Origin of the sequence: Acinetobacter sp. HA, from assembly GCF_000264725.1 — a bacterium.
GTDB classification, from domain to species: Bacteria; Pseudomonadota; Gammaproteobacteria; order Pseudomonadales; family Moraxellaceae; genus Acinetobacter; species Acinetobacter schindleri.
The window spans coordinates 1-51345 of record NZ_AJXD01000025.1 but is presented as its reverse complement, the minus strand read 5'-3'; the positions used below and the strand labels follow the sequence as shown (position 1 = coordinate 51345).

The window sequence follows — 51345 nt, the reverse complement described above, 5'->3', positions numbered from 1 at the left end:
TTTAATGGGGCTTTTTTTATGATTAAGTCATTACTGATCAGGGGAGAATGATGGCAAATAAAGCAAATATAGGGATTGGGGCAGTCATCGTACTACTGGTTGCTGCTTATTTGGGACTTGATCTTTCTGAGTCCAGGCAACAGACCAATACTTTCACACCTGTACAGGAAGCTACTGAACAACATAAACAGCAGCCTGATCGTGCAAATATTAATACGGTAGATACGGGTATTGCACGTATACAACAGGCTTATTAGCAAAGACAAAGTGATATTCAAGTTCAAGGTGCGGGTGAGGTGACTGCGATATTAAAAGATGATAATAAAGGATCTCGTCATCAGAAGTTTATTTTAGAACTAAACAATGGCCATACCGTGCTAGTGGCTCATAATATTGATCTGGCACCGCGTATTTCAAATATTCAAAAAGGCGACGTGGTCGAATTTTTTGGTGAATATGAATATAGCGAAAAAGGTGGGGTCATTCATTGGACCCATCATGATCCAAGCCGAAAACATGTTGATGGCTGGTTAAAACATCAAGGAAGAACCTATCAATAAGGTCCTTCCCATGAAGGAAAATGAGAAATAGCGCTAAATGCGCTTCATTTCGCTTATTTGGCGACTTTTCCAAAAAGGAATTAGTTTGCCTAGATAGGCATCCATGCACCAAATCGGGCCAATAAGAAGGAATTGGAGGTCTTTAAAAAAAGAAGGCTTTTTCCCTTCCACTTTATGGCCATAAAACTGGCCAACCCAGGCAAAAACAAATAGCCCGATATAAAAACCGACGCCAACTGGCAGGATCCAGATCAACCAGGCCATAACTAAAGTCAGTGCTGCCATAGCAACCGCCAATACAATATCAAGACGCGTATAAAAGATCATCGCCAAGACAACCAATAATGCAGTGAGTAATGCACTGAAGTGAGCAAGAATACCGATAATAGAAAAATAGATGGCGGGAACGCAGACCCAGTGGATCAGCTTGTTAGTCTTGTTCTGATGACTGTCGCTGTATTCATCAAACCATTCCGTTACAGTTTTCATTTTCCACTCCTGCTGCTTCTATTTCTTAAAATATAAAGCAGAACAGGGTGGTGGTCAAAACGCACTCGTCAGGAAGTCAGCTTACTGGAGAAAGACCAATAGACGAGCAGGGTGGATAAGAGCAGTAACAGTACACCTGAAATAAGTTCTAATTTAAGCACAGCAAATCATTCCATAAAAAAAGCCACATTATCTGTGGCTTTTGGTCAAATGCGTTAATAAGCTAAATCTTAAGAGTTTGGCCCTTGTACACGCTCAATACTAACTTTGGCAGTACCCGCATTGGTGATACCAATTTGCTTGGCTGCACCATAAGATAAATCAAGTACACGGTTGCCATGGAATGGACCACGGTCATTTACTTTCACTACCACACTCTTACCATTGTTCTTGTTAGTCACACGAATGTAACAATTCAATGGGAGGCTGCGGTGAGCTGCAGTCATTCCGTTCATGTCGAAAGTTTCGCCGCTAGCCGTTTTACGACCGTGGAACTGACGACCATACCAAGATGCTGTACCAGTCTGGCTGAATTTACGAACTGTGTTGGAAGCAACAGTGTTCAGTTTTTCAATCACTGAAGGCTCATCTTCAGGGATTTCAATTTTAGCTGCAATCGTTTCACGACGAACTTTATCGCCAGAACGCTCAGTGATTGAAAGGCTGTTTAAATTTGTAAAGTTTGAATTGAAGCTTTGAGCTTCACGATTCAGAACACGTGTGGCAACACGCGAACGGTCATTATCATTATTTAATGATGATGACTGGACCAATTCTGCCTGCGACTGCGTCAGTGTGACGGTCGTGGCAATGGCCATTAAGTATTTGATTGAAGAATGCATCGAATCAACTCCTAGCAGCGGGTTCAAAAGGTTAATCTAAAGTGCTGAAAAACCAAGTAAACGAGCCTGATATTTAACTTATGCAACTACATTTGACGAAATGGATAATATTCATGCCGGCAATAGCCTGTCTAGTCTTTAATTAAAATAGTCTTGAAAAGAACGTAAAATAAACAATAATTGGTTAAAAAATAACCATAATTGTAACAAGGTATGAAAAAAGTCCAAAATTTGAACTGTTTCTCATAAATATTTGTTGACTTTTGTGTCTTGCGGTAAATAAGAGTCTTATCGACTCACGATTTCTGTACCTAACAACCACAAAGCAGTGGCGTACATTCGGCTGCGATTATAGGTGGTAATCACCTGAAAATTTGGATAAGTAATATAGTAAATCGGCCCATAATTTTCTTGCAATTGAATGACATTGACCAAATCCAGATCGTCGATTTTTACGATCGGATTCATAGGACTAATTCCTTGAGTTTTTAATACACCATAGGGTGTTGGCTGGGTTAGGTCCTTGGCAATTATTGCATCCGGATTTGAACCAGCATAACGTGCAGGGAAAGCAATTGGCTGGTTGCGTTGCCAGCCATGCTGAGCCAGATAATTGGCAATTGAACCAATAGCGTCCACAGCAGAGTTACGAAGATCAATATGACCATTGCCATCATAGTCGACACCAAACTTGGGAATATTGCTTGGCATAAACTGAGGATAACCGATCGCACCGGCATAAGAACCCACTACGGAGTTGGTTGGCACCCCATCTTTATATGACCAGGCAATCAGAGCAGAAAGCTCATCCTGAAAGTATTCATTGCGGCGATCACCATTAAATCCAAGAGTGGCTAATGCATCACGGATGATAAAAGAACCTTTGTTGCTACCAAAACCGGTTTCTACTCCCAGAATCCCAAGAATAATCGCCTGTGGTACACCAAACTGCTGTTCAGCACGATTCAGGGTATCGGCATACTGCTGTTTAAAACGTACACCACGCTGAATGGTACTTTCAGCCAGAAAATTGGTTTTATAGCTATACCACGGTTTGCTTTCACCTGGACGGTTCATGATGCTCAGCACATTCGGCAAATTGCGTGTACCATTCATGGCCCAGTCAATCTGTTCATTACTTAAACCATACTGTTGCATGGTTTTGATTTTAAAAGCGGAATAAGAGGGATGCGTTTGGAAATCATTGGCTTGGCTAAAACTACTAAAACTTAGTGCAGCGAATACCAGAGAAAGTCGTTTAAGTTTTTTATAAAAATGTGGTTTTAACATCTGACAGTGATTTCCAATTTCATGAATGAGTTGGCAATAGGGGGCATCCTGCACTTCTATTTATGCCCGAAAAAAGAGGCAAAAAATCGATAAAATCTTGTAAACAGAACACAATTGCTCAGGACTATTAAAGATAACATTGACTGGATAATGACATCCAACTGCTTTGACAAAAAGAGACAAAGTATGGCTATTTTTAACGCATTTTTCTTGTGAAGATGCATTTACTGTAACAAGCTATTTCATTGGCAATAAAAAAGCCCGACATCAGCCAGACTTCTTTTATCAACTTATATTAAGAATAGAACAAAGTATCGTGGTATTCCGCCATTGCCTTTAGTTCATCCTTGTTTAATTTCAGGATGATTTTATCAGCAGCAATGTTGATTGCCTTGATCACTGCAGAAGCACCAATATCCGCCGCTTTACGTTTAATCATGCCCAGATCCAGGGTTTTGTTAAAATCCACCATGAAATGACGTACAGTCGCCTCACCAAACTCCTTATAGAGATTGCTCAAGGTCTGTTTGTCGATTTCATTGCCTGCTTTTACTTCAGCAAACTGGTACTTAAGGTTAGTGACCAGATTGGCATCCAGAGATTCACCGATACGGATGTTGCCTTCAGGATCCTTAAACAGACTGCGTTCAGAAAAGGCAATGGATTCACGTACCACCTCATTGGGAGCTTTGCCCAGTAACTGCTTGAGCAAGACTGTTACCGTGGACTTGATATATCCTGCCAGTTTTTCCGCAGTATCACGCTTATCACTTGCTGGGAACTTGCGTACAAGCTCAGTCAAAATGGCATCAATGATCTCATCATTGATCATTAATGCCGTTTTGTCACGAAGTGGATACAGCGGTTCGCTGGAGTTTTTATTTTTCTGTGCAGTCTGAATTGTATTTAAAAGTTCTGCTGAAGGAATAAATCCAAAAAAAGGCATCGTTAAACCTCAATGTTTCTTATTGTCGCGCTAAACGAATAGGGCGAGGCATCCATGTGAAGTCCGATACACGGCAAGGGTTGATATCCAATCCACCACGGCGTGTATAGGTCGCATATACCATCAGCTTTTCCGGTTTTAGATTTTGCCAGATATCGGCAAATATCTGTTCCACACATTGTTCGTGGAAACCGTTGTGCTGACGATACGAAATAATATAAGCCAATATGCTCTTATAACAAGGTTTTTTACCTTGATAGCGTATAAATACTGTACCCCAGTCTGGTTGTCCAGTGACTGGACAGTTACTTCTTAATAAATGTGAATAAAGCTGAACTTCGACATTTTCATCAATTTTATTATCTAGAGCCAATAACGTCGCATCAGGATGATTTTCCAGACGTTCTGGGATCAGTTCATCCAGGCAGATTCCTTCAGGCTTGGCAATGTCCAGCTCATCTATATGGAACAGATCTAGCTTTACGTCCGCTTCAGCGGCTTTAGATAAATCCTGTTCGACTGTCGCAATAAAAGCTGCTTTAGACTCAAACTTGGCAAAATTCAGACTGTTGAAATACAGCTTAAGAGATTTGGATTCGATCAAATTTGGAGAAGATGCGGGTAAAGTCATTCGACCAATTGCGACCTGTGGTACACCGGCAGCATTTAACCAAGATATTTCAAAAATATGCCACCAGTCCGTACCTTGTTGAATAGCTTCAATATGAGCATATTTCTCACGCGCAGGTGCACGTGAAATTGGGTACAGAATCTCCGGTTGATATTCTGTTGGATAGTTGGTGTCTTTACCAAGAAGAGAATGTTCTACACTCATTATTCACGCATTCCTGAACCACGAGACAATAAATAGTAAGCAATACCGTATAACACAGCACACCAGAAGGTAATCACAGCCAATGAAATGGAAACATTGACATCGCTATGACCTAAAATGCCGAAACGGAATGCGTTCACCATATAGACGATCGGGTTAATTAAAGAGAGATTTTGCCAAAAAGGGCTTAAAACACTGATGGCATAGAATACACCACCTAAATAAGTCAGGGGAGTCAGCACAAAAGTGGGGATAATCGAGATGTCATCAAAGGATTTGGCATATACCGCATTAATAAAGCCACCCAATGAAAACAGTAGCGAAGTAACGAGTACTGTATATATAGTGACGAACCAGTTAGTAATATATAAGTCAGTAAAAAATAGACTCATGCTGGTCACAATAATTGCCACCAAAATACCACGTGCCACGCCACCTAGAACATAGCCCCACAGGATTGCATGTAGCGGTACCGGACTCATAATCAGTTCTTCAATGCTCTTTTGAAATTTAGAGCTAAAGAAGCTGGAAGATACGTTGGCATAACTGTTGGTAATAACCGCCATCATGATCAAACCGGGCACAATGAACTGCATATAGCTAAAGCCGCCCATTTCTCCAATCCGTGAACCCACCAGATTACCAAAAATCACGAAATATAAAGTCATGGTAATGGCAGGTGGAAGTAGGGTTTGGGGCCAGATCCGCATAAAGCGGCGGATTTCTTTATAAATGATGGTATAGAGGGCAACGCCAAGCTGATTTAAATTCATTGCGCAGCTCCATTGAGGTTTTTCTCAACCATTTTCACAAACAATTCTTCAAGACGGTTGGATTTGTTACGCATACTACGTACTTGGATATTCTGTGCTTCGAGTAACTGGAACAGTTCATTCATACTATGTGCTTTATCTAAAGTGACTTCCAATGTCATTGGATCGACCAGATTAAACTTCACCCCTATAATATCGAGCTGGAGAGGTTCGATTGGTTCAGCCAGATCGAAGATAAAGGATTCTTCATTTAGCTGATTGAGGAAGTTCTTCATGGTGGTGTCTTCTTTAATAACACCACGGTCAATGATTGCAATCCGGCGACACAGCATCTCTGCTTCTTCTAAGTAGTGAGTGGTCAGAATGATTGATGTACCTTTATTGTTCATCTCATTCAGAAAGTCCCACATCGAGCGACGCAGCTCGATATCGACACCCGCCGTTGGTTCATCCAGAATTAACAGTTTTGGTTCATGCATCATGGCACGGGCGATCATCAGACGACGTTTCATCCCGCCTGAAAGCATACGTGCCTGTGTAGCGCGTTTTTCCCACAAACCCAGTTTGTTTAAATATTCTTCAGCACGTTCTTGAGCAATTTTCTTTGGAATACCGTAATAACCCGCCTGTGTAACAAGGATGTCGAACGTTTTCTCGAACTGGGAGAAGTTGAATTCTTGTGGTACTACGCCTAAACACTGTTTCGCTTCAGAAGGGTGAGTATCCAAGTTGTGACCAAAAACCTCAACAGTCCCAGAGGTTTTTCTTGTTAAGGAACTAATGATGCCGATGGTTGTAGATTTACCTGCACCATTCGGGCCGAGCAGGGCATAAAACTCACCCTCTGGTACATCCAGATTAATACCTTTTAATGCTTGAAAGCCATTGTGATAGGTCTTTGACAAATCCCTTAAGGTCAATGCATCAGTCATGGAGATCTCAAATGGTGAAAAATTGAGATATTGTGAGTGATCTGTATAAATAAGCCAAGTGATTGAGTGGGAATTCTTTTATAAAGGTGTGAGAAGATTGTTCAAAGCGTAGTCACTAAAATTACTAGCTTATATATAGTTGTTTACCTTATGCGATTTTTTGTTATGATGTGCGCACTCCTCATATAAGCGCTCATAGCTCAACTGGATAGAGTACAGGTCTCCGAAGCCTGTGGCGTGGGTTCGAGTCCCGCTGAGCGCACCACTACTACTTATAAAATCAATAACTTGTAATACCTTTGGCGTAATTCTGGCGTAATCCATATTTTAATCAAGAAAAACCCCGCTATATTTTGCGGGGTCTGCCTACTGCTTTTTTTAAATCTTCCGGCCTACTTTCTAGCCAGTCAGATAATTTTTTTAAATTCCATCTTCGACCTTTTGTGGTTTCTGTGATGTACCTTGGTTTTGGAAAACCTTTTAAGCAAATAATGGATGCCTTGAAATGCACACCACCATATCCTAAAAATTCTGCCGCCTGATCATCTGTCAACCAAATGTCTGAAGGTGGCAGGGCAACAACCAAGCTGCCCATATTTGCCATTGCTGTCATTGATTCACCTCCATACAACTCTCTACATCCGCAATGGCTCTTTTCAGGTATTTCTTGTGGCGACTAACCTTTACCGCCACCTTGGCATCAGCCAAACCACCCCAACTTGCCACCAACTCATGACTTTCAACAAGGCGTTTTAGGTCATCCCAAAGATACTCATATTCACCCAAGCCAAATGGGCTTTCAATCATGACTTTTGTGTCATTCCAGCCATGCTTTTTAAAAAACTCATTCGCTTTCAAGACACTTCTCCCAAAGCTAACACCACACCGCTCGGCAACTTATTCAAATAGCAGGTGAATAGGTGATACAACTTATCCGCATTACTTTCATCTACCGTGATAATCCCACCAGTACCACTTTTAACTCGTTGACGTGACCAGCCGCGCATGTGATATGTGAACTCATTGTCATAATCCACTGCATTTAAAATCGCATTGAATGAGCCAACATCACCGGGAGACCATGTTTCGTTGTATGGCTTGTCTTTGGCCACAAGGTTGTCGATCTGGAGCTGGGCGAACTGAATGTTAGTTAGTTGAATTTCAGTCATTTCGATCTACCTTAACTTGAACAACACCACCACAAGAAAAATGCGCATTACTAGTCATATCTTTCGCACCATCATCTTTCCAAGTGAAGCTATCAAATACAGCGTCAGTCACAGGGATTTCAAAAGCCACCATTTGAGCATGCATCAATTTCAAACCATCTTTTAACTCATCCAAGCAATCATCAACTCGATCCACAGGGATATTCAGCAGGTCTTTAAGGCTTGTAATCTTGTATTCAGTCATTGGCCGGCTCCTGTGATATACCTAGCGCCATCAACTTGAGTGCAACCTGCTGCCACATTTCACGCACTTCATTTGTTTTACTTTCAGTATGTGTTGCTAGGTCAACTGCATTTATAGCAATGGTTAGTTCGAGTAGGTCTTTCTGACTAACAACCACAAACCCTTCCGGCACCGCTTGAGCTTTGGCTGCTTGCCAAATTGCTCGACCCGCAACTTCAATAATGTCTCTAACTTCTTCTTTTGGTAGAAGCTCTACTGACTCAAATAGTTTTTGCATATTGGTTTTTAGCCAATCATCGTATTCTGGGTATGTGTTTTGAATACCCATCCCACCACCTTCTTTAATTTTCATGCTGCCACCAATTTTTCATAAAATGATTCAATGGTTTCGCTTTCAAAAACAAAATATTCAAACTCGGAGCTATTGATCATGTGGACCATGATGCCCTGAACCTCTCTTATTGGATCACTGAATGGAGAATCATCAGCTTCTTTTGAATAACCAACAGTTACAAGGTTTTCAGTAACGGATTTAATCTGCTCAATATTCAAAATCTTGTTTTCAATTTTTAAGAATTTCATGCTGCCACCTTCTGCGGATCCAACTCAGCAATGATCTGGTCAATTTTTTGATTGAACCGAATCACTGACTGCTCAATACCCGCAATATCCAAGTCCTCTGCAAATACACGGATAACCACCAGTTGCAAATGCTCAGGCAGGCGAGGGTCATAGCTCACAAAGTCACACCACTTGCGACGAGTACAAGCCAATTGCCAGGTGATCTGTGGCACATATTCAGCAGGCACCTCTTTAGTTAAAACGGTATTCAGGTGAGTTTGAGAGCTTGGACATTTAGCCTCAATTTGCCCATCTTTACCCACCAACCCATCAGGACTAGCACCACTCATTTTGATAACCGGATGATCAATCAGACCTGTTCCAACTACAAAATTACCGGTTTCATTTTCATACGCAGCAATCGCATAAGGCTCTTGATCAATACCCCATTGCATTAGGCTTGTGGTTTTAGTTTCCTCCTGAACGCCAGTAAGGCGCTCAGTCAGAATAGTTAAGGTTAGGGCATTGTGTGCTTTGCCTTTAATTGGCTTGGCATCGATATCCTTGATTCGGCTTGCAGTGATTTTTCCGCACCGGTCTGCATGCCAGTCTTCACTACGCTGGTGAATGGTCATAGGTTTCTCCTTGGCGTGATAAGGCTTGATCCGCAAGTTCAGCAACCTGTTTTAAAGCAACTGAATGAGTGGTCCAGAAGTATTTTTTACAATCACCTTTGGGTAAGGCTGTAAATGCAACCTGCAAGCGCTCTGAGCCGTGTTGAGCTTCATTTTGCAGTGCTGCTAAATGATCAGCTTCAAAGTTAGCGTAACCATCAGGGATAACACTTTCATCAACACCTTGAATAGTTTTCATTGTTTGGCTTTCAATGATGCGCTCAGCCTCATCTTGGTCATAAATGCCAGAGTATCCAAAAGCGATACGAGCACATTGAATTAAGGCTTTATGGCGCAGAAAGCGCTTAGGGTGTGTCTGCCAAGGCCCATCAATCTGATAGTTATTTTTAACAAATGGCTTTCTATAAACCTCATCCAGGTATTCGCGAATTACGATAGGTTGCGCACGATCCTTTCGGTAAATCACGCATTCAACCCATTCATGAGCGTCAGCTTTTGCCCCCTCCATGCGAATCATATTGTCTGAATAGCGGTAGTCAATACCATCCAGACTTGGGTTGCTGTTAATGATTCGCGACCAACCGTCAACACCAACAACTGGAATGATTCCTTTTTTGTCCGGGAATGCATAAATCTCTTTTGTCCATGGATTTAGTTTGTATTGTCCAGCGACAATTAGCAGCGCACCCATCTGTTCACGAGTTATTTGAGCATCAGACTTAAACGCAGTCTGCATTAAGGTTTGCTCAAGTTCAGCCGGATCTACATTGTGCAAGCCCAACATTTCAGACAATTGATTAATTTGAGCTGTGATTAAATTTGCTTGTACTGGTGCATTCATATTCTTATTCCTTAGTATTTGATTGACACGTGCGGGATTTGGTTTTTAGCGATTGCTGCAATTATTTTTTTAGCTGCCGCTTCATCAAAACCTTGCTCTTTAAGAGCCATAAGCACTTCATTGTTAATCCAGCGACGATGCTCCTTATCAGCCAAACGTGCTTCTTCAGCCTTACGTTCAGCCTCAGCCTGAGCAAACTGTTCAGCTTCAATACGCTTACGTTCATTTTCAGCAGCCTGCACAGCACGTAACTCAGCAGCTTCTTTTTCAGCTTTCAATCGAGCTTCACGCTGTTCTGCTTCACGCTTTTCACGTTGAACACGTTCAGCTTCAAAACGTGCTTTTTCTTCTGCTTCGCGAGTGGCTTTTTCAGCAGCTTCACGGGCAATTTGAGCTTCACGTTCTTGTTGCTGGCGAAGTATTTCAGCTTGACGCAGGCGCTCTAATTCAGCTTGTTCAGCTTCGTATTTTTCGCGTGTCACCAATGCCTTGCGTAGTACTTCCAGTGTTTCAAATTTGGCAAGCTTGGCTTGTTCTTCGTATTCCTCAAGGGATGAGTCAATATTCTTTCCTTCAACAAAAGTAATGCGATTCTTTAAACCGCCAGAGTCGACCTCATTTGCATAATCAGCAGCTTCTTTGATTTCAGCGATAAACTGCTCATGCTTCGCCACACGATCCTTTTCAGCCTGCTCCCAAGCATCGCGCGGTGCCAAGATTTCATTGCGAAGTTCATCAAATTTCTTAACAGTCGCAATGCGGTCATCATCAATAACTTTGATTTGGGCCTTTTGCTCAGCAACCAATCCTTTTCCACACTTCTCAATAAAGGTCTTGGATTTGCTGATTTTCAGGGCGAGTGAACCAATCTGATCGCGGCCTTTTTTAGTGGTTACATCTGGAACATGCGAACGCGCTTCTTGAGCAATACGCTCGAATAGTTCAGTGGTGCCGCCTGGTGTCTTAAATGCAGCAACAACAATATTTTGGTCTGCAATTTCTAATTCGAATTTTTCCATCTCAAACCACCTCTTCAAATAGTTGTTCCGCGTATTCATTCACAAGACGCTGTAATTCCTTAATTTGCTCATCCGTCAGCGCAAATGTCTGACCTTCCTCAGCTTCAAAATTAAAGACATCCAGCAGAGTCACAGGTGTATCTTTCACCACAAGCCAAGAATCAATATCCACCGGCTCGGCATATCGCATATCACCATTCTGACTACGCATTTGCGTCATCGTGTGAGGTAATACAGCCATTGAACAATCAGCCGTTGCATACAGGTTTTCACCAATCTGACGATACAAACCAAAAGTCAGCACGTTATCTTCAATCGAAATATCCAGATCCACTTTGAAGCTCGGCAGGTCTGAGAAGTACAAATCACGGGTGAAATCTTCATTCACCTTGCAGTCAATTACCTTGGTGCTATGACCATCACGGCACAGGAATAAAGACTGATTTCCGATGTGGCTGATAGGTCGCATTGCTGCACCACATCCACAGAATTGAGCTATTGCGTTCATGCTGGCACCTCATTCATTTCTTTTTTGCAGTCAGCAACAGCCTCCTTAAGAAGCGTGAGAGCGCAGTTTTCAGGGAGTGAAACGCACATTTTTAGAAGTGACATAGCATTTTTTGCTTTAGCAGTTCTGCTGTGCATCATGTGTTTCGCAACTGCTTGATCAATGCCAGCATATTGCTCGATTTGAAATTGATTCACTTCACACCCCCAACAATCGCAGCATTAATCTTTTCAATCTCATAACGATCAACGTATGCATTAACCGCTTCCTCATGACGTACGACATTAAGAATGTCTAAGAACTCGACTGAGCCATCATCCAAGGCATACTCGACATAGATGTTGTAATCATCAGCTTTGACAGTAGCAACACAGATCTGATTGCAATTTACGCTTTGAACTTCGTATTGCTTTGCAGCGATGTCGACTTGCGGCTGATCTTCGATAGATTCAGCTTGGGCAAGGCAGCCTGATAGCGTTAGGGCTAAAGGTAGTAGGAGGAATTTATTCATGGCTGCCTCCGAATATTTGACGAAGCGCTGCAACGACTTGCTTTATTTCTTCTTCGGTGCGCCACACTCCAAATTGAAAAACATGTTTTTCAAAAGTCGGATATTTACACTCCATATAGCCTTGCGCTAGAAAGTTAACAGGAATAAAAATCGTCTCACCATCTTTCGGTTCAAAAGGCGCAGGAACTTCAATCCCATTGACGGTAATAGTGCGTGGTTTTAGTCGGAATCGCCCCTTAAAACAAAGTAATTCTCCAACAGTCCATTGAGTTGAGTCATACCAATTCATATCACCAGGTGCTTGTAGTTCAACTTCCTCGCCATTCGCTAAAGCAATCAGCGCATCTTTCCCGCTAATCAACTTGCCTTCATCAACTTTTGTATTCATAATAATTTCACTCACAGTTTAGGGTGTGGGTCAGGCCTCAGGTAGTTCGCGCTACGCTGGGGCTTTTTTTACTTGATGATTAAAGCATACTTTAATAAATAGATTATGTAAAGCACACTTTAATTATATTTATAAACTTTGCTTTAATTTGTGATTTGATAGATAAAAGAAAACCCGCATATAGCGGGTTTGGTAAAGCTTATTATTAACAGTTACTAACTAGAAGCGCGTTTGAAATTTTCATCATTCATGCAATATTCAAGACTATCCCTTAGAATGCCTACCATTCGATAAATGTGTTCTGGCTTTTCTATAAAGATTTGACCATTGTTTTGAACCTCCAGGCCAGCGCGTTCCAGTTCAGTTTTGCGCGCTTCATCAACCGACACATTAAACTGAATAGTAGGACGCTTGCGATTCACGTCATATCTAAACAACCATCTATTATTTTTATTTTGATATAGAACAGAGTAATAGCTCTCAGTATCACGCCCTTCAATCTCAACTCCTGGGAATAACTCCGTCACAATACGCAGTAAATCTTGCTCATCCTTTGTGGTGATGATTTTTTCATTGTCGGGATGCACAATAAAATCGGACTCTGGTATTACCTGATTCACTTCAGGTTGATTTTCAGTCGGTTTCTGCTCAATTGGCTGTGCGGTAATAATTGTTGGTGAGGATAGGCCTTTAACGACTGTATCACTAATAGCCTGCTGTACCGCTTGCTGAACAAATGGTTGTATGGATTCAAGAAACTTAGTATTCAATTGGCGTTGTATGCTTGCTTGTTGTGCAACATATCTTACAAAATCAATATCAACTTCATTAATACTTTTCTTAATTACAGTTTTAAATTGCTGGATATATTGATTTTCTTCTGCAAAAAATCTTAACTTTTCCGCATGAAAGTTGTCATGTTTAAATTCCGCTAACTGTGTCAGATCTTCAGGGTCAGCTTTTGTAAAATCAATTGTTAGAAATGGCTTTTCATCCATAACATTAGTGTTGATTAGATCTGTAAAAAATCTCCACTCACGACCATTTGTAATAGCACCAATAGTTACACCCAGGCTGCTGTTAAAATACCTTGATAGTTGTGGCGCATGATTGGTTAGATTTGCAACATAAGGCTTGGCTTCAATAAACATTACAGGCTGACCATTGCAATATAGCGCGTAATCTACACGCTCAGTTGCCTTAACTCCCGGGAAATCAGCTGCAAATTCCGCAAGAACTTTTGTGGGGTCATATGGATTAAAACCCAAAATATCCAATAAAGGTAATATCAGCGCTTGCTTCGTTGTCTCTTCCGTTGAGCAGTGGACACCTACTTTTTTTACATGCTCGATATGGTTTTTTAATCGTTGTACAAAATTATCCATAGTTTCCCCCTGGGATATTATCTTTACCTTAATTGGCAAATTACTTTTTAATTAAAGTTTTCTATATAGCCCGACAACTTTGCCCACCAAGCGACAATCTTCTGTTAGCTTAATAATTTGCTCAGGCCAATCAGGGTTAAGTGGTTGAAGATACTTATCACCACCTTCAATAATTAACTTTTTAAATGTCGCCTCGGTTTCACCACAGCAAGCAATAATTACCAAGTCATCTGTCTGTAAATCGAATGTCTGAATATCTGGATTTACATAAATACGATCACCTGGCTTAAAGTCTGGTTTCATGGAGTTCCCAACTACAACCAAACCGTAGCCATTTTTCCCACACTCTTTAATTGGTGGTAAATATTCCTCTACCTCCACATCTTTCAAGACAGTTTCAATAGACTCAAACGATCCAGCCGCAACCCAAGAAATAACAGGCACAGGGCGACCCTCAAGAGGGATTTTTTGAGATAAGTCGATATTGTTATCAAGTTTTTGATCACTTGATGCATCAAGCATTCCGTATTTTGGATCACCAGCCAACCAGTGAGGATTCACACCTAGAAACTGGGCAGCTTTAGCATTCTTAAAGCTATCGAGCGACTTTGTTTTGCCATTGATCCATTGGCCAACAGCAGCCACAGATGCCTCGCAATACTTGGCCATAGCAGCTCTGTCCAACTTCTTAAGTTTATTTTTGGACAAGAAGTGGGATATGGCTTGATTAATCCGATCCTCAAGAGTGCTCATATTAAAATTCACTTTAAATTTAAAGCCAGCTTACAACAATATTAATAAAGCTTGCTTGCAAAAATGTATTAAAGTACACTTTAATAATAAAGCATACTTTCGAGATTAGGCATGAGAGTACTTATCAAAACCAGCGACGCTCTTGATCATTTTAAAAATGCATCGCGCCTAGCTGAAGAAATTGGCATTACCCCTCAAGCGATTAATCAGTGGGGTGAATACGTTCCAGATCCCTCTGTTGGAAAAATCATGGCTGTTATACCGGGAATTTCCTACAGGATTGTTCGAGAAGTTCCCACGCAATCGCTCTTAACCGCTTAAACCAATTATTAAGCATTTGAATTTAAACAAATACGTTCAAAGGAATCATAAATGAACATAACGGACGCAGCATACAACACAGTGCACGATCACCCAGGCGGTGCATCAGCATTAGCCCCACGGATGGGGATCAAAAGCCCAGCCGTACTAAACAGCAAGGTAAATCCAAATACAGACACCCATCACTTAACACTTGCTGAAGCTTCAAAGCTTATGGCGCTGACTGGTGATTTCCGTATTTTGCAAGCTTTGTCTGCTGAACACGAGAAGGTGGCAATTGATTTACCTGAGATTCCTGAATGCCGTGATATGTCGCTGACAGACAAAGTGCTGTGCATCGGCATGAAGGGCGGTGATGTGATGAGCATGTTCCGCGAAATTATGGCAGATGGCCGTATCACTCAAGGTGAAGTGCGCGACATGTCTAAAGTGATTCACCAGATGCACATTGCATTAGCTGAGCTGGATAAACAAATCCAAGCTTGTATTGATAACCCAGAAACAGAAAAAGCCTGATTTACGAGATCAGGCTTTTCCGGTTGTTCACTAACTGACAGGAAAGTAAACATGAATATGTTAACACAAGGAAATTTTAACATAAACGAAGTAACAATGTCATCACCTGAGATTGTTGATTTTATTAACATTCATCGTAAAGAAGTTGCTACTACCGAAAAACCATATAAAGAACTTCGTCATGATGACTTTATGCGGAAAGTGCCGAGTGTTTTAGGTGAGGGTCACGCTCCGAAATTTATCGGATCGCAAAATTATGGCAACAACAATACGCGCCATATCTACAACTTCCCAAAACGCGAAGCTTGCCTCATGGCTATGTCATATAGCTATGAGTTACAAGCTCAAGTGTTTGACCACATGACCGCAATGGAAGAAGCGCTTAAGGCTAAAAATAGCTTTGACATCACCAACCCAGCACACCTGCTTCAAGCAATCGAAGTACAAGCCAAACTTAATATTGAACTTACTCAAAAAGTCGCAGTCCTAGAGCCAAAAGCCAAAGGCTTGGATCGCATTGCTGACTGCACCAATGTATTGGGTATCCGTGAATCTGCAAAGGTTCTCAAGGTGGGTCAAAACCAGTTGGTGCAATACCTAATTGATCACAAGGTGGTATACCGTGACCAGCACGGAAAAATTCAGGCTTATCAAAAATCTGTTGATCAAAAGCTTATTCATGTTGTGACCTCTGCACCCCGCTTATTTGAATCGGGTGAAAAGGTATTCACACAGGTAAAACTTACTCAAAAATTAATTACTCGCATTGCGAAGTGGTTAGAGCAAGGAGTAGCCGCATGACAGCCCTAAAAAAACATGAGGACAATATTGTCCAATTCTCCAAAGGTAAAAAAATGGCTGACAAGTTTGAAAAAGGCTATGTCATGTCCAGTCGGTTATACCGATATGAGGTGCGACCTTTTTTAAGTGATGCAGCAAAAAATGTCTATGCAGAACTTGAGGATCGTATTAACGGCTTTAAGGACAAGATAACCGACCATGTGAGCTATTCACAGTTGCAAGGTGGAAAGCTCGAAGGCTCTAAAAAATTAGGCACCGCAACCGTTAGAAGAGGCCTTAAGGAATTACTTGATTTAGGTGTGATTTCTATTGTTAGCGAGAACAGTCGCAAGGGGAATGAATACCAGATTAATGAGGTTTCATTGGTCGAGCACTTTCAAAACAAAAGTACCACTTCCAAAAGTGAAGCACTTCCAAAAGTGAAGCGCACCACTTCCAAAAGTGAAGCGCTAACCACTTCCATAACTGAAGACACAATAGAACTAACTTATAGAACTCTATCTATAGAACTATTAATTAAGTCGCTTCGCTCTAAAAAACCTTTGGAAGCTAACTTTTATAATTTTCCTTTCTTTGTAAAACAGGAAAAAGCAAAAGCCGAAGCTGAGCGTAAAGACAAGGCTCGTAAATTATCTTATGACGAAGTGATCAAACTGACTTCAGAAAGATTTTCATTTCTCTGTGATTTCTCTCTTTGGGAACAATACGTTTCTAGTCGCTCTCAAACAGCAAAAACAAAGCTGACCAAAAATGCCCTGAATGCGATTTACAAAGATTTCCAGAAATGGGGATTTGATGGCAGCAATGAGTCTTTGAAAACTTCAATCACTGGCAACTATCAAGGTTTGTTTGCACCAAAGCAGCAATTCACACCCGGACAACAAAACCAAAAACCATCTCGCTGGGATGAAATTCAACAGTTGATCGCAAAAGAGGAGCAGGGCAATGACAGCTATGGTTACTAATCAACAAACTGCGGTTCAGCCAATCAAGACAGGTCAGCTGGTTGGAATCTTCAAAGCAATTGCTCCACGTTCCTTTGAAAAAACATTTGAAGGTATGCCGGTTGAAGCAATTGGTCATGCAATGAAAATCTGTATTGAAGGCCTTTCAAGAGAGGAAATTGATCTAGGCCTTCGCATGGTTCGTGATAACGGCTTTTGTCCAGATCCAGCAATGTTTCGCAAATGGTGCCTTGGCATTACAGGTTTTGGTACTGAGCAACAGCGTTTTGTTGATTCATTCAAAGGAAAGCATGCAGCGCTTGGCAATATCGTGAAATGGCTTGGTGATAACACCCATGCAATCACAAATGCTGAAAAAGAAGCGTATGACCGCTGTTATGAAATGTTTGCTGAGATCCAGTGGGCAAAGAATGTCGATAGAGCCTCTTATTTAGCGTATGAGGCATTTAAAGACAACTATGTGGACGTAGTTAAGGAATATGCCGAACAGGGGCAACAGCAAGCAGTCTGGGAGCGTCCTAAGGCCATCGAGAAAAAGATGGTAGTTGATCTTGGTGATTGGGGTCATGGGTCTTCACCTAAAGACACTCAACCGCTTCAAGGTGATGAGCTTAAGAAGTACCTGGAGGAAGCTAAACAGAAGATTAAAGGTTTTAAGGAAAGCGCAGGGGGTGGGGTGTGAGTTTAATTGAAAAATGCGGCGGACAAGGCTCGGCTGAAATGATTGCCGCTTTGGTTTTGACAAATGCCCCATGTCCTGAAGGTTATTTTCCTCAACTGCAAAAATACTTTTCCGTACTTGATGGCCATGTGTACCTGTACCACGAAAAGAAACATGAGTTTTTGCCTTACATGGATTTAGACAAGGTTTATCTCGATTACATATGGCTCAAGGATCTCAGAGCTGAAATCAAAGTAGTTGTGCAGGAAGGTGCCGCATGAAAGACCCATTAGACAATAAAACCGTGGATTGGGTGCCGTCAAAGCATGCGGTCAAACAGGGTGAAAAAATGATTCTGGTATTGCGTCGCATGTTGGCTAAATCCGGTCGAACTTCGGTGAAAGAGATTCATGGCTGGATTGGTGGAACGATTAGACCTGCCAGAACGTTTGTGGAGCAATTGGAAGAAGCTGGCTATATCTCTGGTGATAAGCAATTGCCTGAAGGGTTTAGGGTCACAGACAAAACCAAACAGCTATTTGGAGTACAGGGATGAAAAGTCTAAATAAAGCCTTGCGTGAATGGTTATTAGAAAGACGCGGTAGAGGTATGGCGCTGGCTAAAAAGCTTAACTGCTCAAAGCAATATGTCTCGGAAATATCGCAAATGGAAAAGGGTATTTCTTTAACAAAGTGGGATGAAATTCAGTGGGCCATGCTTGAAGTGGAAAGCAATGAGCGAGGGGTAAAGGGATGAACTTAACAATCGAACAAATGCGGGAAATTGTGGATGGGGCGCCTATTGGTACAACGCACGCAAATACCAACTCTCATTTTAAAGAAAATGATTATGGGGTCTGGAGTGTTTGGGATGGGTATTGGAATTCTGCTTTTAGATGGCCGGAAGGTGAGATGTTTTTATTAAGCGACCTCCGCGCCGCTCTAGCCGACCATGACCGCACGGATTATGTAAGTGATATTCGGAATCATATCAGCCCAACTACAGTGGTGATTGAGAGATGAATGATTTTAAGAAGTTTTGCATAGATGAAAAGTTAAGCCCTGTTCAGATTGTTGGTGCTCGTAAAGCATGGCAAGAACAACAAGCCATCATCGACAACCTAAAAGCCCAGCTCAACAACATGGAGGCTTGTTATATCGAGAAGAAGAAGGAAAGGGATGAGTTGCAGAACCGATTAAAAGCAGTCTATGCATTAAGTCGAATGAGAGCTGCTGTTATTGGTTCCTGGAAGCGTGAGGAACTTAGCATCAAGGTTCGGAAAGCAATTTCTCATTTGGTTAAGAAGGAACAAGCCCTGCGAGGTGCCAATGACTAATCTCCGTATCACCGCAGCACAGGCACGAAAAGCCGGTATTGGTCCTCGATTTGGTGTAACAGCCAAGTCAGGGAAAAAGAAATCCAATCCAGATCCAATGCCAAAGGTTCCAGCCCATCTGGTCGAAGGGAAGGGATTTGGTGTGATGAATGATGAATTGCTCTGGTGTGAAGTTTTAATCACACCTCCTTCAGTAAATCACTACTGGATTCGTGGGGCCAACAAGACCAATCGATTAAGTAAGCGTGCAATCCACTTTATTGACGTTATGAAGCGCTTTATCGAGCCGGCAGGGTATCAGGGTAGAGTTCGCGTAAAGATCGAATACGCGCCACCTGATGCGAAAATACGCGACATCGATAACATCGTAAAACCATGCTTCGATGCTTTGTCGAAAGGTGGGTTGATTTTGGATGATTCCCAGGTGGATGAATTGCTCGTGAAGCGGTTGCCATCAGAAAAAGGCGGGAAGCTGATTATTCAAGTTGAAAAGTTAAGGGTTTAAGAGGGAATAGGGATGAATGCGATGGCAGCTGAAAAGATGACAAACATTGAATGGTTGGGGCAGCAGTTACGGGCAAAGACTGCGAATTATGAGCCTAGTGTGGGAGGTGGTAGTTTGGAGCCAATTACATGGGAAGATCGCTGCGGTGCTATTGCTTCAATCGATGACCAGGCGACAAAAGCATATTGTGAAATTTTGGTGTGGGGCGATTATCGCGACAATACAATGGCCTACAATATTTTGCATCATCATTTGGCTGCCATGCTTTATCAGGCACTATCAAAGGATGTACAGCGCATTCGATTTGACCTTAAGTCCTTTGCATTTAAGGTTGCAAAGATGGCGCTATTCTTAAGCCTTCGAGATATGGGTAATTTTAAATCTGAGGATAAATTACGCTTCTTCGGTATTACAGAAATGAAGATGCGCACCTATCGTGAGCACTATGCTTATCTGGAAAACATGGTAGAAATTATGCTTTCAGACATGCGCGATGAAATAGATTTTTATGCAGATATCTATCGGAAAAATTTGAGAAAAGCTTAATTGACAAATAAGCCCCATATAACATAAGATATTTATAGACTGGTCGTTCTATACAAAAGTGACCAAGTGCTAAGAAGCTCGCCAAATGGTGGGCTTTTTTAATGCCTAAATTTCCTATAAACCTAAGTCATTGGTGATCTTATGAAATAACGTCAGCCGATTGGTAACTTGGATTTGTGACGCTGTGTATTAACTTGCTCGGCTATCAGCGCAAACGGTGCGATGCAGAAACCAGCCGTATAAATTGGTTTGAATCCAGTGCGATTTCGTCACGTACTGAGTGGGCCTAAGAGAAATACTAGATCTGGGATGACAACCCGACCCATACAGAACGAAAGTTAAGAAGTCAGATCGGTAGCCCATTTCGAGATGATGGATTAATGAGTAGCGCCTGGCCCCGCGGAGAGGGCTTTTTTAATGCCTGAAATATGACAAAAGTTTTGACAAATATTTAATTAATCAAAAAGCAATACATTGAAAATAAATAGAAATATTCTGACATTTTCACTAACACAAAGAATCAGTCAAAAAGGAGATCCACATGCTCCAATTCCTAAAACGCCTATTCTGCTTTCATCACTATGATTATGAGTCTGATATCTTTAATCAGGCTGAATGCCGGAAGTGTGGGAAAGTTAAAATAGATTAGCCATATAGCGAAGTTTCATTAAAAAATCCATTTTGTTTACTATATAGCGAATTCGCCGGACGTATTACGGCAATCAAAGCCCCTCGCATTCTAGATGTTGAGGGGTTTTTCTTTTCTTATTGGTGGTGGTTATGGACACAATAGAAGCAAAACGGAATTTAGAAGTACTCGAAAAGAATCGTAGCCGATTGATGAATTACAACCATCTGTTTTCAAGCTATGCATTTAAAGAAATGTGTGGTGCTGAACTTCGTAAGGTAAACAAGCAGATCCACGGCATAGAAGATCAGTTAAATGCGCAACCCCAAAAGACTCGCAGCAATTAGAAAGCTGCCATGCATTCGGTGCGGTAATCCTCACAGCCAGGCTGCTCATTCAAATAGTGCCAAGCATGGTAAGGGTAGAGGGATTAAAAGCTCAGACCTATTCACAGTTTCCCTTTGTTTTAAATGCCATGCTGCATTCGACCGTTTTGAATTGGGTAATCGGATAGAGAGTGAAGCCATGTTTGAGAAGTGGTTGGTGAGAGTGAATCAGATGTTGGTGATGGAAGATAAAGAGATTTTTTAACTTAAGGAAAATAACATGTGTTTTGAAGAAAATATTATTGAAGATGGTGAAGAAGGGCTGCCAGAAGAAGCTCAAAAATTTAAAGACTGGTATGAAGAAAATATGGCTTATGCACATACCGAGATGATTAATGGAGGGCAGGCTGTGCTAATGCCTGCTTTTGATTATGACATCGAGAATGATGAATTTCTTGATGTTGATTTGGATAAGTCTTATATGGTGTGGAAAGGCGCAAGAGGTGCCGACCAAAACTAAATTAAGGAGATAGGAAATGCAAAAAGCCGTGTTTCCTATCCAGAGTCATGCCGACATCACCAAAGCCATTAACTACATGCACACCAATTACACTCAGGCGATTAATGAGGGTAAGCCGTTAAGGGTGGTGATTGATCAAAAGCAAAGTAAAAGAAGTGAAGCTCAAAATAAACTGTATTGGCTCTGGGTGACACAATGGGCTAAACATATAGGCAGTGATAAAGACTCAGAGCATATATTTTTCAGAAGAAAGTTCTTGGCTCGTATCTTTCAGCGTGATGATGTTGGGATGTATCGAGAAACCATTTCGGTCATGAATAATCTTGAGCAAGTATTAGGTCTTTCTGAAAAGCAACTATACGACAAGATTGCTAATGAAATGGCGGACAAGATGAGCACAACCGAAGCCAATACAAAACAATTCACTGAATATTTAAACGACATTCACGCATTCTGCAATAAGCATGGGTGCTATCTACAAACGCCTGATGATTTGATGTATGCGTGGGAGATGAAACATGGCGAACCTAACGCCTAAACAGCAAAGGTTTGTCGAAGAATATCTGATAGACCTAAACGCTACTCAGGCTGCAATTCGTGCGGGATATAGTGAAAGAACGGCTAATGAGCAAGGTAGTCGCTTGTTAGCAAATGTTAGTGTTTCAGGAGCAATTGCAGAAGCTCAAGCAAAGCGAGAAGAACGCACCCAAATTGACGCTGATTATGTCCTAAAGCGCCTAGTCGAAATTGACCAGATGGATGTCTTGGACATCATGGATGACAACGGCAATGTGAAGCCGATTAAAGACTGGCCCAAGATCTGGCGGCAGTATATATCAAATATTGAAACTATCAGCCTCGAAGATGAGGCGGGCTGGCTTAAGAAAATCAAATGGCCTGACAAGGTTAAGAACCTTGAATTACTCGGCAAGCATGTTTCTGTTGGTGCGTTTAAAGACAAAGTGGAGCATTCAGGAAAACTCGAGATTCAGTCTATTTCAGACCTAATGGATGAGCTAAGCAAAGAAGGTTAATAAGGAGGGCATATGCTTAAACCTGAGCATAGAGCAAAACTTATTGATCAGCATTGGCGTTTAAATAACTTATATAAAATTACCGATAAAAACGGCAAAGAAGTCAAGTTCAAGATGACACTTGAGCAGCTTGAATACTTTGAGAATGAGTGGTCGAGAAACATTATCCTGAAAGCGCGTCAGCTCGGTTTTACGACTGAGATGTGTATTATCCAGTTGGATGCCGCACTGTTCATGTCTGATAAGTGTGCTTTGATTGCACATACCCTGCATGATGCTAAACGTCTGTTTCGGGAAAAGGTCAAATACGCTTATGAGAAGCTGCCACACCCATTACGTGCAGCCAATCCACTGAGTATTGAAACCAAGGAAGAGCTTGTATTTTCCAAAGGTGGGTCGGTTACAGTCAGCACATCATTCCGTGGTGGAACACTTAAGCGGTTACATATTTCTGAGTTTGGTAAGATCTGTGCCAAGTACCCGGATAAGGCCCGTGAGATTGTCACTGGTGCTTTTGAGGCGGTTGGCTTAGGTGGAAAGATCACCCTTGAATCTACTGCCGAAGGTAAGTCTGGTTATTTCTATGACTACTGCCAGACCGCTGAGAAGTTACAGCTACAAGGCAGAACACTTGGCATCCTGGACTGGAAGTTCTTTTTCTTTTCATGGTGGAAAAATCATGATTATGCTTTGCCAGTTACAGCTGAGATTCCGCAGCGCCTAAAAGATTACTTTGCTGAACTAAAAGCCAAATACAACATCCATACCACACCAGAGCAGCAGCAATGGTACTGGCAGAAAGAGAAAACGCTCGGTGAAGATATTAAGCGTGAGTATCCATCTATTCCATCGGAAGCCTTTGCTCAGTCAGTAGAGGGCGCTTACTACAAGAAGCAATTCAAATTCTTGTACGAGAATGACCGTATTGGTGAATTGCCTGATAATTCTCATTTGGATGTGATGACCTTCTGGGATTTGGGTGTATCGGATTCTATGGTGATCTGGTTCATTCGTAAGATTGGTGATGACCATTATCAGGTGATTGATTACTACGAAAACTCAGGCGAAGGCATGCGTCATTACTTCAAGGTCTTGAAGGATCGCGGCTATACCTATTCAGCACATTATGCTCCACACGACATTCAAAACCGCTCACTGATGAACGATGGTAAATCTCGTCTTGATATTGCCAAAGAGGGTTATGAGATTGATGGAGTGAAATACTCGGTTCGGTTCCAGGTGGTTCCTAATATTGGGATCATGGACGGCATTGAATTAGCCCGTGAAATCCTGCCTCGATGTGAGTTTGACGAAACCAAGTGTGAGGAAGGTATTTCTCATCTGGAAAACTATCGCAAAGAGTGGGATGACAAGAAAGGCTGCTGGAAGGATAAACCTCTGCATGACCATACTTCGCATGGTGCCGATGGATTTAGATATTTTGCTGTGGCGATGTCGAAGAAGATTCAACCAAAAACTATTTCATTAAGCACGGTGTACTAAATGGCAGTCAATTCAAAACATCCTAAATATACTGAATTTGAAGGCCGTTGGAAGGTCGTTCACGATCTATGTGATGGTGCAAATGCAGTGAAAAAGGCAGGTGCTTTATATCTTCCTGAAATCAATGTGAGTAAAGATCAGCGTGAGAATGATTTACGCAATCAGGCTTATCGTGATCGTGCTGTGCTGTATGAAATCACTAAGGACACTAAGCAGGAATTGATCGGTATTGCCTTTTCAGAAGACCCGAACTTTGATCCTGATGGTATGGATTTCTTAAAATATAACGCTGATGGCACTGGTAAGTCTTACTACCACTTGATGCAAAGTGCTTTAGGTGGATTGCTTGATGCTGGCCGTGGCGGTCTATTTGTGGATTATCCGCAGACAGATGGTGCGACTTCGGTTGCTGAGGTTGAACGTTTAGGCATTCTGCCGACTGTGGTGCACTACAAAACTTTAAGCATTATCAACTGGGGTGTGCGCAAGGTTGGTGCTCACTTTAAGACAGCTTTGGTGGTTCTCGCTGAAAAGGATTCTATTGTAGATCCGAGTGATGAGTTCAGCTTAAAAGAGATTCAGCTTTATCGGGTATTGCGACTGGACCAGAACGGTGAATATTGTGTTCAGATTTATTCTGACCGTACTGGCACCTTGCAAGCGGATAGCGAGCCGTATTATCCAACTGATGCAAATGGCGCCAAGTGGAATGAAATCCCATTTATCCCGCTTGGATCGGTGGCGAATGATTGGGAAATCGACAATATCCCACTTGAGTCACTGGCTTTAATGAATATCGCGCATTATCACAACTCAGCTGAGTATGAAAACAGTGTATTTCTTTGCGGTCAGATTCAACCAGTAATGACTGGCCTTGATACCGAGTGGCGTGATTGGTTGCAAGAGAATGGTGTAATGCTTGGCTCTACAACTCCTTTAATGCTTCCAGTGGGTGCGACATTCACCTTTGCTCAAGCACAGGAACAAATGATTGCCAAAGAGGCAATGGAAGCCAAAGAAAAGCACATGAAGGCGTTAGGTGCAAAACTGCTTGAGGAAAATCAGGTGGTGAAAACTGCAACCGAATCCAATAATGAGTCAATGGCGAAATATTCTGTCCTATCGTTGTGCGTAGCCAATCTGAACGAAGCTTCTGAAATTGTCTTGCGCTGGTGTGCCAAGTACTTCGGTTCTGGTGAAAAAGCCAAGTTTACGATCAAGCAGGACTTCGCTAAAGGTAAGCTGTCACTGGATGCGCTGAAGTTCTACAACGAGCTGGTGCAACAGGGCAAATTGAGCCGTCAAACCTTCCATACAATTCGCACGACCGGCAAAGTTCCTGAAATTGATTATGAGGAAGAGGAAAAACGGATCGAAGCTGAAACGGCCAGTGCTTTACCAGGTATGAACTATGAACGACCAAATAGCACAACGAGCAATACTTAATGCCTTGAGCCAACACTCTGCCTATAGTTATCGAGCATCAACCCAAGTCGTAAATGAAGTTTTAAGCCGATTTTACGGTCTGTCTAATAAGATGGTGTCAGAGCTAAGGGAATTACTTGAAAACCTGTCTGATGCTGAAAGAATCGCATTGGCGAGTGGTCAATATACAACTGATCAATTGAAAGAAATCCGAAGCCTGCTGAATGACCGATTTAAAGAGATTTCAGTTGAGGTGCCGGAAACCTTTCACCAGTCAGCGGTCAGCATGGCGGTGTATGAAGCATCTTATGTTAGTCAGTTGATGACAGGTGCAGCAGCCTCGGTCAGTGGTGAGCAGCTTTATAAAAAAGCAAAGTCTACTCCATTGGCAGGCGGTCAGCTCATTAATGAAATGTTTGGCTTTGTACTGGATAAGGCGCGAAAGCAGGTTGAATATGCGATTCGTGATGGTATCAATCAGGGCCAAACCAATCAGGAAATTATTACCCGCATCCGTGGCAAGCGAACCAAGGTAGGCAATCAGTACGCTTATGTGGGTGGTATCTGGGATGCGACCAAGGTAGAGATTGAGCGAACTGTCAGGACTGCACGAAGTCATGTGGCGAATGTTGCTTATGATGATACTTGGAAAGCTTTGGGTTTTACTCATGTAAAATTCGTCAGTACTTTGGATGGTCGCACCTCCAAGCAATGCGCCTCACTGGATGCCAATGTGTACGACATCAATAAGGCTTATCCAAAACCGCCACTTCATTATAACTGCCGGTCTGTACTGGTCGGCTGTGATGAAGATGGCGATATTGCCGGCAAACGTCCTTTTGTGATGGATGAACGCAAGGTTAAGGACATTCCAAAAGATGAACGTAAAGACCTGATTGGTCAGCTAGATGCTAATACATCGTTTAAAAAGTTCTTCGACCAGACTGATGAGTTTTTTCAAAAGGAATGGCTCGGTCCATCGCGTTACAAGCTCTACAAAGAAGGCAATTACAGCATCGATAAGTTTGTTGATCCGCAAGGCGCTATGTACACGCTCGATGAGTTGAGGGTGCTGGATGCAAAGACGTTTAAGGAATTGGGATTATGAAAGACGTTGAATTAAAGCTTATTGAAGGCACCAATCAATTTGTACTTGTAGATGCCGAAACCAAACAAGAGATAGGCATACAGTCAAATGTTAGTGCTGAGTGTAGTGTGGATGGAATGACGATTGTGACTGCAACCTTCCAGATACCACCTAAGAAAAAGACACCTGTTATGCGAAGCTCAATTAATCAAAAAGATATTGAGTTGAGCAATCAGCGCAAATAAACCAAATCCAAACCTAGACCCAAACGGGTCTTTTTTTATGCCCGCAGTTTGTGACTGCATAATCGCTCGGAGAGCAAAATGCTGAAGTATGAATTAGAAAATCTCGATGGTGTCGAGGAATCTGTCAAATCACTCTATGAAGAAAAAGACGGTAAATACGTCCTGAAAATCGAAGGTATTCCACAACCTCAAAACGATGATGGCCTACGCAAAAAGGTTGATGAACTGCTTGCTGAAAAGAAAGCAGAACAGCAAAAGCGCAAAGAAGCGGAAGAGCAAGCCCGAAAAGAAGCTGAAGAAAATGCTCGCAAAAAAGGCGACATTGACGCTTTGGAAAAGTCATGGGGTGAGAAATTCACAGCACGCGAAACCGAGCTGTTAAACGAAAAACAAGCGCTTGAGGCGCAAGTCTACAAATTAACGGTGGGAAGCAAAGCCACTGAGCTGGCAGCAAAACTCGCTGTACCAGGTAGTGACTCAGTTTTACTTCCACATATTAGTAATCGCCTACAGGTTGAAACTGTAGATGGTGAAATTAAAATCCGTGTTCTTGATTTGCAGGGCAAACCAAGTGCATTGAGCATTGAAGATTTAGAAAAAGAATTTCGTGCGAATGAGGCATTCAAGCCTTTGATTCGTGCGTCAAACGCATCAGGAAGTGGGGCTTCTGGTGGTCAAGGTGGCGGTGCTACTAAAAAACCAAGCGAAATGACAACTCAAGAACGTGTCGAGTGGAAGCAACGAGATCCAGTTGGATTTAAAGCAGCCCTTGATGCTGGTGAATTTAATACTTAGGAATAAATAGCATATGGCTACTACTCAAGTTAAAGATATCTGGGATGCAGATATTGCAGCATCCTACAAAACCCTAGATGCACTGGAAAAAACTGCTATTGCAGACTCTGGCGTGCTGGCAACCACTGAAGAAATGCAAGAGCTGTTGAATGCTCGCAAGCCGAAGATTGAACTTCCATACTGGAATGATCTGGATGCATCAATTGAACCGAATTACTCAACTGATAACCCGGTTGACATTGCGGTTCCATTGGCTGTGACTACTGGTGATATGCAGGCCTATGTTGCGAACGTCAACGAAGGCTGGTCATCCGCTTCACTGGTTAAAGAATTAACCAATAAAGACCCGTTAAATGAATTAGTCCGTGGTCGAATTAACCCATACTGGCGCAAACAGGCGCAGCGCCGACTCATTGCTTCCTTGATCGGTGTTTACCGTGAAAACGTGGCGAATGGTGCGAGCGACATGATCATCACTGATACAGCCAGTGGCCTGAACTCTGATGTGATTATTGATGCTGAAGCGAGTATGGGCGATAACCTGGACAAGCTCGGCATTATTATCATGCACAGCAAAAAGTATGCTGATCTGCAGAAGCAAAACCAAATTGAGTTCATCGTGGACTCTGAGGCAAAAACCCGTTTTGCTGTATACCAAAATAAGCGTGTTGTTGTGGATGATGGTATGCCAAACCTTGGCACAGCCCTCGCTCCACAATACCTGACTATGGTCGCTGGTGCTGGTGCAATCGGCTATGCATACGGCCAGCCGCAGAATGCTGAAACCGTGGCTTATGTGGATGATCAGGCAAATGGTGGCGGTGTTGAGACTTTATGGTCTCGTCGTAAATTCATTATTCATCCGCTTGGCTACTCGTTTACTGCTGACACTATTACTGGCAATGGCACTGAAGCGAAAGCGTTTGCACCTTCATGGGCTGACCTGGCATTAGCTGATAACTGGGAGCGCGTTGTAGATCGCAAAGCAGTTCCAATCTCATTCATTGTGACCAAATAAGGAGTAAGCAATGGGAATCGGTAAAGGTGAAAATAAAAACACTTGGGATGACTTCCTGAAATCTCAGCAGGGTGGTCAACCTAAAAAAGCATCAGGTCGAGCATCTGGATCAGGTGCTTCAGCAGGTGGTGCTAAAGAAGCGGAAAAAAATGGCGGTGGTACTGAAGGTGCTGGTGACGGCACCCAACCAACTGACTTCAATGCTCTAACGGTTGAAAAACTCAAAGAGCAGCTTGTAGCAAAAGGAATTGAGATTCCTGCTGATGCAAAAAAGGCTGATTTAGTCGCTCTATTAGAACAGGAATAACTATGAATTACGTCACTATCGATTCAGTCACTCAAAGCCTTGGCCCAGATTGGGCTGGATTGGGTGATGCTAATCTCGCAGTTACTCAGGCGAATGCTTGGCTTCGTGCCAAGCCTTTGCGTCAATTTGAAGTAATCCCCGAAGATGTATTACTTGCAGGGGCTTATGCTGCACAGTTGGCTGCTAAAGGTGAGCTCTATGTGACGCAGACTGATGGCGTGGTGAAATCCAAGCGCGTCAAAGCGGACACAGTAGAAGTTCAAAAGGAATATGTGGCAGGCATGGAGCAGGGCAAAAGCTCGACGATGTTATTCATTGAAGATTTGCTTGTACCGTACCTTTCTAAAGGCTTTGGAATTAATACATTTGTGGTGAAGTAATGGGTATTAAAGATGATATTCAGGCCGAAGTGGCTACGGCATTTAGTACTGATCTGGCCGATGCTGTCGACTCATTCACCTGTGAAAAACTGATTTACTCGGGTGAGTTTGATTTTGAAACGCAGACTTATCCCATTGTGGGTGATGAGTCATATTCAGGGCGTGGCGTGCGAGGGAATTACCTCCGAGACATGGTTAAGCCTATCGACTACCAAGCTACTGATGCTAAGGCCATTGTCCTTCAAAATGAGCTGACGGGCATTCCTCAAATAGGGGATGTCTGGCAGTTTAGGGATGGTGGCTTTGAAGTGAAAAATATTGGCCAAGACCCAACAAATAGCATTTGGACCTGCCAACTTAGAAAGGTGTAGCTATGACAATGCCGATAAGCTTTTTTAAAAAATCTGATGAGTTGGAGCGGATCAATAAGTTGCATGCCGGCTCAGGAAAATCAAAAGTGGTTGTGGTTACCATAAATAAGGATGACAGCCCTCAATACGAATCACTTTTCAAAAATCTGAGAGGTTCAAATGGCATGGAAAAACAAACCAACTAATTTTGCGCTTGAGGTGGAGAAAATTGGCGATGAGCATTTACGAAAGGTGAGTGCTGAGATGCTGCAAGGCGTGATTATGGGCAGTCCAGTCATGGACGGTGCATTCCGTTCCAATCATAGGGTCACAGTCAACAAAACCACAAATGAGACAGTGCCAAGTAATGGAAATAAGGCGCCAAAAGGTACGCTGGATCAAGAAGTGTTTGCGGAAGGAGCAGGTCAAATTTTGCAAGCCAAGCTTGGGGATAGTGTCTATATACAAAACAATCTGCCATACGCCCTAAGGCTTGAGAATGGACATTCACAGCAAGCATCACTTGGAATTTACTCACTCACATTCCTTTCAGTCGCGAGCAAATACAAATGATGACACTCACCCAAGCCGAAACAGCCATTCATCAGGAAATTATCAGGATTGCCAAGCTAGAAGATTTGACTGTTGAAATAGTGAACAAGCCACCAAGTCATGGCAAGCCCTTTGAGCCACCAAAAAATAAGGCTTGGAGTAAGGTGTTTATTCAATACGCTGATAGCCAGATTGTAGGCATTGGTGATAAACCGTGTATTCGAGATCAGGGCATTATTTCAATTCAATGCTTCGCCCCAATTGGAAGCGGGCTAATTATGCTTTCCGAGTTGTGCGACACATGGAGAAAGTATCTGCAATCCTTTGGCGTATCTCATCTCGAAATATACAAAGTCCATGCACCACAAAGCATGGATGACCAGGATTTTTACGCAAAAATAATTCGAGCTGAGTTCCGAGTGAACTAGCAATAAAAACAGTATCTTATGGTATAATAAGGCAACAAACCCGATAGGTGTTGGAAGCACATATCGGGTTCTAATCACACTGTTATTAAAGGTAACAATATGACTGATTGCAATTCTAAAGTCATAGCGAATGCTATGCAATCTCAAAACAACCAAAAACCCAAGAAAGATAACCGTGGCGGGCACAATAAACTAAAACAAGCGGATGTTATTCAGCAGTTTATTGCGGTACATGGTGAGAGATACGACTACTCTTTAGTTAATTACAACGGAGTTGATGTCCCAGTTAAAATTATCTGCAGTAAGCATGGAATCTTTTCTCAAACACCATACAGACATAAAAAACAAAAAAGTGGCTGCCCTCTATGTAACAAGCCAACTCCATATACACGCCAAAAATACATCAAAGCATGTGAAAACCATAAAGGTATTAGCAATCTATATGTAATAAAGCTAACCGGTGGCAATGAAGTATTTTACAAGATTGGAATCACTGTGTATGAAGTGAAGGAAAGATACTCGGGTTATTACATGCCGTACCAATTTGAAATATTACATTTTATTAGCGGTGATGCTGGTTTTATTTGGGATTTGGAGAAAAAGCTTCACAGCCTAATGAATGATTTTCACTACACTCCACTAAAAAGATTTGGTGGCTCAAAATACGAGTGCTTTTTAAAAATTCCCAAAAAGATTGATAACCTGCTGAAAAGCATTAAAGGTTCTGAGCAAATCCCTTTAATAGCCTAAAACCACATCCATGCCCAACCTAGAGTTGGGCTTTTTATTGCCTAAAATAAGGAGGACTCTATGAGTTCGGGTGCAAAAATTCGCCTCTACTATGCAGCAGAGGAAACGCCGGAAGTATTACCAGCTGTACCAGTCTGGAAAACAGTACGCCGAGTCTCAGATGGTTTATCTGAATCAGTAACCACAGAAACCTCAGCCAGTGTTTCAGATACTCGCTTCCGTCAAGGTGGTATGGCAACTGAAGCGGAAATTACTGGTTCACTTGAAGTTGAATTATCTGTTGGTCTATTTGATGACTTCTGGTCAGCTGTGGCTATGAATGAGTGGGCAGGTGATGTTCTTCAGTTTGGCGGTGATGTTCGCAAAACATTTACCTTTGTGAAGTTTCACTCTGACATTGGTCAGGTCTTTATTTACCGTGGTGTGCGCATTGGTGAAGCATCAATGTCTATTGCGACCACTGGTAAAATTACAGCAACCTTTGGTCTTGTTGGTACTGACTTTGAGCGCACTACAGTAAATCCGGTTGTTGCTCCAATTCCTGTTCCTGAAGCCGTTATGGTATCTGCGTTAAATGTTGGTGACTTGACTGTAAATGGGCAGGGAATTGTCGGTACTGCCTGCATGCAGTCGCTTGAACTAAATATCTCCAACAACCTGGAAGCGATCCGCTGTATAGGCAACCAAAAGCTTTCAGCACAAACCTATCTGGAAAAGATGGTGGATATTACCCTGAGCAGCCAATTTATTTTTGGTGCTCAAGCTGCGGAATATGTGGACTATGTGAAATCGCGTGACACCATGCCACTGGAATTTTCTATCGAAGATGGCAAGGGTAATGGTTATGCCTTCGAGTTCCCTGAGCTGGAAGTATCTGAAGCCAATCACCCAGATGGTGGTGGTGAAGACACCATTATGCTTGATGTGAGTTTTAACCATATCAACGTATCACCAACTATTACGCGCATTATCGCACCTTAACATCAGACCGCCTTCGGGCGGTAAATGCAAACAACAGATATAGGTATAAATATGGCATTTGGTATCGGCACAAGCACAAACACCGCTAAATGGTTTGATTACAAGAAAGATGGGGATAAGCAGCAACGCGTTAAGATTAAAAGCGCCAACAATGAGCTTTATCTTGCAAAGAATGAAGAAGCGGGGATTCTATATCGTGCACAGCCTGACGATGAAATAAAAACCATTTCACTTCTTTCAATACAAAGCAGAAGCATTTTTAATTGAAGATTGGCAAGGTTTTGATATCTTGAAAATCAATGAAAATGGTGATCAAGAATTAAAGCAGGATGTTGCGTTTTCTCCTGAAATTGCCGGTGAAATTTTTCTAAATGGTGGTACCCAGGGTGTTGAGTTAATGATTTTTGTCTCAAAAAAGGCAATGGAAATCTCTAAAGAGTTTGAGGTTAACCGGCAGTTAATTTTGGGAAAGTTGCAGAACTCCACCAATACCTTAGCCGATACGCCGGACTCAGCGAACACGAAATAAAGCAGCGTGAAGCTTTGGGTATTAAGTTGCCTGATCCACCCGCATACTCATATACAGCCAATGCCTTAATTGAAGCGTACAACATTATCGCTAGGTCACGTCGATATGAGCAAGGCACTCCATTAGCCTTAAGCATCGCTGATGTAAATGCCTATTGTGAGCAATACGAGTTACCAGTGGAGCGTTATATTTTTAATGCTGTCATCTTTGATCTGGATAACCAGTTTATTGATGAGGCGTATAAGAAGATGAGTAAGAAATCAGCGTGAGTTGGTTTCTTTAATGATAAACAGTAAATTAATGATGCTGTGCGACAACAATTAACGCGCTTGTTAGATCACAAATATTGACAAAGAGTAATCTGTAGCGTATTGACCCATTATGCGTTATCGCATAATATGAGCAAATAAACCCTAGTATCAAACGATAGTAGGGTGTTTTTGTCTAAGGAATAAAGCTATGAAAAAATTACATTTAAACTTATTAAACGTAGTAGCCTTAGCTGTGTGCTCAGAGGGCTGGGATGGCTAAGTCTTCAACCCAAAAAATTCTACAAGGCAGAGCAACGTTTATATTGGCGTTATCTGCCTTTTTAATATCTGTATATTTAGCTTCTGATAATATCGCTCAATACTTTAAGTTAAGATCATGGACCACAGGGGATTGGCTCTTATTTGCTCAGTTAATAGTTTTTTTAGTATCAGCATATATAGCATATTCAACCATCCACTCTTCCAGATCAACCTCAAGAGAAAGAGCAACGCTTGACACAATACTAGATGATAACAAGGATGATAGCTTAGCTCATTCTAAGACTTTAATATTGAAATTCAATGAGGATCCAGAAGATTACTACAAGACATTGGGGAAAACTGGGGTTCGGGATTTGGCACACCTTTTCTGTGTTGAAAATCATTGCTTAACCTCTGATGAGGCTGAAATCCGAATGCATCTATTGAAGGTTTTGAATAGATACGAATTTTATGCAATCGGCATAAATAAAGGGTTGTTTGACGAAGATTTATTTAAACGAATGTATTGCTCAACAATGCTAAAATTCTGGGGTGTTGGTAGTCCAGCTGTTTCTCAGCTAAGAGAATTCGCAAAAAAGATACATTGTTCAAAGAATTCGAATCACTTGCTAACCGCTGGAAAGCAAACCCACTCAAATCAGAAGATATTAAATAACCACTCTCCGGAGTGGTTTTTTATTCCGATCCATAATTTGTAACTTCCAATAATTATTTTGTAACTTTTATGTTATTAATTGTACGCTTTGCTTATCATGTGAGTGATGAAAAGTGGAGCGCCAAAAATGCTGACCAAAGCTGAAATCTTTGTTGTCATTCTAATAGTAATAGCCTCAATTCTCATCGTTTATGAGATAGGGCAAGGTCGTAATTGGGCTTTCTAGAATTCAGCCTTTATTAAAAGAAAAGCACCTTAGGGTGCTTTTTTTATATTCTTAGCTTCTTCAAGCATGAAAAGAGCGGTTTTCTGAATTTCCGGCCATTCTACATTTTTCTTGCTTAGTACTTTAGCAATAGCTAGTGCTGCATGATTTAGGGCAGTTTCATACCCTTGGTCAAAACTATTTTGATCTTGCTCGAAGCTTTCCTCTAGGCGTTTACAAATTTCAGCATTGATTGATCGACTGCGCTCCTTTGCGGATTCAACAACCTTATCTCTTAACTCTTCAGACCATCGTAATTTATATTGTGGGTCTTTTTGATTTTCACTCATTAGAAGCAAGCCATATACCGCAAATTTAATATATCAATACTAAAGTACCTCTTTGATGTTGACAATGCCATAAAAGAGGTACATTATAAATACGTACCTAAATGATGTTATGAGGAACACATGAGTATTAATCAAAAAGGCCAGCAGTACAAAATGCGGTTTCTGGATAATAAAGATCACGAAAAGCTGAAATTAAAGGGTAAAGAGGAGGATCGTTCGATTAACTGGCTTATCAACCAAGCCATAAAAGAGTTTTTAAACAAAGAGAGTGCGAAAGCATGAAATCAATAGACAACAAAAAAGCCCAGACTTTCGACGGCAAGGGCTTAATTGATTGTCAACTTAAAGGAAATTAATATGACTTCAAATAGTTTAACTCAAATGACAGTGCCTTTCCACAATGCTGAACTATATTTAGTTGAGTTTAATGGACAGCCATACACCCCAATGAAACCTATCGTTGATGGCATGGGATTAGCATGGCAATCACAGTTGGCAAAATTCAATGCAAACCCACAAAGATGGGGTATAACGAAAATCGTTATACCCACCCTAGGTGATTTGCAGGAGATGGTTTGCCTGCCACTACGCAAACTTCTTGCATGGCTTACAACTATCAGCCCAAACAAAGTAAAACCCGAGCTTCGAGATACCGTTATCAAGTATCAAGAAGAATGTGACGATGTACTTTGGGATTACTGGACAAAAGGTAAAGCGGTCAATCCACGTAAATCCACCCCGAAAGACCGTGAAAATCTGCGTCATGCTGTATCGAATCTAGTATCGCGTGTGAAGATCAATTTTTCTGATGCATACAACATGGTTTTACAGCGATTTAATAAAAACCATATTGAGGAAATCCCGCTAGATCAACTTGATGAGGCTGTTGAATATGTTCATGGTCTAATCCTGACCTTTGATAAAGTTCAGCAGCATTCGCCAGTAGATGTAAATGCAATTCAAAACTGTCATGGTGTATTGCAATATCGTCTGATTGAATACCATGAGCAGCTTGAAAAGGAAGTGAAGCGTTTAGGTGGCAAAATGCCAGAGCATCCAACCTTTAATGCCGAACAGGTGGCGCAGGCTTTAATGTCGCAAATACTCCAAGGTAAGCAGATGACTGTAAAGCTGCATTATCAAGGCGGGTTTGCAATTGATCTTGTGCCTGACAATGCTGTGATGATTGATGCTAAAGCTATTCCCGAATTAGTGAGTCGCAGCGATATGGTGCCTAAAGAGCAACTTCCATTAATTATGCAAAATGCAATGGATCGACTGGTTAAGTAGACTTAAGTAAAAACAACCATCCTTCGGGATGGTTTTTTTGTGCTGGAATTAGTATCTTATCCCCACCATAATAGGGGAAATATAATGAGAAAATTAATTTTAGCTGGGGTTATAGGGGTTGTTTCAACAGTTGCGTTAGCGAACCAACCATTACAACTTAACAGAGGCGCTCCACAAACAATGGGGAGCACTCCTCTCTATGTGCACAATGATGATAGCCTTAAGGTAAATACTGCTCCTAAATACGCTATTGCTTTTGGTTACGCTGGTTCAAAGCTAGGCTCAGATCAATTCTTGGGCACAGAATCTTTTGACGGGCTCTTTATTAATGCGGAATACCAATCACACCCAACTGCGAGTATTTGGGCTGAATATAAATTCCAAAGCTCAGATGTTGATTACAACCAATTTGCTATAGGTCTAAAGAATAAATTTCTTGAAAGCGATAAGCTCTATTCAGCGGCTTCTATTGGTATTGGAATGAGTTGGCTTGATGAAGGTGAAACTGTTCCGGGTGTGGGGCGAATGGATATTGAGTTGGATTATTTCACAATTCCAGCTGCACTTGAGGTTGGCTATAAACTCGCTCCACAAATGGATTTATTTGGCGCCTTCGGCTATCAATGGATGTTTAACCGCGATGCAAAAGTTTGCCTGGATGGTGATTGTTTGTCAGGCAATGCAGATGATCTGGATCTGAATGGTGTGACCTACAAAGCCGGCCTTCGATATAACTTCTAAAAGACGACCGCCTTATGGCGGTTCTTTTTATCCCATAAATTAGTATCTTATCCCTGACAATTCTTAAAATCGGGGAGTAACATGGCGCTTAAACCATGCAAGGAATGCGGAAACCAGATAAGCGATAAAGCTGAAAGTTGTCCGCAATGTGGCGCAAAACAACCAAAGAAAACATCATTATTCACTAAAATAGTGCTTGGCTTTATTATCTTTACGGTGATTATGATAATAGTTAGTGTGAATTCTGACACACCCCCATCCGAGCCGAGCGCAGAAACTCAGAAGATGATGCAACAAGCGCAAATTCAAACAGCTTTATCTGGGATACTTAAAGATCCAGAGTCTGCTAAATATGAGTTTGTAAGCGCACAATGTGGTCAAGTTAACTCTAAAAATAGTTTTGGTGGCTATGCCGGTGCAAAACGTTTTTTAAGTGATGGTGATAGCGTTTACCTTGAAGACTACAACGCATCCAAATCTGAATTTAATGATTTATGGAAAAAGCACTGCCCATAGATTAAACCCTTAAATACAACCCCGCTTTTGCGGGGTTTTTTATTGCCCGCAGGAAAACAAAATGGCTCAAGAATCTAAATTACTTATCACAGTAGATTCCAGAAAAGCTAAAACTGAACTGGATTTGGTGGATAAATCGCTTAAAAGTGTTGAAATGCAGGGTGATAAGACTGCAAAGAAATCTAAAGACTTAGGTGGCGCTTTTAAACAAGCTGGGGATGCGGCAAAAAGTGCAAAAGATGGCGTATCAAGCTTTGATGGGTCGCTTGGTGGTCTTACCAAAACTCTAGGATCAAGCAGCGCATTACTGTCATCTGCCGCAATCGGAATTGCTGGTGTTGCTGGTGCTGCCGTTGGTTCGCTTGGTGCATTAACAGGCATGGCGCTAGCGTATTCCAATAATGCAAAAGAAATTCAGAACCTTGCCACTGTAGCTGATATGGGGGTGGTGGAATTTCAACGAATGGCTGTAGCTGCTCAACAGGTTGGTATAACACAAGAGCAACTATCAGACCAAATCAAAGACTTTAATGAAAAGCTTGGAGAGTTTGTTTTAACTGGTAAGGGTGAAGCTACAGACGCATTCGAACTGCTACAAAAGCATTCCAAAATGTCAGGCGAAGAAATTAAAAAGTTTGCCCTTGAAATGCAAAAGGCATCCGGTGGCGATGCCATGCAGATGTATGTAAATAAGCTTGAAGAGGCAGGTGTTTCACAAGAGCAAATGTCATTCTTGACTGAGAATATGGCAAATGACTTCACTAAACTTTTGCCAATATTTGCTGACAATGGTGCTGCAATTGAAGAATGGGGCAATGCTGCTGAGCGCGCTGGTTTTATTATCACGGAACAGGGTATTGAGACGGCTATTGATTTTTCAGCCCAAGCGCGGCTGTTAGAGCTTCAATTAAAGGGCATGAGCAACACCATGCTTGCTGCTGTTGTCCCCGCCCTAGTTGATATCGCTGATGCCTTCTTTCAGGATTCGGAGCAAGGCAGTACCTTCGCCCAAGTTGGAGATACTCTGGCTGTAACCCTAAAAGTATTGGCCTCTACCGCTATTGTGGTAGGCAATGCCTTTTATTTGGTGGGTGATGCCATTGGGGCTGGTGCGGCGGCTATGATGCGCTTTCTTAGTGGTGATTTTGCTGGTGCAGCACAAATTGTTAAGGACAACTATACCAATGCTGTTGATTCGGTTGCCAACTCAATGGAAAAAATCGACAAGATTTTTACTGGAAAAACAGCTAACAATGTAAAAAACCTGAAAGTTCCACCTCCAAAAGACACCCCTAGAAAAGGCATCACAACCGGTCTTGATGATTTCGCAGCAGGCGAAAAGGAAAAGACCAAAAAAGCTAAATCTGAAGGTGAAAAGCGAAAACGTGAAGCTGAGCGTTTAGCGAAAGAAATCGCTCGAATTGAATATGAATATGCTACTGCTGATCAACAGCGACGAATGAAGCTGAATGATGAAATTGAGCATCTTCAGGAAAAAGGCATGTCTAAATATATAGATGATGCCCAAGACCGATACAATCAGGAAGAAAAACTGATTCAGATGAAGTTTGAATTTGAATTGGCTGAACACCTGATGACTGAAGAGCAGAAACTTCGGTTCTCGATGAATATTAGAGAGCAGGAAATCAAGGCAGATCATGATTTAACGAAGGAGCAAAAAGCCCTTAAGAAAAGTGCACTTGATGAGCAGTTTAAGCGAGAACTTGCTTTTGTAAGGCTTGCAAAAGACGAGCGAATCCTAAATGCAAATCAAGCCATCTACTCTGAAATGGATTTAATTAGAGAGAGGTATGCACTTGAACGACGGGAAATTGAGCTTACATATCAGGATCCAAAAGAACGCAGTGCATTGCTTACAGGCTCATACATAAATCAAGCACAAGATGAGGCAAGTGTTCGTGATAACGCTATCAGTGACTATCGCGATGTAATGGGCTATGAGGAATCTCCTCTGGTCAAGCAATTTGAAGTTCTACAGAAAATGCGAGAACTCGACCTGCTAAATGAGGAAGCGTATCAAAATGCAAAACTTGAACTGCAAGCCAAGTCTACTGCCAGCTACATGGAAGGCATGCTGGGTGGCTTTGCATCACTTGTAGATGAAAACTCTAAAACCTATGCAGTTTTGTTCGCAGCTCAAAAGGCTTTTGCAGTTGCCCAAGCGATGCTGAACATTCCAGCGGCATACTCTAAGGCCTATGATGCGGTCGTTGGTACACCATACGTTGGTCCATATATTGCGCCTGCTATGGGTGCAGCTGCAGCAGCCTTACAGGTTGCACAGGCTGCAAGCATTAAGTCGGTCAATATGCAGGGCTTCAAATCCGGCGGCTACACAGGTAACTACGGTGTAAACCAAGAGGCGGGTGTGGTGCATGGTCAAGAGTATGTGCTTAATGCTGAAGCTACTAAACGTGTCGGCATCAATACTCTTAATGCCATCAACAACGGTGGAACTATTCAGGCTGAGAAGCAGGCACAAGCAAATGCGAAGGTGGGTGGAACAGGACAACAATCTACACCACAAAGCCTTCAAATCAACAATATTTTAGATCCATCAATTGTTGGTGATTTCATGGGGACATCATCAGGCACAAAAACATTCATGAACTTTATTAAAAATAATCGATCTTCGATTAAGGCGGTGATTGGGTGAAATTAACAACCGAAAATTTTGGAGAGGTTGTTTTACTAACTTCGCCAGCACTGGTTGGTGCTACAGAAAGCATAGGTTTTAAAACCGATGTTTTTGAATCCAAGAATGGCACTGAAACAAGAATCCCACTTAAGGATAAGGCTCGGCAAACGCTGGGTTTTTCTTCCATTGTACTTAAGGAAGAAATTGCGCGAAATTTTAATGTGCAATGGGGCGGCCTGCGTAAAAAATTGGGCGGTTCCGTTGTTCCAGGAGTCACAATATGTTGGTGATGTATCAGCCGACTTTGTGATGTGTCGTACTGATATTTATTCCTTTTATAATGACTGTCTTGCATTGTTGAAGAATAATTCTGAGCAAATATTGGTTGAAGTTCAGGCGGTCGAAAGTGATCGGCTAAGACTTGCTAATCCAGTGAATATCAACAATGCAAAACTCTATCCGGTACGGGTATGTTTTATCAGTGGTGATATTTCACGGCAGATCAGCGATTTTTACACCCACTCAGGCATTACTTTTATCGTGATTGATGAACCTGAGGTTGCTGAAAGTGCACCGGAGCAGTTTCTTGGAAATGACCTGCACAAACTTTGTCTTATGCTTGATGGCAGCAGTCTTGAAGCCACAATCTCTCAACAGCAAAGTGTTATCAATAATGAGGTCGGTGTGATTTATCAAGGTACAGACTGGGATTTTGCGCGCTATAGCAAACAGTATCGAACCATTTTGCGAGGGCCGGAACAGCTATATGCATACCGCCAATTCCTATTCCGTAGACGTGGTAAATATCGCCCATTCTGGTTGCCAACCTATGAAGCCAATATGCGATGTAAAAGCACTGGCTTTATATCATCGGTACTGTTGATTGAATCGGATCAATATAAACAGCTTGCAGACCAGCGCAAGCATATTGCAATTAAAAGTAATGGTGAGTGGACAGCGCATACAATTACCGCATCTGTTCTGGTGTCGGGAAGTACTGTTCAGGTCACGATATCGCCAGCATTAAATAAAAATGCAGACTCAATAGAGTTGATTTCATATCTGGGCTTGCATCGTCTTGATGCGGATTCAGTGGATCTAAACTACCAAGGTGCAGGAATTGTAGAAGTCACGGTACCCATTTTAGAAATAGGAGTTTAGGCAATGGGATTGGGCAAGTTTTTTCAATCACTAACCAACTCTGCAGTTCGTCGTGAGCTTTATGAATTTACCAGAGGGGATGCAAAGTTTTATTACACGTCGAGCGATAAGTCTGTTCAGGATGGCGAAATAATCTATGAAGCGATCACATTAACGAGATCGGCAATTGATTCAAGTAGTGATCTGGAAAAAAACTCAATTGATATTACCTTTGCACTGAACAGCAAATTCGCTCAAGACTGCCTGCGTTCAGCACTTGAAGAAAATATCCTGGTAAAAGTGAGCAAGTTGCAATTTGGCAATATTTCAACCTTGTGGCAAGGTCGTGTTACTGCAGTTAAGCCAGATGGTGTAGAAATTACGCTGAAATGTGAAACGGACTATACAAGCTTAGGTCGTGCCGGTGCGCGTTATAAGTATCAGCGAACTTGTTGTCATGATCTGTATGGCAGTGGCTGTAAGTTGGATAAATCACAATGGGGCATTCAAACAACAGTTAAATCTGTAGACAAGTTGAATGTGCAACTACGTGATTTAGTTGTCGATGATAATTATTTCAGACTTGGTATGTTGCAAAGCAGTACCGGTGTAAATGTAGCAATTGAGTCGAGTTCTGGGCAATCAGTCACTTTGATTCGTCGCTTAGATACATTGGCTGACCAAGTGACGACTGATGAAGCATTGTTGTCATATAACACGACAAAGCAGACTTGGCTGCAAGCTATAAATGCAGAAACGATTGCAACATCAGCTTTGATTGAAGCCATTGCAGATCGTGATGCTTTAGATCCAGCGAGTCCGACTTATGAGCAGGACTTATTGGATGCTCAAGCAATTATCGATCAAAAACAAATGAACTCGATAACGCTTATCAACAGACACAAGATGCACAAAATGCATTTGATGTGGCATCTGAATCAGTGTTTTTTGTGACGGTTTATCCTGGATGCATGAAGTCTTTAACCGCATGTCATCGATTCAATAACACGGACAATTTTCTCGGCTTTGCTTATATGCCAGAGGATAATCCGACAACCACGAGGATTGTGTAATGTTTGCCATTATTGCTTTGGTTGTTTCAGCCATTACGGCTATAGCATCTTTCATCATGATGCGAAGAGGACAAAAATCAAGACTTACACCCGGTGAGCTTGATATGACTTCTTCTGATGAAGGGGGATCAATTCCTGTCATTTTTGGGACCTGTGATGTTGCACCAAACGTCACAGCATTTTTAGCCGGTACGCCAAAAGCCATCAAAAAATAGGTGAGTCATGGAATCGCAAAATAGCCCGCACAAATCGGGCTTTATTTTTGTCCATCATATACGTGCCTGCGGTATGTGTACGATCAAAGCAAGACGCTTTTTTTTGAATCAAGGTTTAACAAATGCTGAGATACAAGATTTTTTTGATAACGGAATGCCAATAGCGCGTTTTGAAGAATTGTTTGGCCACGATGCGATGGCGCAACAAGTGATTATGAGGGCAAAAGAATATGGCTAAAAAGAAAAAGCAAACGATTGGCTACAAATACTTTGCCAGTGGTCATTTTGTTTTATGCCATGGCCCGATTGATGCAATCACTAAGATTTCATTTCAGGAAAAAGATGCTTATCAGGTAGAGCAAGGCACGAATAAAACAATTTACATTAATAAGCCAAGTCTGTTTGGTGGTGACGAACAGCAGGGTGGTGTTCAAGGCAATATTGAACTCTTGTTCGGGCATGCTAATCAACAGAAAAGCAGTACTTTACAGCGTATTTGCGCGAAAATTTCGAATGCCTTTGGTGGATTGATTTCCGCATATCGTGGCGTGTGTTCTGTCGTTTTCGACAATGTTTATATTGGTACGAGTCCGACTATGCCCGATTCAAAATGGCGAGTGAAACGAATTCACATACGTCATGATGGAATTCAACAGTGGTATTTGAATAAAGCCGAAATTAACTCATCTAAAACAGGCTTTACTCAAGATTCGACTTTATATATTGCATTAGATACATCAGGTTCAATGGCTGGAAATAAACTTCTTGTTCTAAAACAAGCGATGTCTATTGTGTTTGATGAGTTGCAAACATTAACAAATGGTGGTTTATCTTTAAATATTAAAATTCAAGCGTGGGGTAGTTCTGCGACATCAATTACCAAAATGCAGGCATCGCTTAATGACTATATTGAATTAAGGGCTTTTGTAAATGATTTGACAACAGGTGGTGGAACGGATGCTCAGGCAGCATATTCGGGTGCAGTTGGTTTTTTTAGCCCATCGATTCCACGAAATAATGTTTGTGTATGTGTGTCGGACGGGGCAATGTCGAATATTGCTCAAGCTTTAGATCAAGTAGGCGACATGGTGGATGATAAAAACTCACCATTTTCTATTTCAGATGGCACAGCAGTCAAAATGCGTGGTGTAGGTATTGGCACAGCAGGAAGTTTGGCTAACTTTGATAATAGCGGTGGTTCTATTCCTGTTGTTAGTGGTGATAATCCAGAAGAATTAGCTGAAACGATTTTGGCTGCGATGATTACCACAATGACCACAGGCGATATGAATCCGGCACATATCATCCGTGAATGTTTGACGAATACAGTCTGGGGTATTGGTGTTTCAGAAGTCAGTATTGATGATGTTTCATTTAAGAAAGCAGCAGATCGACTCTATGTTGAAGAAATGGGTATGTCGATCAAATGGACTGATTCAACATCCATCAATGAGTTTGTTGACAATATCAAAGAGCATATTAATGCTCAGCTGTATTTGGATCGCGTTACGAATACTTGGAAATTGTATTTAGTTCGTGATGATTATGATGCTGCTGATCTTATATCTTTAGATGAAAGCAATATTCGTAATCTTGATTTTGAGCGTCGCACCTTGGCTGAATGCGTCAATTCTGTGACTGTCACATATTGGGATCGTGAGCGTGGTAAAGACTCGACAGTAACAGTTCAAGATATTGCACGAATTGCTCAACAAGGAGGTGTGATTTCACAGTCAATTGACTACAAAGGCTTCACAAATAGTGATCTAGCAAGCCGTGTTGCATTACGTGACTTGAAAACACTTTCAAGTACATTAGCTTCTGTGTCATTTGATGTTGATGAAAGTTTCTCTGAAAACTGGCATGAGGGAATGCCATTTAAGCTTTCTGATGCAAGTTACGGTTTATCTGAAGCTGTAATGCGTATTCGTACAATTAAGCGTGGAGACGGTATTAACAATACTGTTTACGTTGAAGCGATTGAAGACTCATTTAGTAGTCCGATGCAGTCAGTCGTGGAGTATGTTCCACCTATTGCAAGTGTCAATAATGATGCAAAAAATGCGATAGCGATTGCTTTTGAAATCCCTTATGTCGAACTCGTTGAGCAGTATGGCCAAGATGTAATTGATGCCAAGCTTGGGTCAGATCAAAGCGTAGGTTATGTAGGGATGGCTGCCATTAGACCTAATAATCAGCACATCAATGCAAGTTTATATGTCAATTCAGGCGCAGGCTATGATGAGCGCAGTAATCTGGATTTTTGTCCTAATGCGGTATTAAAGACGAGTATTGGATATTTAGATACATCTTTTGAACTTGAGGGTATTTCAGAATTTGAATTATTACAAAGTAATAGTCGAATTCAAGTCAATAATGAAATCATGGCATTTTTGAATTTTGATGCAGTGACAAACATCATTACTGTTAAACGCGGATGTGCGGATACTGTAGTTCAACAACATTCAGTAGGGGCTGTTGTATATGGATGGGATAACTATTCTGGGATTGATGATACAGAATATTTGGCAGGTGAAAACGTATCATTAAAGGCGCTGACACTTACAGGATCTGATGCACTTGATTTGAGTGAAGCGACAGAACATAGAGTAAATCTACAATCTAGAGCAATCAGACCTTATCCACCGGCTCAAGTCAAAATTAATGGGCAGTATTTCCCGTCTGCTCAGCTGTCAGCTGTTTCCATTTCATGGGTTCATCGTAATCGAGTTCAGCAAACGGGTGGTGAGTTACTTGGCTTTGAAGATGGTGGGGTTACTCCTGAAAATGGAACTACATATCGAGTAGAGCTTTTCTATCCGGCTATGGTTTCGTTTTACCTTAAAACTGGCATTGAAGGCACGAGTTTTAATATTCCACAGAATGTATTGCCATTCGATTATGACTATATTTTTGTCGCAGTTTCGAGTGAAAGAGATGGTTTTGTTAGCTATCAATCACACTTGATTCAAATCAATCTATTTAGAAAAACAGGTGACAATATCGTCTTTGTCATGGATCAGGCGAATGCTCCTTCACCTGGTGATGCAATAAAATTTATTCTTTAGAGGTTTTTTAAATGACAACAAGACTGACCAAGCAATTGCCAGGTGATCTGCTACTGTCATTATCAGCAGCACCAGGTTTAGTTCTGCGAAGCATTGAAGAAAAGTATAGCTTCGCTCCAATTGAATCAACTGCCAAGCTTGCAGGTGTAACCAGATTTCAGAATTACGATATTCTTCGGCTTTCTCCAGATGGTAAACGTGTTGCAGCTGTTTCTAGTTATAACTCATCAACAAGTTTTTATATTTTTAAGCTTGACGATGGCGGTAATACTTTTCTTCAGTCGGTAGGAAGTATTGGGGCAATTACTGATGTTGCATGGTCTCCAGATAGTTTAGAAGTTGCAGTCGCATCTGCAAGTGCTCCATATATATATCGATTTGATGCGTTGACACTTTCACAATTGGGTGCATTTGTTACAGCGCCTTCAGTACGTGTTAATACGGTCAGTTATTCAAATGATGGTAAATATTTGTTTGCAGGAGTTTACGGCACAACAAATGGCAACAACGATGCAGGATTCTGGGTTTACAGTAGGCAATTGAATGACTTGGTTTCTTTAGCAGGTCAAACAATGCTTATTACGGGTGATGTTGCGATGTTTCCGAATGGTCGTTTTATTCTTGCATTAGGGCGCGCATCAGGCACACAAGTTCGAGTTTTTGATGCATTGGATTTTTCTAAACCTGCTTATAATTTAGGAACATCACTCAATGATGTGGGTGTTGCAAGTAAGCGTGTTTCATTTAGTGCAGATGGTGAATATATCGTGATATGTGGCAGTTCTGCTCCATTTTTAAGAGTTGCAAAAATCGATTATGGCGCTGGAGCTTATAATAATATTTCATTGACAGCACAGACATTAACAGGAGAAACAACGCTTACAGGTTTTGTACCATATCGTATGACATGGCTTTCCCCGCGAGTCTTTGCATTTGTTGACACTGCAGGTTTAAAAAAGGGCACGATTAATGCGGATGGTACTGTAAGTATTGCAAGTGTTTTAGATGCTGTTCAAGGCATTACAGGAATTGTCGGGTTACCAAATTATGCAAGGCGAAAATTTGCAGGCACTGTCGAAGATGCCAATGGTTTGCCGTTAAAGCGTGAAATTCGTGTTGTTGATAAAGAAACAGGACGATATTTGGCTTCAGGATACTCAAGCGAGACAACAGGGGCTTTTGAAGTCATTGTAACAAGCTCAAATCCAGCAATTGTTTATTGTGTCGGTGAGGGTGGTGAACTTACAAAACTTGAAGACGGTATTATTCCGGTTCCAATATAAATTTTAAAAATTTATACAGCACCTTCGGGTGCTTTTTTTATTGCCAAAAATTAGGGGGCGCAATGTCGAATGACTATTTGACTGATCCGCCTGCAGCCACGTCCGGGCAGTTGCTTGCCATATCAGAAAGTATTAGCCAACTACGCCAAGAAATGCGTCAGGAAATGCGAAAACTAGAAGATGTGCCGCAAAAAATTGACCGCATGAGCATGCAGTTTGATCAACTTCAGGAAAAGCAACAGAACCTTGATCACAATGTGCAAAAGATCCAGAAGAATCTTGAAGATGATCTGGATAGAACAAAATCAAGCCTTCGAGATGAAATGAAGCAAATACGTGTGGATGCTGAGGTAAGGCACAAGGAAACCGATATGCAGATCCGGGTACTCCATGAAAGTAAAACCAAAATAGATAGTGTGACCAATCTGGTTCGCTGGGGTGGCATTGCAATCATAGGTGTCTTTGCTGCCGCCTGGAACAATCAAACTGCCAAAACCGACACGGTGAATGCACAAGCACTGGCGAATAGTCAGAAAATTCAGGTCCTTGAAAAGCAATCTGATCAGCTTTTAAGAACAGTGGAAGAAATCCGAAATAAGCTTTATGAACGTAACTATATGGGTGACACAAAATGAAATTAATCGAAAATGCCCGACAGTGGTATAAGTTCTGGTCCATCCAATTGAGCGCTTTAGGCGCTTTTTTATTGTCCGCGTGGTTTGCATATAGCAGTGAAATTACTACCTGGTGGATGATCTACGCAGCAGAATATTTCCCATTCTTAAGTCCGCAAACTATCAAATGGATTGGTTTATTATTAGTGATTGCAGGGCAGTTGGCCCGACTCGTAAAGCAGCCGCAATTGGTTAAAGATGGTGATGCCCAATGAACACCACTCAAATTAAGAAACTCCAAAAAGCAGTAGGTGTGCATGACGATGGCATTATTGGTCGTGGCACATTGACTGCAGTATTCAAGAAATTGGGTGCCAGCCAAGCGCGTGCTGAAGAACTGGGTCTTGCTGCTAATGTTCATTTGCGAAACTTTGGCATTCTGGACAACTCACTTCGTCTTATTCACTTCCTTGCACAACTTGCCCATGAATCTGGTAACTTCCGTTATATGGAAGAAATTGCATCTGGTGCAGCATACGAAGGTCGAAAGGATTTAGGCAATACACAGCCAGGCGATGGCAAGCGATTTAAAGGGCGTGGACCAATCCAATTGACAGGACGTACCAACTATCGCAAGTATGGTCAACAGCTCGGCATCGATTTTGAAAACAATCCTGAGATTGTAGCCATTCCAAGTATCGGCCTGATGGTTGCCTGCAAGTTCTGGTCTGATAATGGACTGAATGCTCTGGCTGATAAAGATGATGTATTGACTATCACCCGCCGGATCAATGGCGGTACTAATGGTCTAGCAGACCGTAAAGCTCATCTGGCTAAGTTAAGGGACTGGATATGATAAAAGCCTTTATCGCTAAATTTTACGAAGCCGTCATTATCTTTTTGGCGGCTTTTTTATTGCTGGTCCTAATTGGTTTAGGTGTACAGACATGGCGGGCCAATCATTGGAGGGAAAAGTTTTCTGGTGCTGATGTCGCATGCATTGACCGCATCAATAAAGTGAATCAAGCCTATCTAGATGCACTCGATGCTTGGAAAACTAAAGTATTCATTGTCGAAAGCGAATTAGAAGCCGAGCGCAATAATATAAAAATCCAATTCAGAGATATAAAACATGAAACTGAAAAAGTTATTACTGAGCGCGTCTATTCTGAGTGCAAGCTTGATGATGCAGGCATGCGTATCGCCGAAGCCGCCCGCATTGCCGCAAATACCAGCCAGCCTCCTTAATCCATGCGATCAGCTTAAAGGTTTGAATAATGGCACCATGGGGGAGTTGTTGACTCGCTATGTTGAGCATATGGAGCAGTATGCAGAATGCTCAGCTAAAGTGGATGCTTATATTAAGATTCATAAGCCCTCTAAGTGAGGGCTTGCACAGCCCATTCAATTACAACGAATGTGAATGTGGGGATATGTGTGAAGGCTCTTTGATGGGCCTTAATCCAACCTATTTGCAATCTCTGATGCAGTCGCATTGTAATAAATCATCAGGCTTCTTAAATCCTTATGACCAATCATCCGCGCCAAATCCAATACTTCCAATTTCTGAGCAAGCCTTGTGCATGCTTCATGTCTTGAGTCGTGAAAATGTAAATCTTCAATTTCGCACTTATCTCGCAACTTTCTCCAAAGTGTATCAAAGCTCGAATCTTTCACCGTAAAAACCTGATGACTGCCAACACCTTTCATAAGCTCAAGCAATTCAACAGCACGCTTGGACAGGGGCACATGTCGTTTTGTTCCATTCTTGGTTTCATTCAAAGTCACATATCTATTCTTTAAATAAACCCGGTCCCAAGTCAGGCCACGTATCTCACCAGCACGCATTGCAGTTTCAATCGCCAACAGGAAAGCAATCATAATTTGCTGTGTGAAATTCTCAGGTGCTTGATCATCGAATTCAGCAGCCAGACAAAGCCTGTATATTTCATCTTCTGATATACGTCTATCTCGATGTGCTGGCGGTGGCGGCATCTTTAAGTCACTCATGGGTGAATCATAAACCCACTTCCATTCCGTGCGCGCTACTGTAAACAAAGCTGACAGTATGTTGCCTTCACGCCTAACAGATGCGGGCTTGACTGTTTTTAGTCTGGTATCTCGCCACACCACAAAATCATCGGTGGTAATTTTGGCAATATGCTTTTTGGCAATCTTCGGGAAGTTCCTCTGAAATGCCCGAAATCTTTTAATCTCGGCATCACAGCCTTTGTGCTTTGGACACACTTCTTCTATGTATCTATCAATTGCACAATTTAATGTATAATCAGGAAGCTTTCCGCGTGATAACTCTCTTAATTCAGTTTCACGTTTTGATGCCCATGCGCGAGCCTGAGTCTTAGTATCGAATGTCGCACTTTCCCGAGTACCATTCACACTAATCTCAACTCGCCAAGCATCACCCCTTTGTCTAAAGGTGGCCATAAATTCTCTCTCAAAATGTTGTGGCGTAAATTTGGCGTAATCAATATAGAATGAATAATAGGGAATAATAAGGAAACATTAAACTATTGAATTAATGAGCCACACTTAAACCTATAAAATTAAAGAAAAAATAAGGAAAACTAGGGAATAATAAGGAAACCGCAAATTTCGGAAAGTGCCCGCTGAGCGCACCATTTCCTTATTCCATCACATCCGACTTAATTTTAATATTATTAAAAATTAATAATTTATATCTGTCTATTGTCCGATAATATTCGAAGGTGTTTTAGGATGCCGCAAATTTTTATGGTAATTTTTTGCGGTACCTCCTGTTTCTTGAAAAAAATGTATTGTAAAAAGATGCCTAAATTATTAGACCTCTTTCATAAATCATTTTTTGCTCAGTTCCAAGTTGTAGATTCCAGCGATTAAATTGAATCTCAAACAAAGCCTTTTACCTCTATTTCGATAACGCTCAGCAAGGATTTTGAAGGTTTTCAGGCTGCCAAATACATGCTCAATTCCGATTCTTCTTTTATTGATTTCTTGATTATAGATTTTCAATTCAGGATCCAATTTACAATGTCTTTTGGCTTTTAATGGCAACAGGCTATTCGGATACAACACATAAATCCCCTGATAGCCTTTATCTGCAAGGATAAAAGCCCCAAAAGGAATCTGGTTTAAATTGCGTTTGAACAACTCGAAATCATGCACTGCACCGCGACTGGTACATAAACTCAGAATTTGCTGAGTCTTGTAGTGAATCATGGCCTGTACTTTAAAGGTATGGGTCTTTTTCTTGCCGCTATAGCTTTTCTTCTGTTTTTTTAGGCCTTTGGATTGGAATTTCCGTGGCATCCACGATCACAACATTCCAGTCGATGCCTTCGCCCTCGGGTAAATCTTTGGGTAAATTAAACAGATTGGACCGAATCAGACAATCTTCAACATGACGGACAATTCTTGAGGCTGTGGGCTCTGAAACCCCGTAACTCGTCGCAACGTGAAATAAGGTTCGGTATTCCCGCCAATAGCTCAGACAGAGCAGAACCTGATCCTCCAGGCTTAACTTGGGCGGTCTGCCTTTGGCAGAGACATGCTTCTGCAATTGCTCAACCATCAAATAGAAAGTTGACCATGAGATGCCTGTGTATCGCTTGAACTGAGGATCAGAGAGCTTGTTTGAATCGATGTATTTCATCCGCAGATTATGCACGAATGCTAAGAAATCCGGAGTGCAAATATTAACCAAAAAGAAGATCGTTTTTTGATTTATGAAAGAGATCTAATATTAGACCTCTTTCATAAATCATTTTTTGCTCAGTTCCAAGTTGTAGATTCCAGCGATTAAATTGAATCTCAAAC

General features: G+C 41.7%; 77 protein-coding genes, 1 tRNA gene and 2 pseudogenes. 54 read left to right on the top strand and 26 right to left on the bottom strand.

Annotation, left to right across the window (positions count from 1 at the left end):
* The first annotated feature begins 50 nt into the window (after positions 1-50).
* Positions 51-560: pseudogene (locus HADU_RS06720) on the top strand (DUF3465 domain-containing protein).
* 33 nt (positions 561-593) lie between these two features.
* Here HADU_RS06720 and HADU_RS06715 read toward each other — a convergent pair.
* From HADU_RS06715 to HADU_RS06685, 7 genes are all read right to left on the bottom strand, one after another.
* Positions 594-1049, bottom strand: a complete 456-nt coding sequence (locus HADU_RS06715) for a DUF962 domain-containing protein (RefSeq protein WP_008304678.1) — start codon at positions 1047-1049, stop codon at positions 594-596.
* Positions 1050-1279: 230 nt separating this feature from the next.
* A complete protein-coding gene (locus HADU_RS06710) occupies positions 1280-1891 on the bottom strand; it encodes a septal ring lytic transglycosylase RlpA family protein (protein WP_004815231.1) in 612 nt (203 codons plus the stop codon).
* Positions 1892-2179: 288 nt separating this feature from the next.
* The gene (mltB, locus tag HADU_RS06705; protein WP_008304675.1) at positions 2180-3181 is read right to left on the bottom strand and encodes a lytic murein transglycosylase B; all 1002 of its coding nucleotides are present in this window, start codon (positions 3179-3181) and stop codon (positions 2180-2182) included.
* Positions 3182-3476: 295 nt separating this feature from the next.
* On the bottom strand, positions 3477-4127 hold the full coding sequence (locus HADU_RS06700; protein WP_004815234.1) for a hypothetical protein: 651 nt from the start codon (positions 4125-4127) through the stop codon (positions 3477-3479).
* A 19-nt stretch (positions 4128-4146) separates the two neighbouring features.
* The gene (queF, locus tag HADU_RS06695) at positions 4147-4962 is read right to left on the bottom strand and encodes an NADPH-dependent 7-cyano-7-deazaguanine reductase QueF (RefSeq protein WP_004815235.1); all 816 of its coding nucleotides are present in this window, start codon (positions 4960-4962) and stop codon (positions 4147-4149) included.
* Positions 4962-5735: an ABC transporter permease gene (locus HADU_RS06690; RefSeq protein WP_004815236.1), complete on the bottom strand. Its 774-nt coding sequence runs from the start codon at positions 5733-5735 to the stop codon at positions 4962-4964. Before HADU_RS06690 ends, queF begins: the two co-directional genes overlap by 1 nt.
* Positions 5732-6667 (bottom strand): ABC transporter ATP-binding protein, encoded by a 936-nt coding sequence (locus HADU_RS06685; RefSeq protein WP_004815237.1) that lies wholly within the window; start codon positions 6665-6667, stop codon positions 5732-5734. Before HADU_RS06685 ends, HADU_RS06690 begins: the two co-directional genes overlap by 4 nt.
* A gap of 189 nt (positions 6668-6856) precedes the next feature.
* Here HADU_RS06685 and HADU_RS06680 point away from each other — a divergent pair.
* Positions 6857-6932: transfer RNA gene (locus tag HADU_RS06680), tRNA-Arg, on the top strand.
* An 81-nt stretch (positions 6933-7013) separates the two neighbouring features.
* Here the strand turns inward: HADU_RS06680 and HADU_RS06675 are convergent.
* The 15 genes from HADU_RS06675 to HADU_RS06605 form a co-directional block, all read right to left on the bottom strand.
* On the bottom strand, positions 7014-7280 hold the full coding sequence (locus tag HADU_RS06675) for a hypothetical protein (RefSeq protein WP_008304674.1): 267 nt from the start codon (positions 7278-7280) through the stop codon (positions 7014-7016).
* Positions 7277-7525 carry a hypothetical protein gene (locus HADU_RS06670; protein WP_008304673.1) on the bottom strand — a complete coding sequence of 83 codons (249 nt, stop codon included), beginning with the start codon at positions 7523-7525 and terminating at the stop codon, positions 7277-7279. The genes HADU_RS06675 and HADU_RS06670 overlap by 4 nt, the downstream gene beginning before the upstream one ends.
* A complete protein-coding gene (locus HADU_RS06665; RefSeq protein WP_008304671.1) occupies positions 7522-7836 on the bottom strand; it encodes a hypothetical protein in 315 nt (104 codons plus the stop codon). The genes HADU_RS06670 and HADU_RS06665 overlap by 4 nt, the downstream gene beginning before the upstream one ends.
* A complete protein-coding gene (locus HADU_RS06660; protein WP_008304670.1) occupies positions 7829-8080 on the bottom strand; it encodes a hypothetical protein in 252 nt (83 codons plus the stop codon). The genes HADU_RS06665 and HADU_RS06660 overlap by 8 nt, the downstream gene beginning before the upstream one ends.
* Positions 8073-8432 (bottom strand): hypothetical protein, encoded by a 360-nt coding sequence (locus tag HADU_RS06655; RefSeq protein ID WP_008304668.1) that lies wholly within the window; start codon positions 8430-8432, stop codon positions 8073-8075. The genes HADU_RS06660 and HADU_RS06655 overlap by 8 nt, the downstream gene beginning before the upstream one ends.
* Entirely contained in the window at positions 8429-8662 is a 234-nt protein-coding gene (locus tag HADU_RS06650) for a hypothetical protein (protein ID WP_008304666.1), read from the bottom strand. The genes HADU_RS06655 and HADU_RS06650 overlap by 4 nt, the downstream gene beginning before the upstream one ends.
* Positions 8659-9276, bottom strand: coding sequence for a lambda exonuclease family protein (locus HADU_RS06645; protein ID WP_008304665.1), 618 nt, complete (start codon positions 9274-9276; stop codon positions 8659-8661). The genes HADU_RS06650 and HADU_RS06645 overlap by 4 nt, the downstream gene beginning before the upstream one ends.
* A complete protein-coding gene (gene bet / locus HADU_RS06640; RefSeq protein WP_008304663.1) occupies positions 9257-10117 on the bottom strand; it encodes a phage recombination protein Bet in 861 nt (286 codons plus the stop codon). The genes HADU_RS06645 and bet overlap by 20 nt, the downstream gene beginning before the upstream one ends.
* Before the next feature lie 11 nt (positions 10118-10128).
* Positions 10129-11136, bottom strand: coding sequence for a hypothetical protein (locus HADU_RS06635; protein ID WP_008304661.1), 1008 nt, complete (start codon positions 11134-11136; stop codon positions 10129-10131).
* A gap of 1 nt (position 11137) precedes the next feature.
* Positions 11138-11644, bottom strand: a complete 507-nt coding sequence (locus tag HADU_RS06630) for a hypothetical protein (RefSeq protein WP_008304660.1) — start codon at positions 11642-11644, stop codon at positions 11138-11140.
* Complete coding sequence (locus HADU_RS06625) at positions 11641-11841, bottom strand: hypothetical protein (protein WP_008304658.1); 201 nt, start codon at positions 11839-11841, stop codon at positions 11641-11643. The genes HADU_RS06630 and HADU_RS06625 overlap by 4 nt, the downstream gene beginning before the upstream one ends.
* A complete protein-coding gene (locus HADU_RS06620; RefSeq protein ID WP_008304655.1) occupies positions 11838-12155 on the bottom strand; it encodes a hypothetical protein in 318 nt (105 codons plus the stop codon). The genes HADU_RS06625 and HADU_RS06620 overlap by 4 nt, the downstream gene beginning before the upstream one ends.
* Positions 12148-12543, bottom strand: coding sequence for a hypothetical protein (locus HADU_RS06615; RefSeq protein ID WP_008304652.1), 396 nt, complete (start codon positions 12541-12543; stop codon positions 12148-12150). Before HADU_RS06615 ends, HADU_RS06620 begins: the two co-directional genes overlap by 8 nt.
* 215 nt (positions 12544-12758) lie before the next feature.
* Positions 12759-13928, bottom strand: a complete 1170-nt coding sequence (locus tag HADU_RS06610; RefSeq protein WP_008304651.1) for a type I restriction endonuclease — start codon at positions 13926-13928, stop codon at positions 12759-12761.
* Positions 13929-13979: 51 nt separating this feature from the next.
* On the bottom strand, positions 13980-14681 hold the full coding sequence (locus HADU_RS06605; RefSeq protein WP_008304649.1) for a S24 family peptidase: 702 nt from the start codon (positions 14679-14681) through the stop codon (positions 13980-13982).
* Between the two features lie 111 nt (positions 14682-14792).
* Between HADU_RS06605 and HADU_RS06600 the strand changes: the two genes are divergently transcribed.
* From HADU_RS06600 to HADU_RS06440, 35 genes and pseudogenes are all read left to right on the top strand, one after another.
* Positions 14793-15002, top strand: coding sequence for a Cro/CI family transcriptional regulator (locus HADU_RS06600; protein ID WP_008304646.1), 210 nt, complete (start codon positions 14793-14795; stop codon positions 15000-15002).
* Between the two features lie 51 nt (positions 15003-15053).
* Entirely contained in the window at positions 15054-15518 is a 465-nt protein-coding gene (locus tag HADU_RS06595; RefSeq protein ID WP_008304644.1) for a phage regulatory CII family protein, read from the top strand.
* Between the two features lie 51 nt (positions 15519-15569).
* The gene (locus tag HADU_RS06590) at positions 15570-16319 is read left to right on the top strand and encodes a phage antirepressor KilAC domain-containing protein (protein ID WP_008304642.1); all 750 of its coding nucleotides are present in this window, start codon (positions 15570-15572) and stop codon (positions 16317-16319) included.
* Positions 16316-17284 carry a hypothetical protein gene (locus HADU_RS06585; protein ID WP_008304641.1) on the top strand — a complete coding sequence of 323 codons (969 nt, stop codon included), beginning with the start codon at positions 16316-16318 and terminating at the stop codon, positions 17282-17284. The genes HADU_RS06590 and HADU_RS06585 overlap by 4 nt, the downstream gene beginning before the upstream one ends.
* Complete coding sequence (locus HADU_RS06580) at positions 17265-17966, top strand: hypothetical protein (RefSeq protein WP_008304640.1); 702 nt, start codon at positions 17265-17267, stop codon at positions 17964-17966. The genes HADU_RS06585 and HADU_RS06580 overlap by 20 nt, the downstream gene beginning before the upstream one ends.
* Positions 17963-18226, top strand: coding sequence for a hypothetical protein (locus HADU_RS06575; RefSeq protein WP_008304639.1), 264 nt, complete (start codon positions 17963-17965; stop codon positions 18224-18226). Before HADU_RS06580 ends, HADU_RS06575 begins: the two co-directional genes overlap by 4 nt.
* Positions 18223-18501 carry a hypothetical protein gene (locus HADU_RS06570; protein WP_008304638.1) on the top strand — a complete coding sequence of 93 codons (279 nt, stop codon included), beginning with the start codon at positions 18223-18225 and terminating at the stop codon, positions 18499-18501. The genes HADU_RS06575 and HADU_RS06570 overlap by 4 nt, the downstream gene beginning before the upstream one ends.
* Positions 18498-18701, top strand: a complete 204-nt coding sequence (locus tag HADU_RS06565; protein ID WP_008304636.1) for a hypothetical protein — start codon at positions 18498-18500, stop codon at positions 18699-18701. Before HADU_RS06570 ends, HADU_RS06565 begins: the two co-directional genes overlap by 4 nt.
* Positions 18698-18967 carry a hypothetical protein gene (locus tag HADU_RS06560; RefSeq protein WP_008304634.1) on the top strand — a complete coding sequence of 90 codons (270 nt, stop codon included), beginning with the start codon at positions 18698-18700 and terminating at the stop codon, positions 18965-18967. The genes HADU_RS06565 and HADU_RS06560 overlap by 4 nt, the downstream gene beginning before the upstream one ends.
* Positions 18964-19281 (top strand): hypothetical protein, encoded by a 318-nt coding sequence (locus HADU_RS06555; RefSeq protein ID WP_008304632.1) that lies wholly within the window; start codon positions 18964-18966, stop codon positions 19279-19281. Before HADU_RS06560 ends, HADU_RS06555 begins: the two co-directional genes overlap by 4 nt.
* The gene (locus HADU_RS06550; RefSeq protein ID WP_004645338.1) at positions 19274-19786 is read left to right on the top strand and encodes a RusA family crossover junction endodeoxyribonuclease; all 513 of its coding nucleotides are present in this window, start codon (positions 19274-19276) and stop codon (positions 19784-19786) included. Before HADU_RS06555 ends, HADU_RS06550 begins: the two co-directional genes overlap by 8 nt.
* A 12-nt stretch (positions 19787-19798) precedes the next feature.
* The gene (locus HADU_RS06545; RefSeq protein ID WP_008304629.1) at positions 19799-20332 is read left to right on the top strand and encodes a hypothetical protein; all 534 of its coding nucleotides are present in this window, start codon (positions 19799-19801) and stop codon (positions 20330-20332) included.
* Positions 20333-21112: 780 nt separating this feature from the next.
* Positions 21113-21307, top strand: coding sequence for a hypothetical protein (locus HADU_RS15250; protein WP_081399002.1), 195 nt, complete (start codon positions 21113-21115; stop codon positions 21305-21307).
* Complete coding sequence (locus tag HADU_RS15885) at positions 21276-21551, top strand: hypothetical protein (RefSeq protein ID WP_008304627.1); 276 nt, start codon at positions 21276-21278, stop codon at positions 21549-21551. The genes HADU_RS15250 and HADU_RS15885 overlap by 32 nt, the downstream gene beginning before the upstream one ends.
* 15 nt (positions 21552-21566) lie before the next feature.
* Positions 21567-21806 (top strand): hypothetical protein, encoded by a 240-nt coding sequence (locus HADU_RS06535; RefSeq protein ID WP_008304625.1) that lies wholly within the window; start codon positions 21567-21569, stop codon positions 21804-21806.
* A 16-nt stretch (positions 21807-21822) separates the two neighbouring features.
* Entirely contained in the window at positions 21823-22344 is a 522-nt protein-coding gene (locus HADU_RS06530) for a hypothetical protein (RefSeq protein ID WP_008304623.1), read from the top strand.
* The gene (locus HADU_RS06525; RefSeq protein WP_008304620.1) at positions 22325-22840 is read left to right on the top strand and encodes a terminase small subunit; all 516 of its coding nucleotides are present in this window, start codon (positions 22325-22327) and stop codon (positions 22838-22840) included. The genes HADU_RS06530 and HADU_RS06525 overlap by 20 nt, the downstream gene beginning before the upstream one ends.
* A 12-nt stretch (positions 22841-22852) precedes the next feature.
* Positions 22853-24343, top strand: a complete 1491-nt coding sequence (locus HADU_RS06520) for a hypothetical protein (RefSeq protein ID WP_008304618.1) — start codon at positions 22853-22855, stop codon at positions 24341-24343.
* On the top strand, positions 24344-25789 hold the full coding sequence (locus HADU_RS06515; protein WP_008304616.1) for a DUF4055 domain-containing protein: 1446 nt from the start codon (positions 24344-24346) through the stop codon (positions 25787-25789).
* The gene (locus HADU_RS06510; protein ID WP_034592434.1) at positions 25755-26876 is read left to right on the top strand and encodes a minor capsid protein; all 1122 of its coding nucleotides are present in this window, start codon (positions 25755-25757) and stop codon (positions 26874-26876) included. Before HADU_RS06515 ends, HADU_RS06510 begins: the two co-directional genes overlap by 35 nt.
* Complete coding sequence (locus tag HADU_RS06505) at positions 26873-27100, top strand: hypothetical protein (RefSeq protein WP_004645325.1); 228 nt, start codon at positions 26873-26875, stop codon at positions 27098-27100. The genes HADU_RS06510 and HADU_RS06505 overlap by 4 nt, the downstream gene beginning before the upstream one ends.
* A gap of 78 nt (positions 27101-27178) precedes the next feature.
* Complete coding sequence (locus tag HADU_RS06500) at positions 27179-27895, top strand: hypothetical protein (RefSeq protein ID WP_008304613.1); 717 nt, start codon at positions 27179-27181, stop codon at positions 27893-27895.
* 13 nt (positions 27896-27908) lie between these two features.
* A complete protein-coding gene (locus HADU_RS06495; protein ID WP_008304608.1) occupies positions 27909-28913 on the top strand; it encodes a major capsid protein in 1005 nt (334 codons plus the stop codon).
* 10 nt (positions 28914-28923) lie between these two features.
* Entirely contained in the window at positions 28924-29220 is a 297-nt protein-coding gene (locus HADU_RS06490) for a HeH/LEM domain-containing protein (RefSeq protein WP_008304606.1), read from the top strand.
* Between the two features lie 2 nt (positions 29221-29222).
* On the top strand, positions 29223-29600 hold the full coding sequence (locus HADU_RS06485) for a DnaT-like ssDNA-binding protein (protein WP_008304605.1): 378 nt from the start codon (positions 29223-29225) through the stop codon (positions 29598-29600).
* On the top strand, positions 29600-29971 hold the full coding sequence (locus HADU_RS06480) for a hypothetical protein (protein WP_008304603.1): 372 nt from the start codon (positions 29600-29602) through the stop codon (positions 29969-29971). The genes HADU_RS06485 and HADU_RS06480 overlap by 1 nt, the downstream gene beginning before the upstream one ends.
* Before the next feature lie 2 nt (positions 29972-29973).
* On the top strand, positions 29974-30156 hold the full coding sequence (locus HADU_RS15620; RefSeq protein ID WP_008304601.1) for a hypothetical protein: 183 nt from the start codon (positions 29974-29976) through the stop codon (positions 30154-30156).
* Complete coding sequence (locus HADU_RS06470; RefSeq protein WP_008304599.1) at positions 30131-30523, top strand: hypothetical protein; 393 nt, start codon at positions 30131-30133, stop codon at positions 30521-30523. Before HADU_RS15620 ends, HADU_RS06470 begins: the two co-directional genes overlap by 26 nt.
* Positions 30520-30930 carry a hypothetical protein gene (locus HADU_RS06465; protein ID WP_008304597.1) on the top strand — a complete coding sequence of 137 codons (411 nt, stop codon included), beginning with the start codon at positions 30520-30522 and terminating at the stop codon, positions 30928-30930. The genes HADU_RS06470 and HADU_RS06465 overlap by 4 nt, the downstream gene beginning before the upstream one ends.
* A 99-nt stretch (positions 30931-31029) precedes the next feature.
* On the top strand, positions 31030-31680 hold the full coding sequence (locus HADU_RS06460) for a DUF723 domain-containing protein (RefSeq protein WP_008304595.1): 651 nt from the start codon (positions 31030-31032) through the stop codon (positions 31678-31680).
* 60 nt (positions 31681-31740) lie between these two features.
* Positions 31741-32661 (top strand): phage tail tube protein, encoded by a 921-nt coding sequence (locus HADU_RS06455; RefSeq protein WP_008304594.1) that lies wholly within the window; start codon positions 31741-31743, stop codon positions 32659-32661.
* A 24-nt stretch (positions 32662-32685) separates the two neighbouring features.
* Complete coding sequence (locus tag HADU_RS15880) at positions 32686-32928, top strand: hypothetical protein (RefSeq protein WP_008304592.1); 243 nt, start codon at positions 32686-32688, stop codon at positions 32926-32928.
* Between the two features lie 22 nt (positions 32929-32950).
* Positions 32951-33190, top strand: a complete 240-nt coding sequence (locus HADU_RS15875) for a hypothetical protein (protein ID WP_008304589.1) — start codon at positions 32951-32953, stop codon at positions 33188-33190.
* A gap of 26 nt (positions 33191-33216) precedes the next feature.
* Complete coding sequence (locus HADU_RS06445; RefSeq protein ID WP_227499340.1) at positions 33217-33459, top strand: hypothetical protein; 243 nt, start codon at positions 33217-33219, stop codon at positions 33457-33459.
* 254 nt (positions 33460-33713) lie between these two features.
* Positions 33714-34378: pseudogene (locus HADU_RS06440) on the top strand (DUF4760 domain-containing protein).
* A 255-nt stretch (positions 34379-34633) separates the two neighbouring features.
* Here the strand turns inward: HADU_RS06440 and HADU_RS15245 are convergent.
* Positions 34634-34933 carry an Arc family DNA-binding protein gene (locus HADU_RS15245; RefSeq protein ID WP_008304583.1) on the bottom strand — a complete coding sequence of 100 codons (300 nt, stop codon included), beginning with the start codon at positions 34931-34933 and terminating at the stop codon, positions 34634-34636.
* 120 nt (positions 34934-35053) lie between these two features.
* Here HADU_RS15245 and HADU_RS15615 point away from each other — a divergent pair, with 120 nt between their 5' ends.
* The 17 genes from HADU_RS15615 to HADU_RS06360 all read left to right on the top strand — a co-directional run bounded on the left by HADU_RS15615 (position 35054) and on the right by HADU_RS06360 (position 48780).
* Positions 35054-35215 (top strand): hypothetical protein, encoded by a 162-nt coding sequence (locus HADU_RS15615; RefSeq protein ID WP_008304580.1) that lies wholly within the window; start codon positions 35054-35056, stop codon positions 35213-35215.
* Positions 35216-35290: 75 nt separating this feature from the next.
* Entirely contained in the window at positions 35291-36223 is a 933-nt protein-coding gene (locus HADU_RS06430) for a phage antirepressor N-terminal domain-containing protein (protein WP_008304578.1), read from the top strand.
* Between the two features lie 84 nt (positions 36224-36307).
* Positions 36308-36964: a hypothetical protein gene (locus HADU_RS06425; RefSeq protein WP_008304576.1), complete on the top strand. Its 657-nt coding sequence runs from the start codon at positions 36308-36310 to the stop codon at positions 36962-36964.
* 81 nt (positions 36965-37045) lie between these two features.
* Complete coding sequence (locus HADU_RS06420; RefSeq protein WP_008304570.1) at positions 37046-37480, top strand: zinc-ribbon domain-containing protein; 435 nt, start codon at positions 37046-37048, stop codon at positions 37478-37480.
* Positions 37481-37541: 61 nt separating this feature from the next.
* Positions 37542-40157: a hypothetical protein gene (locus HADU_RS06415; protein ID WP_008304568.1), complete on the top strand. Its 2616-nt coding sequence runs from the start codon at positions 37542-37544 to the stop codon at positions 40155-40157.
* Positions 40154-40429 (top strand): hypothetical protein, encoded by a 276-nt coding sequence (locus HADU_RS15870; RefSeq protein WP_008304567.1) that lies wholly within the window; start codon positions 40154-40156, stop codon positions 40427-40429. Before HADU_RS06415 ends, HADU_RS15870 begins: the two co-directional genes overlap by 4 nt.
* Positions 40401-41300, top strand: coding sequence for a hypothetical protein (locus tag HADU_RS06405; RefSeq protein WP_227499339.1), 900 nt, complete (start codon positions 40401-40403; stop codon positions 41298-41300). The genes HADU_RS15870 and HADU_RS06405 overlap by 29 nt, the downstream gene beginning before the upstream one ends.
* 3 nt (positions 41301-41303) lie before the next feature.
* A complete protein-coding gene (locus HADU_RS06400; RefSeq protein WP_008304565.1) occupies positions 41304-42233 on the top strand; it encodes a baseplate hub protein in 930 nt (309 codons plus the stop codon).
* 17 nt (positions 42234-42250) lie between these two features.
* On the top strand, positions 42251-42352 hold the full coding sequence (locus HADU_RS15865) for a hypothetical protein (protein ID WP_081399001.1): 102 nt from the start codon (positions 42251-42253) through the stop codon (positions 42350-42352).
* On the top strand, positions 42352-42567 hold the full coding sequence (locus HADU_RS06395; protein WP_008304564.1) for a hypothetical protein: 216 nt from the start codon (positions 42352-42354) through the stop codon (positions 42565-42567). The genes HADU_RS15865 and HADU_RS06395 overlap by 1 nt, the downstream gene beginning before the upstream one ends.
* A gap of 7 nt (positions 42568-42574) precedes the next feature.
* Entirely contained in the window at positions 42575-42805 is a 231-nt protein-coding gene (locus HADU_RS06390; protein ID WP_008304563.1) for a hypothetical protein, read from the top strand.
* Positions 42798-45635, top strand: a complete 2838-nt coding sequence (locus tag HADU_RS06385; RefSeq protein WP_008304562.1) for a phage tail protein — start codon at positions 42798-42800, stop codon at positions 45633-45635. The genes HADU_RS06390 and HADU_RS06385 overlap by 8 nt, the downstream gene beginning before the upstream one ends.
* 11 nt (positions 45636-45646) lie before the next feature.
* Positions 45647-46918, top strand: coding sequence for a WD40 repeat domain-containing protein (locus HADU_RS06380; protein WP_008304560.1), 1272 nt, complete (start codon positions 45647-45649; stop codon positions 46916-46918).
* Between the two features lie 62 nt (positions 46919-46980).
* Positions 46981-47553: a hypothetical protein gene (locus tag HADU_RS06375; RefSeq protein ID WP_008304558.1), complete on the top strand. Its 573-nt coding sequence runs from the start codon at positions 46981-46983 to the stop codon at positions 47551-47553.
* Positions 47550-47807, top strand: a complete 258-nt coding sequence (locus tag HADU_RS06370; RefSeq protein WP_008304556.1) for a hypothetical protein — start codon at positions 47550-47552, stop codon at positions 47805-47807. Before HADU_RS06375 ends, HADU_RS06370 begins: the two co-directional genes overlap by 4 nt.
* The gene (locus tag HADU_RS06365) at positions 47804-48388 is read left to right on the top strand and encodes a glycoside hydrolase family 19 protein (protein ID WP_008304554.1); all 585 of its coding nucleotides are present in this window, start codon (positions 47804-47806) and stop codon (positions 48386-48388) included. The genes HADU_RS06370 and HADU_RS06365 overlap by 4 nt, the downstream gene beginning before the upstream one ends.
* Positions 48385-48780: a hypothetical protein gene (locus HADU_RS06360; RefSeq protein WP_008304552.1), complete on the top strand. Its 396-nt coding sequence runs from the start codon at positions 48385-48387 to the stop codon at positions 48778-48780. The genes HADU_RS06365 and HADU_RS06360 overlap by 4 nt, the downstream gene beginning before the upstream one ends.
* 210 nt (positions 48781-48990) lie before the next feature.
* On the opposite strand, the gene HADU_RS06355 is transcribed toward HADU_RS06360, so the two are convergent.
* From HADU_RS06355 to HADU_RS15230, 3 genes are all read right to left on the bottom strand, one after another.
* Complete coding sequence (locus HADU_RS06355; protein ID WP_005103697.1) at positions 48991-49977, bottom strand: site-specific integrase; 987 nt, start codon at positions 49975-49977, stop codon at positions 48991-48993.
* A gap of 390 nt (positions 49978-50367) precedes the next feature.
* Positions 50368-50838, bottom strand: a complete 471-nt coding sequence (locus HADU_RS06350) for an IS5/IS1182 family transposase (RefSeq protein WP_004815293.1) — start codon at positions 50836-50838, stop codon at positions 50368-50370.
* Positions 50786-51181: a transposase family protein gene (locus HADU_RS15230; RefSeq protein ID WP_008306679.1), complete on the bottom strand. Its 396-nt coding sequence runs from the start codon at positions 51179-51181 to the stop codon at positions 50786-50788. The genes HADU_RS06350 and HADU_RS15230 overlap by 53 nt, the downstream gene beginning before the upstream one ends.
* Positions 51182-51345 lie beyond the last annotated feature (164 nt).

Bases quoted from the DNA above. Each gene is read 5' to 3' on its own strand.
- HADU_RS06530 (WP_008304623.1), top strand. From the start codon at position 21,823: ATGCAAAAAGCCGTGTTTCCTATCCAGAGTCATGCCGACATCACCAAA.
- queF (WP_004815235.1), bottom strand. From the start codon at position 4,962: ATGAGTGTAGAACATTCTCTTCTTGGTAAAGACACCAACTATCCAACA.
- HADU_RS06460 (WP_008304595.1), top strand. From the start codon at position 31,030: ATGACTGATTGCAATTCTAAAGTCATAGCGAATGCTATGCAATCTCAA.
- HADU_RS06455 (WP_008304594.1), top strand. From the start codon at position 31,741: ATGAGTTCGGGTGCAAAAATTCGCCTCTACTATGCAGCAGAGGAAACG.
- HADU_RS06545 (WP_008304629.1), top strand. From the start codon at position 19,799: ATGAATGCGATGGCAGCTGAAAAGATGACAAACATTGAATGGTTGGGG.
- HADU_RS06645 (WP_008304665.1), bottom strand. From the start codon at position 9,276: ATGACCATTCACCAGCGTAGTGAAGACTGGCATGCAGACCGGTGCGGA.
- HADU_RS06390 (WP_008304563.1), top strand. From the start codon at position 42,575: ATGGAATCGCAAAATAGCCCGCACAAATCGGGCTTTATTTTTGTCCAT.
- HADU_RS06710 (WP_004815231.1), bottom strand. From the start codon at position 1,891: ATGCATTCTTCAATCAAATACTTAATGGCCATTGCCACGACCGTCACA.
- HADU_RS15250 (WP_081399002.1), top strand. From the start codon at position 21,113: ATGGACACAATAGAAGCAAAACGGAATTTAGAAGTACTCGAAAAGAAT.
- HADU_RS06400 (WP_008304565.1), top strand. From the start codon at position 41,304: ATGGGATTGGGCAAGTTTTTTCAATCACTAACCAACTCTGCAGTTCGT.
- HADU_RS06350 (WP_004815293.1), bottom strand. From the start codon at position 50,838: ATGCCACGGAAATTCCAATCCAAAGGCCTAAAAAAACAGAAGAAAAGC.
- HADU_RS15880 (WP_008304592.1), top strand. From the start codon at position 32,686: ATGCAAACAACAGATATAGGTATAAATATGGCATTTGGTATCGGCACA.
- HADU_RS15620 (WP_008304601.1), top strand. From the start codon at position 29,974: ATGACAATGCCGATAAGCTTTTTTAAAAAATCTGATGAGTTGGAGCGG.
- HADU_RS06605 (WP_008304649.1), bottom strand. From the start codon at position 14,681: ATGAGCACTCTTGAGGATCGGATTAATCAAGCCATATCCCACTTCTTG.
- HADU_RS06585 (WP_008304641.1), top strand. From the start codon at position 16,316: ATGACAGCCCTAAAAAAACATGAGGACAATATTGTCCAATTCTCCAAA.
- HADU_RS06675 (WP_008304674.1), bottom strand. From the start codon at position 7,280: ATGACAGCAATGGCAAATATGGGCAGCTTGGTTGTTGCCCTGCCACCT.
- HADU_RS06535 (WP_008304625.1), top strand. From the start codon at position 21,567: ATGTGTTTTGAAGAAAATATTATTGAAGATGGTGAAGAAGGGCTGCCA.
- HADU_RS15865 (WP_081399001.1), top strand. From the start codon at position 42,251: ATGAAGTCTTTAACCGCATGTCATCGATTCAATAACACGGACAATTTT.
- HADU_RS06485 (WP_008304605.1), top strand. From the start codon at position 29,223: ATGAATTACGTCACTATCGATTCAGTCACTCAAAGCCTTGGCCCAGAT.
- HADU_RS06505 (WP_004645325.1), top strand. From the start codon at position 26,873: ATGAAAGACGTTGAATTAAAGCTTATTGAAGGCACCAATCAATTTGTA.
- HADU_RS06715 (WP_008304678.1), bottom strand. From the start codon at position 1,049: ATGAAAACTGTAACGGAATGGTTTGATGAATACAGCGACAGTCATCAG.
- HADU_RS06685 (WP_004815237.1), bottom strand. From the start codon at position 6,667: ATGACTGATGCATTGACCTTAAGGGATTTGTCAAAGACCTATCACAAT.
- HADU_RS06430 (WP_008304578.1), top strand. From the start codon at position 35,291: ATGACTTCAAATAGTTTAACTCAAATGACAGTGCCTTTCCACAATGCT.
- HADU_RS06375 (WP_008304558.1), top strand. From the start codon at position 46,981: ATGTCGAATGACTATTTGACTGATCCGCCTGCAGCCACGTCCGGGCAG.
- HADU_RS06355 (WP_005103697.1), bottom strand. From the start codon at position 49,977: ATGGCCACCTTTAGACAAAGGGGTGATGCTTGGCGAGTTGAGATTAGT.
- HADU_RS06595 (WP_008304644.1), top strand. From the start codon at position 15,054: ATGAACATAACGGACGCAGCATACAACACAGTGCACGATCACCCAGGC.
- HADU_RS15245 (WP_008304583.1), bottom strand. From the start codon at position 34,933: ATGAGTGAAAATCAAAAAGACCCACAATATAAATTACGATGGTCTGAA.
- HADU_RS06555 (WP_008304632.1), top strand. From the start codon at position 18,964: ATGAATGATTTTAAGAAGTTTTGCATAGATGAAAAGTTAAGCCCTGTT.
- HADU_RS06370 (WP_008304556.1), top strand. From the start codon at position 47,550: ATGAAATTAATCGAAAATGCCCGACAGTGGTATAAGTTCTGGTCCATC.
- HADU_RS06470 (WP_008304599.1), top strand. From the start codon at position 30,131: ATGGCATGGAAAAACAAACCAACTAATTTTGCGCTTGAGGTGGAGAAA.
- HADU_RS06635 (WP_008304661.1), bottom strand. From the start codon at position 11,136: ATGGAAAAATTCGAATTAGAAATTGCAGACCAAAATATTGTTGTTGCT.
- HADU_RS06665 (WP_008304671.1), bottom strand. From the start codon at position 7,836: ATGACTGAAATTCAACTAACTAACATTCAGTTCGCCCAGCTCCAGATC.
- HADU_RS06630 (WP_008304660.1), bottom strand. From the start codon at position 11,644: ATGAACGCAATAGCTCAATTCTGTGGATGTGGTGCAGCAATGCGACCT.
- HADU_RS15615 (WP_008304580.1), top strand. From the start codon at position 35,054: ATGAGTATTAATCAAAAAGGCCAGCAGTACAAAATGCGGTTTCTGGAT.
- HADU_RS06620 (WP_008304655.1), bottom strand. From the start codon at position 12,155: ATGAATAAATTCCTCCTACTACCTTTAGCCCTAACGCTATCAGGCTGC.
- HADU_RS06480 (WP_008304603.1), top strand. From the start codon at position 29,600: ATGGGTATTAAAGATGATATTCAGGCCGAAGTGGCTACGGCATTTAGT.
- HADU_RS06365 (WP_008304554.1), top strand. From the start codon at position 47,804: ATGAACACCACTCAAATTAAGAAACTCCAAAAAGCAGTAGGTGTGCAT.
- HADU_RS06510 (WP_034592434.1), top strand. From the start codon at position 25,755: ATGAACGACCAAATAGCACAACGAGCAATACTTAATGCCTTGAGCCAA.
- HADU_RS06425 (WP_008304576.1), top strand. From the start codon at position 36,308: ATGAGAAAATTAATTTTAGCTGGGGTTATAGGGGTTGTTTCAACAGTT.
- HADU_RS06380 (WP_008304560.1), top strand. From the start codon at position 45,647: ATGACAACAAGACTGACCAAGCAATTGCCAGGTGATCTGCTACTGTCA.
- HADU_RS06690 (WP_004815236.1), bottom strand. From the start codon at position 5,735: ATGAATTTAAATCAGCTTGGCGTTGCCCTCTATACCATCATTTATAAA.
- HADU_RS06360 (WP_008304552.1), top strand. From the start codon at position 48,385: ATGATAAAAGCCTTTATCGCTAAATTTTACGAAGCCGTCATTATCTTT.
- bet (WP_008304663.1), bottom strand. From the start codon at position 10,117: ATGAATGCACCAGTACAAGCAAATTTAATCACAGCTCAAATTAATCAA.
- HADU_RS06615 (WP_008304652.1), bottom strand. From the start codon at position 12,543: ATGAATACAAAAGTTGATGAAGGCAAGTTGATTAGCGGGAAAGATGCG.
- HADU_RS06610 (WP_008304651.1), bottom strand. From the start codon at position 13,928: ATGGATAATTTTGTACAACGATTAAAAAACCATATCGAGCATGTAAAA.
- HADU_RS15230 (WP_008306679.1), bottom strand. From the start codon at position 51,181: ATGAAATACATCGATTCAAACAAGCTCTCTGATCCTCAGTTCAAGCGA.
- HADU_RS06700 (WP_004815234.1), bottom strand. From the start codon at position 4,127: ATGCCTTTTTTTGGATTTATTCCTTCAGCAGAACTTTTAAATACAATT.
- HADU_RS06495 (WP_008304608.1), top strand. From the start codon at position 27,909: ATGGCTACTACTCAAGTTAAAGATATCTGGGATGCAGATATTGCAGCA.
- HADU_RS06500 (WP_008304613.1), top strand. From the start codon at position 27,179: ATGCTGAAGTATGAATTAGAAAATCTCGATGGTGTCGAGGAATCTGTC.
- HADU_RS15885 (WP_008304627.1), top strand. From the start codon at position 21,276: ATGCGCAACCCCAAAAGACTCGCAGCAATTAGAAAGCTGCCATGCATT.
- HADU_RS06660 (WP_008304670.1), bottom strand. From the start codon at position 8,080: ATGACTGAATACAAGATTACAAGCCTTAAAGACCTGCTGAATATCCCT.
- HADU_RS06415 (WP_008304568.1), top strand. From the start codon at position 37,542: ATGGCTCAAGAATCTAAATTACTTATCACAGTAGATTCCAGAAAAGCT.
- HADU_RS06515 (WP_008304616.1), top strand. From the start codon at position 24,344: ATGGCAGTCAATTCAAAACATCCTAAATATACTGAATTTGAAGGCCGT.
- HADU_RS06420 (WP_008304570.1), top strand. From the start codon at position 37,046: ATGGCGCTTAAACCATGCAAGGAATGCGGAAACCAGATAAGCGATAAA.
- HADU_RS06655 (WP_008304668.1), bottom strand. From the start codon at position 8,432: ATGAAAATTAAAGAAGGTGGTGGGATGGGTATTCAAAACACATACCCA.
- HADU_RS06600 (WP_008304646.1), top strand. From the start codon at position 14,793: ATGAGAGTACTTATCAAAACCAGCGACGCTCTTGATCATTTTAAAAAT.
- HADU_RS06490 (WP_008304606.1), top strand. From the start codon at position 28,924: ATGGGAATCGGTAAAGGTGAAAATAAAAACACTTGGGATGACTTCCTG.
- HADU_RS06565 (WP_008304636.1), top strand. From the start codon at position 18,498: ATGAAAAGTCTAAATAAAGCCTTGCGTGAATGGTTATTAGAAAGACGC.
- HADU_RS06650 (WP_008304666.1), bottom strand. From the start codon at position 8,662: ATGAAATTCTTAAAAATTGAAAACAAGATTTTGAATATTGAGCAGATT.
- HADU_RS06580 (WP_008304640.1), top strand. From the start codon at position 17,265: ATGACAGCTATGGTTACTAATCAACAAACTGCGGTTCAGCCAATCAAG.
- HADU_RS06465 (WP_008304597.1), top strand. From the start codon at position 30,520: ATGATGACACTCACCCAAGCCGAAACAGCCATTCATCAGGAAATTATC.
- HADU_RS06520 (WP_008304618.1), top strand. From the start codon at position 22,853: ATGCTTAAACCTGAGCATAGAGCAAAACTTATTGATCAGCATTGGCGT.
- HADU_RS06550 (WP_004645338.1), top strand. From the start codon at position 19,274: ATGACTAATCTCCGTATCACCGCAGCACAGGCACGAAAAGCCGGTATT.
- HADU_RS06395 (WP_008304564.1), top strand. From the start codon at position 42,352: ATGTTTGCCATTATTGCTTTGGTTGTTTCAGCCATTACGGCTATAGCA.
- HADU_RS06590 (WP_008304642.1), top strand. From the start codon at position 15,570: ATGAATATGTTAACACAAGGAAATTTTAACATAAACGAAGTAACAATG.
- HADU_RS06385 (WP_008304562.1), top strand. From the start codon at position 42,798: ATGGCTAAAAAGAAAAAGCAAACGATTGGCTACAAATACTTTGCCAGT.
- HADU_RS06525 (WP_008304620.1), top strand. From the start codon at position 22,325: ATGGCGAACCTAACGCCTAAACAGCAAAGGTTTGTCGAAGAATATCTG.
- HADU_RS06560 (WP_008304634.1), top strand. From the start codon at position 18,698: ATGAACTTAACAATCGAACAAATGCGGGAAATTGTGGATGGGGCGCCT.
- HADU_RS06570 (WP_008304638.1), top strand. From the start codon at position 18,223: ATGAAAGACCCATTAGACAATAAAACCGTGGATTGGGTGCCGTCAAAG.
- mltB (WP_008304675.1), bottom strand. From the start codon at position 3,181: ATGTTAAAACCACATTTTTATAAAAAACTTAAACGACTTTCTCTGGTA.